Raw genomic sequence first — 56116 nt, 5'->3', positions numbered from 1 at the left:
TGCGATCACTGCGCGGCGCGAATGGCGCCGTCCGCCTGCGGCACGCATCAGCGACCGAACCAGAACAGATAGAGCGAGCCGGCCACGAGTACGCCGATGGCGAGGCAGGTGAACAGAGGGAAGGGAACGGCGTCCCCCTGCCCCGCCATTGCGAACGCGATGCGTGCCAGGATGGCGATCACGACTGCCGCCATCGCAAGGATCAGCCAGTCGGGAAAATAGGCTCCGAAGGCGATGACCGCCGGGGCGGACTTCGAGGAACAGCTAGCCAGGACCCCGAACGAAGGGACCAGCGCGCCCGTCCGCCGCCGCCGTGTGGCCCTCGCGGCGAGGGTGGAGGCGCGGACGGCTTCACGAGGAACTCTCGACCGACGAAGTTCGGCGGATCCCGTGCTGGAGGGCGCATTGGTTCTAGTCATTTCGGAGCGGCCGCCTGCGTTGCTTGGAGGATCAGGTTCTAATCTTGCATCGACATGGTGCTCGCAGGATCCGATGCGCCGCCCATGGGCATCATCATGTTGAGATTGCTCATTATGAAGATGGACCCCGCTATGATCAGGAACACGATCAGTATCCCGAACACGAGCGCCAGCACGTTGTTGGTGTTGTCCGGCCCGGTCGTGATGTGAAGGAAGAACACCAGATGGACGCCGATCTGCGCGATCGCCAGAACGCACAGGGCGATGGCCGTGCCGGGTCCCCAGAGCACATGCGACTCGGCGACCCAGAAGGAGGCGGCCGTCAGCGCACCGGTGAGGCAAAGGCCGATGACGTATCCGAGGACCCCGGCCAGGACCTGTCCGTGTTCGTCACCCGGCGCCTGATCGTGAACCGCGTTTCGTTGCTTGAGATCCATCAACCGACTCCCAAAAGATAGACGATCGTCAAGAGAGCCACCCAGATGATGTCCAGCGCATGCCAGAACAGGCTGAAGCAGAGCAGTCGGCGCTGAATGGACTTCGTGAAGCCCTGGGACCATATCTGCGCCATCATCGTGAGAAGCCACACGAGGCCGAGAGTAACGTGCAGTCCATGGCAGCCGACCAACGTGAAGAAGGCGGACAGGAAGGCGGAACGCTGCGGCCCCGCACCTTCCTGGATCATGCCGTTGAACTCGCTGAACTCCATCGCCAGGAAGCAGAGGCCCAGGATGCCCGTCGCGATCAGGAAGACCTGGGTCAGCAGCACATGCCGGCTCTTCGAGGATATCATCGCCAAGCCGCAACTGAAGCTGGACAGCAGCAGCAGTGCCGTTTCGATCTTGACGTTGTCCAAGTGGAACAGATCTGCGCCGGTCGGACCGCCGTTCGTCGCGACCTCCAGCACGGAGTAGGTGGCGAAGATCGCCGCGAACATTATGATGTCGGAAAGAAGGAAGATCCAGAAACCGAAGCCGACGACGATCCGCTTGCTCGCCGGCCCCGACTGGCCGCTGCCGGTCGACTCGATTTCGGGATTGCTGGGCCGGCCCAGCTTGTGCGGATCGTCAAGCGACTGACGGGCCGGGCGTACGGCTGCGTTGCTCATGCTGACGTACCAACAAGAAGGGGAAGGTTGTCGAGGCGGATCTGGCGTCGCTCCCTGTCGAGTCTCGCCACCTCCTCCGCCGGGATCTCGAATTCGACGTTCCTCCGCCAGGCGAAGCACAGGAACGTCACGAAGGCTCCCAGCAGACCGAGGCCGGCCATCCACCAGATGTGCCAGATCATGGCGAACCCGATCACGACCGCGAAGAACGCCGTCACGAAACCGGTAGGCGTGTTGCGCGGCACCTCGATGGCCTCGTACTCGGGCTCGTCCTCCAGCAGGTGCTGTTCGATGGCGGCCTGCTTGATTCCCCAGTAGGCCTCTTCGCCCTGCACGTTCGGGAGAACGGCGAAGTTGAAGACCGGCGGCGGGGACGATGTCGCCCATTCGAGGCTTCGGCCATCCCAGGGATCGCCCGTAAGATCTCGCCGATCCTCACGATGGCGGATCGAGACGACGAGCTGGATCACCTGGCAGATGATGCCGCAGAGTATGACCAGGGCTCCGAGCGCGGCGATGTACAGCAGAGGAACCCAGGTCGGATCAGTCGTGTGCTGCATCCGCCGCGTCATTCCCATGAGGCCGAGCGCGTACAGCGGCATGAAGGCGAGATAGAATCCCAGCGTCCAGCAGCAGAAGGCCGCCTTGCCCCAGCCCTCGTGCAGCGTGAAGCCGAACGCCTTGGGAAACCAGTAGGTGTAGCCGGCGAATATCCCGAACAGGGTGCCGCCGATGATGACGTTGTGGAAATGGGCTACGAGGAACAGCGAGTTGTGGAGCACGAAGTCGACGGGAGGGACCGCCATCAGGACTCCGGTCATGCCGCCTAATACGAAGGTGATCATGAATGCCAGCGACCAGAGGATCGGCACCTCGAAGCGGACGCGGCCGCCGTAGAGGGTGAACAGCCAGTTGAACACCTTCACGCCGGTCGGCACGGCTATGATCATCGTCATGATGCCGAAGAATCCGTTGACGTCCGCGCCGGCACCCATCGTGAAGAAGTGATGAAGCCATACGACGAACGCCAGTATGCAGATCGTCATGGTCGCGATGATCATCGAGCGATAGCCGAACAGCGGCTTGCCCGAGAACGTCGAGATCACCTCCGAGAAGACGCCGAACGCGGGCAGGATGAGGATGTACACCTCGGGATGGCCCCAGGCCCAGATGAGGTTCATGTACATCATCGAGTTGCCGCCGCCGTCGTCCGTGAAGAAGTGGAAGCCGAGGTAGCGATCCAGCGACAGCATCGAGAACGTGGCCGTGAGGATCGGGAACGCGGCGACGATGAGGAGATTGGCGGCCAGCGCCGTCCAGCAGAAGACGGGCATCCGCGTCAGAGCCATTCCGGGCGCGCGCATCTTCAAGATCGTGGTGACCAGGTTGATGCCCGACAGCAATGTGCCGACGCCCGCTATCTGCAGCGACCAGAGGTAGTAGTCGACGCCGACGCCGGGAGAATACTTCAGTTCGCTCAGTGGCGGAAAGGCGAGCCATCCGGTCCGAGCGAACTCGCCGATGACGAGGCTGACGTTGATCAGGAGGACGCCGGACGCGGTCAGCCAGAAGCTGACGGAGTTCAACGTGGGAAAGGCGACGTCGCGAACGCCTAGCTGGAGCGGGACCACGAAGTTCATGAGCCCCACGACGAACGGCATCGCGGTGAAGAAGATCATGATCGCCCCGTGAGCGGAGAAGATCTGATCATAGTGTTCGGGTGGCAGGTATCCGGGCGCACCCTGGGTCGCCAGAGCGAGCTGCGAACGCATCATCAACGCATCGGAGAAGCCTCTCAGCAGCATGACGAAGGCCAGCATGCAGTACATCACGCCGACGCGCTTGTGATCGACGGAGGTGAGCCACTCGGACCATAGGTAGGGCCAGTGTCCCTTGACGGTGATCCAGGCCAGCACCGAGCCGATCACGACGACCAGCACGACCGACGTGGCGAGCGGGATCGGCTCGTTGAACGGGATTGCTGCCCAGGTCAGCTTGCCCAGCATGTCAGTTTCCCCGAGTGTTTTGGATGTTGATGTGAGGCGGCGTCGACTGAGGCCCGCTCGGTGGCGGGGTGGAAGACGTCGCTCGCGATAGAATTGACTCGAAGAGCCGTGGCGTCGTGTCCCGGTAGCTGAACGGGCGCACCGCTTCGCTCGGGCGCGCCAGCGACGCATAGCTCGAGGGGGTCAGCGAGGGTCCGACGCTCTTCGTGCGAAGCACCCACGCCTTGAAGCCTTCGGGCGGCAGCGCGCTCACGTCGAACCGCATGTCCGAGAAGCCGGATCCGCTGAAGTGGGAGGACAGGCCAGGATAGACCCCCGGCCTGTCCGCCACCAGGTTGAGCTTGGTCGTCATTCCGGCCATCGTGTAGATCTGGCTGCCCAGCTGCGGGATGAAGAAGCTGTTCCAGACGCTGTCGGAGGTCAGTCGGAACCTTATCGGAACGCCGGCTGGGACAACCAGTTGGTTCACTGTCGATATGCCGAGCTTCGGATAGATGAAGAGCCATTTCCAGTCGAGAGAGACGACTTCCACATCCAGAGGCTCGACGGAGGACTTCAACGGCTTGGCCGGATCGAGATCATGACTGGCCGTCCATCCGATGCCACCGAGCAGCATCACGATCATGGCCGGCACCGACCAGATTATGAGCTCTATCTTTCCGGAGAAGCTCCACTCGGGAAGGTATCGCGCCTTCTTGTTCGTGGATCTGAACCACCAGGCGAAGACTATCGTCGCAATGATGATCGGCACGACTATCGCGAGCATGATCGTCAGACAGTTGAGCAGTATCAGCTTTTCGGCAGACCCGACCGCTCCATGGGGATCCAGGACACCACCCGTACAACCGCCAAGCGCGGTCGCCGCGAGAGGGACGATGAGACAAGCGATGCGAGATCGGCCTGCACCTCGGAACCACTGGATCCGGCCCCACGGACGCCCGCACGTGTCGGCAATTCGGCCCATATCAGCGAGAATCATGGCAAAGTATCTTCCATATACAGTTCCAGAATCCAACATCACCCGGCAAGCCGAAATACAATATCGACGGATCCATGTTGTCAGCACTTGATGCACGGACTCGATCTGCACCGAACAAGACTGTCCGTCGCCAACGTGTTGTTACAGACAGGCTAATACGATCACGGTCTTGATACGTAGTCCCCGTTGCAATACTCGATACTGCGATTAGATAACTGATAATTGGGGACGATCAGTCATGCAATGCTTTGGGTATTGTCTTAAAAACAGGTTTGCGTTGTGAGGTCGGCCAAAGGAAATTGAGTTAGCATCGCTGGAATGGGCGTGGTGGCTACCGGAGGCTTGATCTGTCGGATCCATGGACCTTGATAGCGGCGACCAGGTGCGAACCGATCCAGCGCCGCGGCTTCGAGGGTGAGCCCCTGCCCTGTAATTTCGGGTTCGAACGTCAAGCATTCCATCCTACGCGCCTGCCCAAGGAAAATTGAACTGCTGTTCTGGGCATGCTCCAAACCCGCCGCCGATCAGATTCACCATCCCTAGCCTTTAAGTGGATTCGGATAATCTTCAGCGGACTCTAGGATTCATAGCAACACATCTATCTGGATGCCGTTATCATGGAATTCTCCATTGCCGCGTTGGCATTGCTACTTTTGATTGCCGTAGGGTCGCTGTCGATCCGGCAGCTGCCGCTGTGGTTGCAGCTCCTGGTCCGCCTGAGCCTGATAGCGGCCATCTCGCTGCTCCTGTTCGAGCATGGTGAAACCGCCTTCCCGGTGTCGAGGGCGTCCGGTTCCGGCCTCGACGGGTTCGTATCGAGGGCGTTGACGATCGCATGGTGGTGGATCGGTGCCCACCTAGCCGCCGATGTCATCGCACTGGTCAGAAGGCGCGATCACCGCCTCAGCGGTTCGCGCCTGTTCTCGGACCTCCTGTCCGGGGCGATCTATCTCTCGGCCCTGCTCTTCATCGCGAATTCGATCCTGGACCTCCCGGTCAAGGGGCTGGTCGCCACGTCCGGGGTCATAGCGATCGTCATCGGCCTCGCCCTGCAGAACACTTTGGCCGACGTCTTTTCCGGAACGGCAGTAGGAATAGAGAGATTCTTCAGCGTCGGTGACAGGATCTCCGTCTCCGGCAATGTCGAGGGCGTGGTCACGCAGATGAATTGGAGGTCGGTATGGATACGGACCGACGACGACGACCATGCGACGATCCCCAACAGCGTCATCGCGAAGTCCCAGATCATCAACCGAGGGAAGCCGTCGAGCAGCCGGATCGGTCATGTCGACTTCCCGTGCTCCAATCTGGTCGCGCCCGCTCGGGTCATCGAGCACATGGGATATGCGATCCTGCTCAGTGGAGGGATCGCGTCGTCACCCAAGCCATCGGCCGAACTGGTGAGTTTTGGGGCAACCAGGAACAGCTACAGGGTGAACTTCCATGCTAGAGACACGGCCTCGCTCGGCGCCGCGAATGCGGCTGTCGCCGTTCAGATCGATCGGCAGCTGAGAAAGTCCGGCTGGCTCGACGGACGCATGCTCGCGGATACCGATGGCGGCATTCACCCGCCGTCGCCTTCCCTGATCTTTCGCGGGATCAGCCTGTTCGATGGCTTGGACCGGTCGCAGATCGAAGAGCTTTCGACGGCAGCCACCGTTCGCACCCTGCGCCCGCACGACGTGCTCTTCTCACACGGCTCCGAAGACTGCGTACTGCACATCGTCGCGCGAGGCGTCGTCGAGCTTTCTGGCCGAGAGTCCGAGATTTCGAATGATGGCGCGAGCCGTATCGGCGTTGGCGACTATGTGGGCGATCTCTATCTGGATTCGGGCAAGCCCCATTCCCTCGATGCCGTCGCCCTGACTGATTGCGTAGTCTATGATCTAGATCACGCGACTCTGGCTGCGATGGCCGCCGCATCTCCGGCACTCGTACCTCGCTTCGAGAAGATCATCGAGCTGAGGAATGCCGACTTGACGTCATTGAAGAATGACACCGCCGCAGCCGCGTCAAATAACGGATTGACGCCTGTCGAGAAGACGACGGCGCTTTTTAAGAAGATCATGGATTACGTCAGGTAGACGAAAAACCAGTTCTGCAAACTTAACCTACGCGAACTTTTAGCACGAGTTGTCGCTCTATAGGTGAATAGAGAGCCCGCGTTGCTTGGATCTGAGGAGATGAACGAAATGAGCGATTTGGCAGACCGCGCGAGAAAGATCGTTGCCGATCATTTCAGCATCGAAGTAGTCAAGGCGACCGACGATACGAGTTTCATCGAGGACCTGGGTGCCGACAGCCTCGACATCGTCGAGATCGTCATCGCGTTCGAGGAGGAGTTCGACATCGAGATCCCCGACGAAGCCACCGAGATGGTCACGACCATCGAGGAGGCCATCAGCTACATCGTCGACAACCTGCCGTCTCACACGGTCGACGACTTTCGCAAGGTTGGTGCGAGCGACTGCCAACTGGAGTCTGGGAACCATTCACTGGCGTGATCCGGGCCGTCGTGCGTGCCGTCGCGGTGCCGAACATGGCTCTCGCGGCCGCCTACTTTCCGCCTCATCAGGGAATGAAACCGGAAGGGGCTGGTCATTCAACCGTTTCTCGACAGGGTGCTCGTATAGAACTCGATCACGGACGAACTCTCGGACGGTCTGCACCGTCATTCGGGGAACGCATCGGCCATGCTTTCAATGCGGATTCAGCGATGGAGAGCAGGTCAGGACGATCCGTTCCGTCGCGTGCCAGAACCGACATGCCCTGAATGACCGCGATCATCATTCCGGCCAGAGAGTTGGCATCGGTCGCTGACGGTAGAGTCCCGGCGTCGACGTCGCGTTCGATCCGGATGCGAAGCTGGTCGGCTACACTTGCGCGGATGTCGGCGATTACCTTCTGCACGTCGGCCGACGCTGACGAACCACTCGCGGTCGCGCTGGCGAGAAGACAGCCCCTGGGGGTAGCCTCGCCGGTGAAGGCGGTCGCTGCTGAAATCAGCATGGCGCGGGTTGCATCGAGGGCGGTGTCGGCGCGATCGAACGCCTGCGCCATCACCTCGGGATCGCCGGCGTATAGGCGCGCCGCTTCCAGGAAGAGCCGCTTCTTGTCTCCGAACGCCGCATAGAGACTTGGCGCCGTCACTCCCATGGCGTTCGTCAGGTCGACGATCGAAGTGGTCTCGTAGCCGTAGCGCCAGAACGTCAGCATCGCCTGTTCGAGAGCCGCCTCGCGGTCGAACGACAGCGGACGACCGGTCTTCCGACGTGCTGCAACGTTCTTCTCGGGGGGTTTCATAGTGATTGTTCTGAAAACAAGTTGACGGGAGCCGCGGATTGGTCGATGATTTTCATAACGAACGCTAGGAAAGTATCAAACCCTTGTCCATGACCAATTTTCGCACGCTGGGCCGCTCAGGTCTCGTCGTCAGTCCTTTAGCTCTAGGCACGATGACCTTCGGTTCCGGCGAATGGAACGCCGACGACAGGACGTCGAGGTCGATATTCGATGCCTACCGCGCAGCAGGCGGCAATTTCATCGATACCTCGGACATCTATTCGGGTGGCGAGAGCGAGACGCTGGTCGGTCGGTTCATCGCCGAGACGAAGGCCCGCGACGAGGTCGTGCTTTCCACCAAGTTCGCGTTCAACGGGTCGGCGAGTCCGCTGACCGCGACGCAGGCAGGGGGCGGCAATCCCAACGCCGGCGGTGCCGGTGCGAAGAACATCCACCGCGCGATCGACGCCTCGCTCAAGCGGCTGGGGACGGATTACGTCGACCTGTACTGGATGCACATCTGGGACGGCGTCACCCCCGTCGAGGAGATCGTGCAGACGCTTGGCGACCTCGTGCGCGCGGGCAAGATCCGCTACTACGGACTTTCTGACATGCCGGCCTGGGTCGCGATGAAGGCCGCGACGATCGCAAGCGAACGTCGCGTACCGGGGCCGATAGCGATGCAGCTCGAATACTCGCTCGTCGCGCGCGACGTGGAAGGGGAATATTTCCCCGCCGCGCGAGAAGCCGGGATGGGGATCATGCCGTGGAGCCCGCTGGCGGGAGGGTTCCTGTCGGGTAAATACAAGCGAGAGGATACCAGCGGTACCGGCCGCCTGAGTGGCGCCAACCCGTTCGGCGACAGCAAGTTCGTCGATCGCAACTGGGACATCCTCGACGTGGTCAAGTCCGTGGCCACCGAGATCGATCGTCCGGTCGCGCAGGTCGCACTCGCATGGGCCATGGCCCGGCCGGGGGTCGCATCAACTCTGATCGGCGCCAGCAAGGTGTCGCAGCTCGAAAGCAATATCGCGGCTACCGACATCGAACTGAGCCTAGGTCAGATGAAACGCCTCGACGAAGCCAGCGCTCCTGCGCCGAGCTTCAGTTCCAGCCTGGCAAACCCAGCCATCCGCAGCATGGTCTTCGGCGGCCACGATGTCGTAGGTTGGAATGAATAGGACCGTTAGAAAGCCAGCATAGACCAAGATCGCTCTTGTTGACCTATCTTCGTGCCATTGCTTGAAGATGGCCGCCGAACGAATCTCAATGTCGTTCGCTGGGGTCCGGATGGCGTAATACCGATGATTGGAAGTGCGCTCGCGACCGGCAATTTCGTTGCAGCTGCTCCAACGAAGGTCGTGGGCCACGCTCTCCGAGCATTTCAGAGTGCTCTGGATTTTCAGGGCGGTCGTATCAGCGACGAAAGTCGCCGTTACCCCGCCCTGATACCATCCGGTGCCGTTCAAGAGTTTCCGGTCCGACAGGGGACTTTCTTGATGACCAAGTATGATCTGCGCGGCAGATCGATGCAACTTATGACATGATCAAGCTCTATGCTTACACGCGGAATGCGCGTTGTTCAGTCGTCTTGGCCGCGTCACGACCGTCATTTCGTCACTCGAGCCATCGCCATCATCAAAGCCTTCGGTAAATGCCTCTTGAGACGAGTCGGCCAGAGGTGACGGCCATCGGTCCCGACCTGCTGTCGACCTTGACGTGCTGCTCTCGGCGCTGATCACATGATCAACAGGGCAGAGACCGACCTGTCCTCTCAGTCGCGAACGCCCAAGATAGGCTCGTTGTACGCAAGGGCTCAACGCAACCTGGCGCCACAGCGCTCAGACCAGTTCGCGGAGCGTCAAGACGATTGAAAGCGGGTTGCCTTTCCTGCGCAGTGTCAGGCTGACCTTGGTTCCGGGAGGCTGATCGCGGAGGAGCGACCTGATCTGGTCGATCGACACTTTACCGGCAGAAATCCCCGCGATGCTTTCCAAGACGTCTCCTTTCTGCACACCCGCGACGGCGGCGGGGGTTCCGGCGGCGACATCTTCGACCGTGACGACGAGGGGGGTTTTTGAGATTCGCAGGCCCGATCGATCATAGATGTCGAGGCCAGGCGGCGGCGGCGTGATCGCCTTGAGGTAAATTAGCGAATGCGCGTAATCGAGGGTCAGGACGAACCGTCTCAGGATGGCCGCGCCGATGTTTCCGGCAAGCGCCGGGTCTGCCATCGCACCGGCGGCATCGGTCGAAATCAGGGCAACCGGCCGCTCTACGAGCACGCTGCCAAGTTTCAGCGGTCCGCCACGAAAAACCAGGCCGTAGCTCGGACCACCGATGCCGACACCCGCGATGACGCGGAGCCCGCCCTGAACATGGGACTGCAGGCTATGCACTTCGGAGAAGGGCGAACTCAGGAACAGACTGCCGGGATTGCCGGTATCGATCGTGAAGTCGCCGGGGACGCCGTCGTAGCTTCCCTTTGCGATCACCAGATTTCCATAGAAGGCAATCGGTACGGGTGTTCCGGCTCCTTCCGGGCTGAACGTCTCCGGTTTGATGAATTCGATCGTCCGACGACCATAGTCGATGCGGGTGACGAAGCGCCTGAGGGTCTCGAAACCCAACATTCCGCCCTGCTCGATCCCGCCGTCAGGCTGAGGCAGGACGCGCATCGGCTGATTCCGCAGCATGGCTGTACCAATGACGAGCGAGCCGACCTTGGCGATGCCACCTACCACCACCCCGACCCCGGCTCCGCGCATCGTGAGCGCACCGGCCGCCTTTATTCCCGCGGCGTTCGCTGTCGAAGGCGATATCATGTTCACACCGCCTGTATCGACGAGGAATGGGAAAGGGCCCTTTCCATCGACGACTGCGTCCACGTAGATGTGGCCATTGAAGATCCTGAACGGCACGATGGCGCTGTTCGAACCGTCCATCAGCCTGACGTCCGAAACGGTCCAAGCCGGTGCTGCACAGCAGCCCTCGGGAACCGAACCCAGGATATCCGCCCTCTCGAGCGTTTGGACCACCTCATCGGCGACGTCACCGGTGCCAACGCTGATCCGCCCGGCCAACAAGGCGCCATCCTGGACCTTGTACTTCGAGAATCTGATTGTCGTCGGCACCCCCTCACGACGCTCGTCGACGCGGGAAAGCAGATGCGTCCCCGCATCGAACCAGGCTTCGAACGGCACGCCGCCGACGGGCGTGATCTTCAGGACGTCGGCGGCGGCAGCCCCTTCCCCTTGACGCTCGGTATAGGACACTTTCGCGCCGCCAAGATCTGAGCGCCACCAGAGGTTGGAATTGCGATAGGCCTGGTTGACGGCGAGGGCCCGCATATCGCCGCCGGACTGGGGTGTTACGCTGCCGGACCGTTCTCGCGCCCAGGCTGCCCGGCCGTCATAGCCGTCCTGCTCCATTTCCTCCCCTACATGACGGGTGATGACGTAACGGAGGCCTCGCAGATCATCGATCTCGTCGACGACGCCCGTCATGCCATCTCCCGCGTATGTATATCTTAGCCGGCGGCCGGCCGGGCGTCGTTGTCCATGAGTCGCGTCCGCTGAGCGCTCCGTCGCAATCCGGTTCGCCTCGAGAATCTGACGAGCACGACCCGGAACGGCTGGGACCGGCGCAAGAAGCGCATTTACGAGGAACGGTACGATCATAGCTGGTTGTTCCTCATTGATTCAATTGCGCTCCTGCGCCGGTCCCGACGGCGCGTCCGAGCTAATCCATGCTCACGGCAAGGGCTCGAAGACCGGAATGGCTTGCGAACTCGGAATGCCTCCCCCGGCCACCTTCCCCATTCAGACTGGTACTACGCCCGGACCGCCCTTGGGGAAGCGCGCGATCGTCGCGACGTCGATGTTGAGATGCTCGGCGACCAGCGCCGGCGGCAGGTGGGTCAGCCAGTTCGAGAGCGAGACCTCTTCGTAGCGATCGGTGCGGAATAGCTCGAAGAACACCAGATCCTCATGCCCCGTGTTCTCGATGTAGTGAGGGAGGCTCTTCTTGACGTAGCCGATGTCGCCCGGGTGGAAGTCCATCGTCGTCGCCTTCGGACCGGTGTCGAACACCGTCATCCGCCCCTGCCCCTGCATCCAGTACTGCCATTCGTCGGCGTTGGGATGCCAGTGTATCTCGCGCAGTGCACCTGGCTTCACCGTCACCATCGCCGCCGCGATCGTCTTCGAGATGGGGAAGTTGGTGCTGTCGGCGATCCGGATCACGCCGCCTGCCGTCTGCTTGACCGGCTGCGAGCGCGACATTCGAAAGATCACGGGTTCACCGCCTTGCGCCACGCCGGAGGCCTCCCGATCGGCGGCGAGGTCCCCCGGCTCCTTGCCCTGAAAGATCCATCGCGGATGGAGGGGGATGTTCTGGAAGGCGTCCGCGGCCACGCCGAAGTTCTTGCCGATGACCTCGGGCGGAAAGTGCGCCATCATCTCGGTGAGAAGAAGGGTGTTGTTCTCCGACTGGGAACCATCGTCGAACGCCAACACGAACTCGCACCCTTGCGGACCCAGCCCCTGCAGCGAGTGGGGAAGTCCAGCGGGAAAATACCACAGATCGCCCGCCTCGACGTCCTCGACCCTCGGTCGGCCCTGCGCATCGAGGGTGGTGATGCGGCAGCGGCCGCGGGTCATGATCGACCACTCGGCGGTCTGATGCCAATGGAGCTCGCGGATCCCTCCTGCGGACAGGTGCATGTTGACGCCCGCGATGGACTCGGCGATCGCAAAGTCCTTCTTGGACACCTGTCGCGCCCAGCCGCCGTTTTGGATGCGCTTGTGGGCATTGTTGAACGACGCCCAGAACATCGGCAGCGCATCGACATCGGTCGGCGGAGGGCTGATCGCCGAGGGGAACTGATCGGCCAGCGCCGGATTCTGCGGGCCGACGACCGTGTTGGTCGTGCCCGGATTGTCGGCTGCGTTGACCGCGCCCTGTGGCGGGCTGTCGGGATTGCCGAAGCGCTGTGCGCGGGCTGCGGTCGCGACCGCTGCCGTCGCGCCCAGCATCGTGGCGGTGGCGAGGAATTCTCGGCGTCCGGATTCTGTCATTTCATCTGTCCCTTCTTATTTGGATAGAGAGGTCACGAAATTGAGGTCACGAGGTCACGTTCGCGCTGTCGCCACCGGTGACGGCGAGACTGGTGCCCGAAATCATCGCCGCGCCGTCGGACGCGAGGAAGACGACGGCCGCACCCATCGCCGCCGGCTCGATCCACGGCACGCCGAGCGGCAGCTTCGCGGCCAGCGCCCTGGCTGCGGTCTTCTCGTCCAGGGTCGCATCGCCGGTCGGTTCCTTGCCGCCGGCCTGGATCGCCTGCGCATACCGGTCCTCGTGCCTGGTCAAGGCGGTGTCGATCAGGCCCGGAATGAGCGCGTTCACGGTTATGCGATGCTTGCCCATCTCGAGCGCCGCGGACTTCATCAGTCCTAGAATGCCCCATTTCGACGCCGAATAGGCCGAGCCGTTCAGGGTTCCGTGCTGTCCCTGCGTGGATGAGGTCACGATGATCCGGCCCCCGCCCCGCTCGACGAGGGCGGGCGCGACCGCTCGGATCGCGTTCGCCGTGCCGTTCAGATTGCACTCGATCTGATCGTGCCAGTCGGCATCCTCCATTTCGAGCAGCGGTTTGAAGGCCTGGATGCCGGCGTTCGCGAACAGGATGTCGACGCCCCCCATCTCACGCTTCGTCGTCTCCACCGCGGACCGCAGCGCGCCGATGTCGCGCTGATCCGCGACGACCGCGAGCCAGCGACGACCGGTCGCAGCCACGAGCGCACCGGTCTCCTCCAGATCCGCCTCCGTGGCGGCCGCGAAGGTGTTCCGGTGGCTTGCGACGCCGCATATGTCGACGCCCACCACATCCGCGCCGGCCTCCGCGAGGGCCACCGCTGCGCAGCGTCCGATGCCACGGGCGGCGCCCGTCACGAACGCGACCTTGCCCTTGAGAGCGTCGCTACTGAAAACGGCCATCACTTGGTTTCCTTTCTGCTCGATGTCACGATGCTGTCAGCTGTGCGCGACCGCCATGCGATCCGCCCGACCGTGCCTGCCGCTCGGCGGAACGGCTGGAAGGTCGCTCGATCCAGCCGACCGATAGGTGCCGGACGCGCCGGACCGGCGAAACTGACTCCGGCTCGATTTCGAAGGCGGGAGTCCGCATGGGGCTCCGCGACGCCCCGCCGAGTATTACGTATGGGCATTCGAGATCTCCTCGATCGGGTCGCATCACCAGGCGGACGACACGCCGAAGGTCGCGAGTGGAACGACGGTGCCGGTTTCGCCGCGGGGTCCGCTGCGCCGGGCCAGACGATCGTCGCGAACCAGCGCGAGAAGCCGGCCATTCGCGTTCAGATGCACGTTGCCGATCGTGAACGGCTTCGTCAGTCCGAGGCCAGCGCTCGCGAAGAGACGGTCGCCAGAGCTTGTCCCGTAGAAGCCGCCGAACCCGAAGCCCACGGTCGCGGGGATTATCAGGCTCGCGGCGCCCTCCCCTCGCCCGAGCGCGATCCTGGGACCGATCGCGATCTGCGCATAGCCTCCTCCCGAGCCCTTCGTTCGCGTCGTCGCGACGAAGGTCGGGCGAAGTGCTCCGATCCCGTGCTTGGCATCGTACGCGAAGCTTGCGCTGACCTCGTTGGTGGTGTCCGAGACACCATTCGGACTGGTCTTGATCGTGTAGACGAGCGCTGCCCGCAGGTTCCGCACGGGCGTGGCTACGACTGCCAGCAGATTGTTGCTCTCATACCATGCCCTCGGACTGGTCGTCTCGTAAGCGGCGGGCGAGTGGAAGCCGTTTGACGAACTGACGACGAGCCAGGTGTCCGCCTTCCCTTCGGAATCGTGATGGAGCTCCGCGCCCAAGCCTATCTGCGCATGGACCGGCAGGCGATCGAGATCGGCTCGATCGTCGTCGTAGTCGCCTCGGGCGAAGTCGCCGTTGCGCACGTCGAGACCCAGGACCGGGTGGATGCGGCCGGTACCGACATCGTGGGATCCGAGTGTGGCATCCTCGGTGTCGATCGTGGGAACGCTCTGCGCCGAGGCCGGCGCTGACACGACCACGCCGAGGGCCAGAACGGCGTATGCGAGTTGGGAGGCGGAAGGTCTGATCATGGAATGTCCCAATCTAGTGCTGCGGTCGCGTCGAGGGGCGGATGCAACTGGGGCAACCATCCCGTCCCGGCTCGATCGCCTCGACTCGATCCATGGAGGGATGCCGTCTTCCGGAGTGCTCCACCGACCGCTTCGAACCCAGCCGAAAGGAGTGACCACTGGCGGGCCGGTCGCCCCCAGTGGTCATCAAATCAGCGGGTCCGTAGCGGCTCCGTCAGTTTGAGGGTCTTTCTGATGTGCTTGACCTTGGCCTCATCGACCGGCGAGGCTCTGTTCCCCCATGAGTTGCGAACGAAGGTCGCGACGTCGGCCACCTGCCTGTCGGTCAGCTTCCACGCGAAGCTGGGCATGGCGAGCGCCGAGGGTCGGGTAGCGGTAGGCCCTGTCCGAGCGCCACCCAGGATCACGCGGACGACGCCGGTCGCATTGGCCTGTTGCGTCGATGCGCTTCCGGGCAGCGGCGGTATGTAGCCTGGCTGCGCTCTGCCGTTCGACAGATGGCAGGCTGCACATGCGTCGGAATAGATGGCAGCCCCACGGCGCATGCTTCCTTGATCGGCGACGCCCGGGTTGGCCGCTGGGCTCGCCGGAACCGATTTCAGATAGGTCGCGATCGCCGACAGATCGGCATCCGTCATCTGCGACATGGAGAAGGATACGACCTCCGCCATCGGCCCCCCGGCGTTCGCATGGGAATTGCGCCCCGTCTTCAGGTAGGTCGCGATGTCCGCCGCGCTCCAGCTCCCCAGCCCCGTTCGAACGTTCGATGTGAGGTCGGGCGCTATCCAGCTCTCGAGATCGCCACCGGCGAGATACTTGCTTTTGACGTCCGCCCCGAGAAGGTTCTTCGGCGTATGGCACGCACCGCAATGACCAAGACCATCGACGAGGTAGCGGCCCCGGTTCCAGGCAGCGGACTTGTCGGGTTGCGGGGAGAAGCCCGGGCTTGCGCGGAACAGAAGGTTCCAGAACACCAGCGACTGCCGGATTCCGAAGGGAAAGGGCATCTTGTTCGGCGGCGCGACATACGAACTCGCCGGCACGGTCTTGAGGTACGCCAGCATCGCGTCCGAGTCGGCTCGCGTGACGTTCGCCATGTAGGTGTACGGCAGCGCGGGATACAGCATGCGCTCATGCGGCCCCACGCCTCTCGTGATCGCCTTGAAGAACTGGTCGGGCGTCCAGTTGCCGATCCCGGCGACCTTGTCGCCCGTCATGTTCGGCGAATAGATCGTGCCGAAGGGAGTCTGAAGACCCAGACCGCCCGCGAAGGGAGCCCCCTTGTCCGACGTATGGCAGGAGACGCAGTCGCCTGCGGTGACCAGATAGCGCCCCTTCCGCAGAAGACCGGCGTTCGGTCCGTCCGGAATGGGCTCGTTCAGCAACGCGAACGGCACCGGCGCCGTGATCGCCGTCGACGCCACGGGATGGGCCTCCACGTTGTACCACGAGACCGCCACGACCGTCAGGAACAGCGCGGCGGCGACCGCCAGGGAGACAATCCCGGTGCGAACACGATGTGTCATGGTCAGGCACTCACCATCGGCACGCCCGGTGCCTTGAGATACTGCGACTTTATCCTCTCGACCGAATAGTACAGCAGCGCGGCTATCGTATTGGTCGGATTGTAGGCGGCGTTCTGAGGAAAGAGCCCTGCCCCCGTCACGAAGAGATTGGGAACGTCCCAGCTCTGCGAGTATGGATTCACCACGCTCGTCTTAGGGTCGTCCCCTATCACTGTTCCACCGCACGTGTGCGTGGTCTGGTAGGGCGCCACGTCGAACGGCGCCTTGCGCGGCATCGCATCGACCTCGCGGGCGCCCATCTTGTAGGCGATCTCAGCGGTCTTGCCCGTGACGTATTCGGCCATCTTCAGATCGTTCTTCGGAAAGTCGAACGTCATGCGCAGCATGGGGCGCCCGAACTTGTCTCGGTACGTCGGATCGAGATCCAGATAGTTCTGCTTGGTCGATACGCTTGCGCCGGAGATGTAGATCGTGAAGCTGCGGAGATAGTCATGCGCAGCGGAACGCTTCCAGTCGGCGCCCCAGGTGCCGACGCGCTTCGGGGTCACGAGCTGCCCGATCGGGCGACCGCCTGTCACCATCGCGGCGACGTACGACCCGCCGATGAAGCCCAGGCCGGTGTGGTCGAAGTTGTCGCCGTTGAAGTCGTCTATGCACGACGCCAGGGCGCCCGCACCGATGAAGGGGTTCAGGATCTTGTCGCCCATGAAGACGTTGGCGAGGCTCAGCGTCTGGTACGAGTAGTTCCTGCCCACCACGCCTTCGCCCGATACCGGATCGTAGGGCTTTCCGATCCCCGACAGGAGCATCAGGTGCACGTTGTGCAGCTGATACGCGCTCAGGACGACGATGTCGGCCGGCTGGAAGATCTCCTGCCCGGCGCTGTCGACGTAGGTCACTCCGGTCGCATGCTTGCCATCCGGCGTCCTCTCGACCTTGAGGACTTCGGATTCCGTCCGCAGCTCGAAATTGGGCATCATCATGAGGGACGGCACGACGGTCGTCTGAGGCGTCGCCTTCGAATAGTTGCCGCATCCGAAGCGCTCGCAGAAGCCGCAGTAGGTGCACTTGCCCATCTGCGCGCCGAGCACGTTGGTGTACGGTCTGGTGATGTTGCTCGCCGGTTGCGGGAACGGATGATACCCCATCTCGCTTGCCGCCTTCGCGAAGAGCGAGGGAGCGTAGGTCATCTCGAGTGGCGGATTGGGATATTCTCCGGATCGCTGCCCTTCGAACGGGTTCCCGCCCGCCTGGATCTTGCCTCGAATGTTTCCGGCCTTGCCGGAAACGCCGCAGAGCGATTCGAAGCGTGCGTAGTGAGGCTCCAGATCGTCATAGCTCATCGGGTAGTCCTGAACCGTCAGACCATCCCCTCGTACTGAAGCCATCCCGTATCGCTCACGGTTGTGGCTGTAGGCCTTGATGTCGCTCGGCAGGAAACGCCAATGCTGCCCGTTCCAATGGACGCCCGACCCCCCGACGCCGGTTCCCAGCAGGAAGGCGCCGACCTTGCGATACGGCAGAGCGACCTGGGACGAGTTGTTGCGGACCGTCAGCGTATCGTAGGTGGTGTTCTGGAAGAGATGATGCCTCCAGTTGTATCGCAACTCGTCCTGATCGAAGGTCGTCGCATAGGAGTCCGGCGTGTCGCGCGCCGCTGCGCGCTCGAGAGCGACGGCCGTCAGACCCTCGCCGCACAGCTCGTGGGCCATGAGCGACGCGGTCCAACCGAACCCGACGAAGACGACATCCACCTTCGGCTTTGTGATCGTCATGTTATGCGTCCCATCCAGGGCGGCCGCGGAGGCTCACGGGGGGGAAGGGGACACGCTCTCCGTGCCTGCTCACCCAGTCCGAATAGTCGTAGTGCGCGCCGGGAAACCCGATCATCCGCCATGCGGCCATGTCCTTGTTTCCTCCATAGATTGGGTCGGCGAAGTAGCCCTCCTTGACGTTCTGCAGGAACATCACGAAGAAGGCCTTCGCGTTGTAGGGATCGTCGGAGAACTGTCCGGCCTCCATCTCCTTCAGGATCTCGGTCTGCACGTCGGGACCGACCGACGCGAAGGATTTTCCGCCGTAGGCTCTCGCCACCCGGGCCTCGATCACCGGAATGATGTATCGATACAGAGCGGCCGGCGTGAACCGGCTCTGGTATCCCTGCTGCGGGAGCCCGTTCGGCCACGGTCCACCGGTATACAGATGCTGCCCTTGACCGAACGAGCTTGCCAGTTGGCGATCTATGAACACGGGGACGTCGGCCTCGGACGCGCTGGGCCCGGAAGCGTCCGCCGGAATGATGCGATCCGCCGCAGCGACGACGAAGGCCTTCTCAGCCGCCGTGAGAAAACGAAGGTCCGGCGACGTTCCGTCCCTAGGGACGTCGGTGACGCCGTCCATGTACGGCAAGGAGCCCTTCAAGGACTCCGATGGGCCGCCCAGCATTCCGTCGTGATGCTCGAATGCCCCAGCGATCGCGCCCGTTCCGAGAATGCCGCCGCCCAGGAGTATGCTGCGACGACTGAGGGCGATGTCCACGCCTGAGCCGCCCCGCGGCGGACGACCTGCTTTTTTATCGGCATCACTCATGTTTCGGCCTCATCTGCTTTCCGATGCTTCTTGGCGGCGACTGTTGGACCCTCGCCCAGACCAAGCGTTACATTATGGCTGAATGCGGAATCCGAAATGAAGATGTAGATGCTTGTTACCACCGGCGACCTCCATCTCCTTATTCCGCCAGACCAACCAGTCCCGGATCATCGACGTTACGCCGATGACCGTTATAATTCATCGATCCTCTAGTCCGCTCATCACTGTACAGTCATCGAACATCAATAGCCTTCATGACAAATGCCGATGCGTATTACACGCACGAATTCGACGACCGTCGACGACAGGCTCTCCATTCTGCCCGCATTGAACATGTGCACATGCATTGTTCAACGTCTATTAGATCGAATGCTAACTGACCCTGCTTTTTCCATCAATGCTTCACACTTTGTTTTAAGCACGAGCGGGCGTTGTGGACAGCGTCTGGCGGACGTGTAATCGTCGATCGTCAGATCTGGGATCCGGTCGGCAGTCACGCCTTGACCAGCCGGGCCGTCGATGGCTGCCGCCGTCGGCAGGATCTCCATGCTCGTAGGAGTTGAGAACTTGAGAGCCGTAACATTAGCGCTGCTCGGCCTTGCTACGCCGGCCTTTGCGGCAGATCGGGTGGCGGTCGGCACTCAGCTCGTATCCCCGGACACGGGATACAGCCCAGGCGTCGCCTCTGGAGACACGCTCTACGTGTCCGGCCTTCAGGGCATCGATCCGAAGTCTCATGCCATACCTGCGGAATTCTCCAAGGAGCTCCGCTTCTGCATGGACAGGCTTCTGATCACCCTCAAGGACGGGGGAATGTCCGAGAAGAACATCGTGTCGGTGACGATATACGTGACGGACATCTCGAACTTCCATGAGGTGGACGGCCTCTACAAGTCGATGATCAGCCGCCCCTACCCCGCGAGAACCGTGGTCGGCGTCAAATCGCTCTCCGTCGGCGCTCGGATCGAGATATCCGCGATAGCTCGGCGTTGACGATGCGGAACCAGACATCGAGGTATCGACCATGATCGCAGGCCTTCTGGTCCTCGTCCTGTGTCAGCTGTTCGGCGAGTGCGCCAAATCGGTATTGGGCCTTTCCATACCCGGCCCGATAATCGGCATGTTCCTGCTGGCCACCATTCTGGTCGTTCGCCGCCGTTCGAGCGACAGCGCGAAGACGCCGGCTGGCGTATCCAAGGTCTCCGGGGCGCTGATACGCTGCATGGGGCTGCTGTTCGTCCCCGCCGGCGTCGGCATACTCACGGTCCTTCCTCTCCTCAGCGGGCAGTGGATCGCAACGTTGGTGGGCCTGATCCTGTCGACCTTCCTCAGCCTCGTATCCACCGGGCTGACGATGCAGTGGATCAATGCCCGTCAACCAAAAGACATGTCCGGAGGGTAAGGCAACGTGTTGGACTCCGGAGAAAATCTTTGGCTGGGACTCAGCCCATCACCGCTCTTGTGGCTGGCGATAACCCTTCTCGCCTATCACATAGGGGAGAGGATCAAGGCGTGGTGCAAGGATGCGGCATGGGCGAGTCCGGTCCTGATCGCCATAGTGATCATTTCCGTTCTGCTTCTCGTATCGCATACGAACTACAAGACCTATTTCACCGGTGCCCAGTTCATTCATTTCCTGCTCGGGCCGGTGACGGTGGCGCTCGGCGTGCCGTTGGCCGAAAACATAGGTCATGTTCGGCGATCCCTCGGCAGCATGATACCTGCTCTGGCGATCGGATCCGCCACGTCCATCGCCTCCGGCTACTTCATCACGCTGGCCTGCGGTGGATCCCTTCCCATTGCGCTATCGATGGCCCCGAAGGCGGTCACGACTCCCATCGCGATGGCGCTCGCCCAGGAGATCGGGGGGGTTCCGGCGCTTACCGCGGTCCTCGCGATATTGGCCGGCATCCTCGCGGCCGTCGCGGGGGAACCGCTCCTTCGATTTCTCGGAGTCAAGGATTGGAGGGCTCACGGCCTGGCTGCGGGCATCGCCGGCAGCGGCGTAGCGGCGGCCCAGGTAGCGGGACGGGATCCGTTGGCCGCCGCCTTCTCCGCCCTGGGGATAGGATTGAACGGGTTGGTCACCGCGATCGCCGTCCCCATCTTCGTCGCCCTCGCATGAGGCCGTCGCCCCCCCCCTTTCCCCGAGTTCAATGGCGAAGCCGCGTATGCCTCTCGCCAGCGTGTGGCCTGGTTTTCCCGCAAGTGTGGACGGTAGACGGTCCCGACATCGGATGACGCCCCTGCGGCGGTCGTCCGCACCAACCTGAACGCAGCCGGCGACGGCGACGAGGCGCAAACAACGGGGAATACGTGCAAGCTCGCGCGGCGAGGCCGGAACCGGCCTCTGCGTTGCGATCGACGGCCGCGGACGCCCCACGGTCGCTGACCATCGACCCTCCGCGATCAACCCGCCGAGAGGTCCTTGTCGTCGGTCGCCGCTTCTCAGCGTCCCAGCGAAACGGTTCCGTGCTCGTCCCGAACCAACAGGCCGCCTTCTCGGCGATGGGAGCGACGTCGACGTCCGTCGCGGCGCGGCTGCACTGGGGATATCGGTGGACCATGCAGTCCGTGCCGGCGTCGCGCGGATCTGCCCGATGGACTGCCCGGCGGACCGCCCGCCTCCTACGCACGTGACGGCTGCATCTGTCGCCTGTGCTGCGGAATCTCGCCGTAGACGTTACTCGTCGATGCGGCAGCGGGTTCTGCAAAACGATCGTTAGATCATTTCAGCATGATCTCCATGAGCTTCATCCGCGGCTCATGATGCGGTACGACTTCTCCGTTCGTCACCAGACGCACTGCATTGACGAAGGTCTTGGTGGAAGGTCCATACCGATCGTCGTATCTCAGGAAGAACTCGATTTCACCGAGATCGGGAAGGCCGTGATCCCGTAGCTGAACGAAGTCCTCAGGAATGTTCTTCAGCAATCGGCTGTTCATGGCGGTGATCCCCCAACCGGACGCTATCGACGTTCGGATGGTGTTCAGGTCCTCGCTCTCCACGGCGATCCTCCAGGTCCTGTTGGCACGGCTCAGGCTGTCGAGCATCACATCCCGGATTATCGCGGGCGCCGGAAAGACCACGAGCGGCACGGGTGCCGAGGGGTCCAGCACGGCGGTCCTGCTTCCGATCCACTCGACGGTATCTCGGAACAACGCCTCTCCCTTCACATCGCCGGGCCGCTGAGCGCCGAAGACCACGTCGAGGCGGGCCGCGTTGAACTTGTTTATAAGCTTGGCGGTCGTGCCGGTCTCGAACGAGACTTCTACATCGGCATCGACGTCGCGGACGTGACTGAGCACTGCAGCAAGCACGCAGAACGGGAAGCCGGGAGACAGGCCAACTCGCACCTTGCCCGCGAGGGGAGAGACGGCGAATTGGTTCAGCATGCTTTCCGAGATGCTCGCGATCTCTCGCGCGTAGGTCAGCATGGCCTCGCCATCGACGGTGAGCGCGATCCCGTGCGCGGTGCGTTTCAGCAACTGACGCGTGGCCAGCGTCTCCAGTCGCTTGACCTGGGCGCTGATCGCCTGCTGGGTTATGTCCAGCCTGTCGGCCGCAGCAGTGAACGAGCCCTCCTCGACGATGCAGATCAGGACATTCAATAGATCAAAATCAACGTTCCTTCGTAATGACATAACATCGCTCCCCCCGGATACCGACCGATTGTCCCCTCCCATGAAACCGTCGGTGACCGAGTCTTACATTGTGGCCTAATGACGTATTGTTACTTTTATACTTCACCGGATTTCGCTGATGAAGACAGGACAATAAATAAGATATGTCGAGCGACGCTATTTGATGATAACGGTATCACAAAATGAAAAATACTTCATGTTGGGGCCAAACGTCCAAATCAAACTCCGCAACGATCTATACCATTCGGGGATAGCACAAGCTACGCGGCGTTGAATTGCTGCGAAAGGATCAACCCTACCGAAATAACGAGATCGTAACTTGCCGGAAAGGTTACCGATCCGGCTTTTGCGCGAAGGTGCCGCGCGCGAGCGTGATTGAACTTCGCCGAGAAAGTGTCCGGCCGTGCCGACGTCCTTGCTAGATCATGCTCTGGCACCAATGTTCGCTTCACTGGCGGCGATTCACGTGGCCGATGCAATCTGTTCGTGCCTGCATATCCAACAACTACTTCCCTCGCAAGGCCGCCCGTCCCATGACGCGTCCGTACGTGGAGCGATTTCCGATCGCGTCTTCCAAGCTGTCGAGCAGGTGGGCTATCCTCCGCTTGGTCAGCTCGCCCGCCATTGAATGGAAAACATCCCACAGGGGCTGCAGTTTCCCGCGAAGGACCTTGTTATCCGCGGTCAGCGCTATGAGTTTTCGCCTGTGGTCAGTCGGACAGGGTGTGCTTGCGACCATGTCATGACCCTTCTATTTGTTCTTAGAACAAAAGCCGGGCGGTTAACCGAAACGCCCTCTTTCATGCTGAGCGGATCCCGAAGGAACCGCTTTGCGCGACCGAAGCCGCGAGGATTCGGCATGATCCCGGTTTTCGACGAACTCCGGTTCAGAACGGATCTGATGGGGCTACGCGTGTCGCTGCAGAAGAGGTGGCCGCCCCCTCGCGATCCGCGCTTGCTTCGATGCCGCGCTCATGAAAGGTGTTCGATATGATGTCCGGGAGGTTCCGCAGCTCGAGCAGCGAAGTCGTCCGGTCGCCGGTGTCACCAGCCTGCGAAAAAGCGCAGAAGGACTCCCGGACGTCGCCACCGACCGCCGACGCTGATTCCCGGCGGATCGGAGCTCAAAGCGGCGTCGTGCGCCCCCTCCTCGTTGTCAAACATGCGGCCTTCTGCCCGGTAGCGGTGGGACTTTGAGCGCCGCGACGCCCGGATCGGCAGCGCTGCCGCCTTTTCCCGCTGCGCTGCTGACGGCGACCGGCGAACGTCACATCGAAGCCCTGCGCGCTTGGGGCTGCCGCATCGGACTGGCCGCCCGCGAGGCGCTGGCTGCCGCCGATGACATCGAGCGGACCGTGGGCGACCGCGGGGCTCGCATCCGTGCGGTGTCGGATCACTTCGGGCTCGCGAACTCGCATCACTGCCTGCACGTCGAACCGCTGGAGTGGCTCCGCCTGAACGAGACCCAGGCGACGAAGGGCCTGAAGCACTTCCTGGCGTCCGATGACGAACGCATCGGATGCTTCCTGCGAGCCCTGGCGCCATCGATCGTCTGGCCGATGGACCTCGAGGATCTGAGCGTGGCGGCGGAGGTGCGCTCGGGTCGGGGGCGCATAGATCTGCTGATGCACGGCAGGGCCCGCAACCGCATGTGGGGGGCGGTCGTCGAGGCGAAGTTCGAGCATGGCCTCGGGAACAATCCCCTCAGCGCGTACAGGCGCCATGCCGTGAACCTGCGGATGACGGTAGCGACCGATGGATCGGCCGAGCGCACCGGCGCCCTGATCGTTGTCGGCAAGCGACGCTGCCGTCAGACGCGCAGGAAGCTGTCGCGGAACGAGCATTGGCGCTTCGTGCATTGGCACGAGGTGCTGCGGCGTTTCGATGCGGCGCTGACTGAACTCAAGGTGGACGAGGACTTCCGCCGCTTCCGCCGGACACTCTGGGAACGAGCAGGCGAACCATGACAGATGAGCCGAAGATGCCTGCGACGGTCGCCGCCTTCCTGGACAGTCCCGCGGTGCGGACCGCGGTCGAGGCGCTCCTGGCGATGGAGGCCGGCGCTCTCCCGCCGGGGCTGGAGTGGGACGAGCTCGACACCTATTACCTGGCACGCGGCGGTGCCGAACTGACGCGTCACGACATGGCGCACTTCCTGCGCCTGCTGTGGAGGACGATCTGGGGCCGACGGCTCGGACCGCACTGGCGTCCTGCTCCGCTCGAAGAGCTGGTCGACGAGGAGTACGCGGTCACGCCTGAGGTGATCTGGGCCGAGAAGTCTTTCACGACCTACCACTATCAGGAGCCCTACGTCCTCTACACCGACGTCAGGCTTGGACCGAGCGCGTTGAGCATCGCCTTCTCCATCGAGGACGATGATGCGGATGAGACATTGATCGAACGGCACTTCCCGCCGTTCCGCTGGAGCGCGCCGGGAAGCAGGGAATGGTCCGGATGGCTGGTGCTGCAGGTTCCGTGCGAACCGCGTGGTACGCTGCCACCGCTGGCCATTCTCGTGGAAGCCGCAGCGGCAGCCTACGCCGCGGCGGAGGAGGCGGTCGCGGCCCACCGGCTGCGCTAGGATTTTCGGGGCACATCCGGCATCGACCGCCGCTCGACGGGTCCTTCGTCCGCGTCGGTCAGCACTTCGCCAGACTTCTCACCGTCGAGCTTGCCGCTGGAGATCGGCAGCTTCGACAGTTCTTCGCGAGCCCTGGTTAACAATCGAGGTCCAGTGTCCGCGCGCGCGCCCCCTTCATCCATCCGCGGCAGGCCCAGCCGACCATTCGTTCGTCCACCCAGCCGCCGGACCTCGATCCATCCATCCAATGCCACTGGGGAGATCCGTAGTGCCTCGGAAGCATGGAAGCTTCCGATCGTCCCATGGCCCTCGCCGCCCCTCGCGCTGGTCCGTCGGAAGAGGACCGGACGGGTGATCAGCGGACCGGCGACCTGCTCGCACCGCCGCAGGTCCGCGTAGCGCCCTGGTGCATGATCGTGACGGCTGACGAGGGTTCCATACGCCAGCATCCGCGCCATGTCGGCGACGAGGATCATCTTTCGAGACGGACCGTGCCCACATGACCCTTCGTACCGATAGGACGGTTCGTGGCCATGCTCCACCGGATCAGCGCCTGGGGCTTCGTCGTGAAATAGACTACGACGGAGGTGTACCCGGGTCCGTGCGCGACGACCCTTGCCGGATGCCGCTCCTCCTCGGGACCTGGCCCGAACACGTAGACCAGCTTCGCGCCAGGCGGCAGGTTTCGCAGATCCTTTGCGTCCATGGCGTCCGTATGATCAAGTCGGCGATCACCGGCAAGGTGCCGCGCGGCGTCTCGTAGACGTGCGGAGGAGCCACCGGCTTTTCGACGCAGGGCATGCGTCTGGTCGCATCGCAAAGACCGTGCGTTCCGTCTAGGGTTCGACCGTGGAAGAGATGGAACCAGATCGAGCCCTCCGCAGGAATGCGCCGGGACCCGCCCGTCTCGCCTTCGGCGCGGCCTTGGCATGGGCCGCCGTGCGACTGCTGCGAACGGAGGGCGTCTCGCCCTCAGCGGGTGCGAAGCTTCGGCCTGATCGGCGGAGCCGTGAGGACCTGCTCGCGGAAGCGAGGCTATGGTACTTGATCGCGATCTCCGGCAGCCTCACCTCGATCGGCCTGGCGTGTCTCGCGTCGCTTCGCCTCGGCGTGGACGGCATCGACTGGCATCATGCCCTGCTGTTCCGCCTCTGCCTGATGGTACTGATACCGGTTCCTGCGTTCATCATGTGGCGACCCGCACGGGAGAGGCTGCGCGCGCCCTTCTGGACGACGTGGTGGGATCCGTCGAGCGAACGCGCGGACGGCCCGATCTGCTGGAACGACGTGCTTCGGATGGCCGTCGGCGCCGAAGCGGGCGACGCGCTGACGTCGCGGGAGCATCTCCGCCGGCAGCGTCTCGAACGCATGGTCATTCCCTACGCCCTCTGGCTGTCGGCCACGTCGTTCGCGGTTGCGATGATGATCGACGCGCTGCTGGTGTGGCGACTCCCGTCCTTCTTCGGGTCTTCGTCGAAGCAACCCGGCAACCTGTTCGAAGCGACCGCGAACGTCAGCGGCAACCTCACCGCGTACCTCGCGCTGCTCGCCGCTGCGATTTCCATCGTCTTCACCTTTCGACAACTCCGCGCGAAGGTGCGCGCCGACAATCGTCAGGCTTGGATCGACAGAGCGCGCAGGCTGCTGAGCGAGTTGGCGCAGAGTCCCTGCACGCCGATGGCCCCTCGTAGAGCTGAAAGGCTTTCGCGCTTCCGGATCGAACTGGAACTCATGCTCAACCCCAGTGAGAAGGATCACAGGCTCCTGATCTACCTGCTTCAGCGTCTGCACGTCCCGTTGCAAGTCGATGCGATCGTCGGGGCGCGGTCGCTGCTGGAGGTCGTGCGCGACGACGTGGCCTCAGGATCTTCCGTCGAAGCGGTCACGTGGCTCGGGTCGGTTTACAGGGCGGATCCGGAGCACCTGGTCGGCTATGTCGTCAGGCTCTCGCATGTCGTTCTCAAGCGGGAATGGGAGCGCGTGAAACATACGCGGTGAGCGGCCTGGCGCTGCCCGGCGTCGCCTGACCGACCTGCAAGCGCGTCGGATCTCGATGACGACCGTCCCGCCGTCGGAACGATCGGTTGATGCTTCTTCAGGTAGCAGCCGTCGCTCACGAAGCGTCGCGTAGCAGCCAGTTTCAGATGAGCGACTTTGACGGCGGGGTCCCCAGCGGGCCCGAGGGCTCTAGCGGTTGAGCAGAATGAGGCCGAAAGCGGCCGTCACGAGGAACGCGAATCCCACGACGAATAGAAGAACGGACGGTCCGTCGCGTCTCACTCGACGAGCGCTGGCGAGAAAGTAGCCCGCCACCATTACCGCGAGGGCGCCCAACGCCGTCAGGCTCAGGTAGAGCACCCCAAGCGCTCCAAGTGCCCGACCTTCGTGCAGGGTTGCCGAGTTCCTGACATGACGGACCGTCTCGCCATTCGTCGACGCCGCCGGCGTCGGCTTGGACGGCGCGAGTATCTTCGCGGCGTTACCCGGAACATCGTGCATCGAAGCGTCGGCCGCTGTGCAGCATGCCATCGCGACGAGCGCCATCACTATCTTCTTCATTCCATTCCTCCAGAGAGTTCCACTCTCTCGACATCACTTCTCGAAGTTCCTCATGCTATCTGCCTGGACGTTCAGCCGGCAGCCTGGACCCGTCCGTCGTCAGGAATCTGATTGCTGGCATGGCTCCCGGCGTTCCTGCTGGGCATCTGGTGCACCGCGTCAGATCCGATGATCGCGGATCGCGGTCCCTTCGCATGCCTACCGCCGCATGCGGACGGTAGGGGACCGGACGACACCTTCGGAATGTCGCCGACGATCTGCCGTCACCAGATCCCGAATGGACGGTATCGAGACTTGGATTGCAGCGTCATGACGCCGAAGACTGGCACGTCATCGGCGTGGGCCAAGCAAATTGCAGTAAAGAACGGCTGGATGGATCGCCTACCCTTCATGCCGTCCTTGCGGCCGAGAGGGACATTACTCGCGTTCACTGGACCATCGTGCCGATCCCTGTTGAAGATTGACCGCAAGCTCCTCGATCCGGTCCATCCGCGGCGCACCGTGATGCGACATTCAAAAGTACGGCATCGGACGGACACTGGCCCGACTAATGTCGTACTGGAGGCAATCCGGCCTTCGTTCAGTCGATGCTAACCCTTCGAGCGCATGCCTTGAGCATGATGCGCCTTCTTACGATCGTCACCGCCACTGCAGCCCTCGCCAACTGCGGTAGCGCGTCCGCACAGTGCGCTACTCGCGACGCACAGGGCCTCGTTGCCTCGATGAAACCGGCTGAGCAGTTCAGGTCGATGCTGACCATGGCAGTGGGGCGAACCGAGACTGCCGCCATGGTGAAGGCCCGGGACGGTGCTTCGGGTGATAGAAAGCTTGCGCAGGCGATCGATGCGACTGTTGCGCGCCATGGCGCCGAATGGGAGAAGAACCTGGTCAGTAGCTGGCAGTCGCTCAGCGCCGCGGAGATCGGCCAGGCATGCGCCGCGATGCAGGAAAACGATCAGAGATCGTTCATGCCCTTTGCCCAACGCGTCGGTCCCCAGGTGCAATCGCGAAACGAACTTCTGTTACGCAACGCTGCCGTGGAAGTTCTTAAAGCCGTCTGGTAATGCCCGATATGGCTTCCAGAGCTCCTACCGCATTCAGGAAATCGGCAACGGGAGCGTGGGAGACCACCGATGGAAAATATGAAGTTCGGCGTGAAGGTCTTCGGGTGGGAGAGCGTTTCACGCTTTATGTGAATGGTCGTCGTGAGGTAGCATTATTCGCTTGTCCGGAGCGATATGAGGGAGTGGACGGACCTGAGTACACTTGGATTTTAGGCGCAACTTCAGCGGTCGGTAAGACTGTTATCGGTTTTGAGACGTACGAGACCCTCTTCAACGCCTTCTTCAAGACATACCAGCAGACGACGGGGCTTAAGTCAGGAAGCCCCAGCATCGCCTTTGATCCTGATGTTGAACTTGCGATGTGGGACCGCTGGGGGCCGTAGCCTTGACGATTAACGCATTCGTGATCCAATTTCACGACTTGTCAGCCAAAGAACTGCAAGGAACCTAGGTATCCGACGATGCAGAAAGCCGATGCATTCGGTGAGCGCATTCGATGCAGGTTTGCTGAAAGCCTGCCGCGAAGGCCGCCGGCCCGTTTTTCTCTCCAACCCCGCCGGACGGCAACGACTCACGGGTTTCGTCGCTCAATCATTGATGATGTCCGATGGCTGCATGGGAAGGTCGAGACCGACGCTGCTGTTAAGGGCTCGGAAGGCCCTGAGAGCTAGACTCCGTTCCAACGTGGCGTGGGCCGACACAACGGGAGTAGGCAACTTGGCGACATCCCTCTCGATCCGGTTGTTCGGGACCTTGTTCGCGATCAGCCTGATGTTTTCGGCGGCACTTACGTACTACGCGACCCACACGATGAGCTTCGCCTTTCCGATCACCCCCGAGGCGATGACGACGTTGGTCCTGCGGATCCAGGCGATCCGGGCGGTCGGCTTGGGGCTGGCCCTGTTCCTGATGTTACTGGTGGTCGTATCAGCGTCGCGGGCAGCACGCGCTGCGCTGGCTTTGCGCTGGCTTCTATCCGTCATGACGAGTGTTGCGCTTCTGCGTGGATCAGGGCTGATCCAGCCGTTGGCGCAGCATGACACGGCGATTATCGCAACCTCCGTGCTGCAACTTGCGCTGGAGGGGTTGGCGATCATGCTGCTTTACGGGGAGGACGCGACCGATTGGTTCGAAGCGCGGCGCTGAAGATGCCTGACCCGCATTGTCCACGGTCGTCGCAGCGCAATCCGCTGAGGCGGAAGCGCCGATAACCGATCATCCCGGCTATGCGGCGGCTCTGCCGAAACGAGCCGATCGTTCAGCTTAAGTGTGCTAAGAGATGGAGAGCATGCGGATCTCACCGTCGCGCTGCCATCCCTTTGATGTGCGAATATAGCGAACCTCTAATTCCGCGCCACAAAGGCCCGGGCACGAAAATCCGAAATGGACGACGGCGCTTTTAGAGTCGCTGCGGATTTCTGGAACGCCGACAGAATAGATGAAGGCTTCTCGAACTTGTTGGCCGGGAGCAGGGGCATGCACTGCTGCTCGCGATCGGGCGTCGGCATCTGCAATCGGATACCCTTTGGGGAGCTCGGCCTTGAGCTTAGGGCATACCGTCAGTAGATCAGGGCGATCAGGAATGGGACTGGCATAGTAAGTATCAACTTCCTTGCTGCTGTTGACTTTTAAAAGATCATGCAAGGCGACGCTTCCAACTTGACAGACGACCGTCGAACTTGGAGAGGCGGCTGTCAGCATGAGACCGGTTAATAAAGCAATCATCTGCTATCCCCCGCGACTTCGCCAAGGCAAAGGTGCAGCGGAAATGGGATCCGGTCAACGCCTGGCCTCACCGAGCCTCGCCTAAAAACAGCCGGGTCGCGTTCCTTCCATTCGGCCATTCACTATGCAGAAGAGCGCAAGGTCAGTTCCTTGGCCAACGAGCCCAAGGAATTTGGAACCGGCACAAACGTCGTTCCTGTGTTGCAACCGGCTTCGTAACTACCGAAGGTCGAACTCGTCGTCGATCATGATCACGTCAGATTGCGCCAAAAAGGGGCAGCCCGGCTTCCCGTTCCCCAGGAAGCCGGACCGTTGGATCATTCCGCTGCTGCTTCCTCGGTCTTGCGCTTGCGCGGAGCAGGAGCGGGCTTTGCGTCGGCCTTGGCCGCATTCGTCTGGCCAGGCTTGCGACCGAGGCCAATGCTCTTGGCCATGGTTCGACGTGCCTCCGAATAGGTAGGAGCGACCATTGGGTAATCCGCCTTCAGGCCATAACGCTCGCGATACTCCGCCGGCGTCATGCCGTTGGTGGCGAGGTGACGACGCAACGTCTTGTACGGCTTGCCATCGATCATGCTGATGATGTGGTCGGGACTGGCAAGCGACTTTCGAGCCGTCACGGCCGGAGTGTATTCTTGAGCAGGTGCTTCGGGCTCGGCAGCAGTAGCGTTTCCGCCGACCAGCGTTGAAACTGTTTCGTGCATCTTGTTCAGAAACGCCGGAACGTCGTCGGCATTGGTACGCGTGTTTGGATTGGCCAACCAGGCGATTGTCAGTTCCGTGGCGAGTTCAACGGGATTCAGATCGAGGGTGGTATCGGACATAGAAGTCTCCATTTCTAGATGCGCATCTAGGTAATGGACTGGCATCTGGCAATCTTAGACCGTGCCTGGGCATCTATTCGCAGCGCGTTACTGTTCTCCACCGAACGTGCGTAATATGTGAAAAAACGTGACGCCTCTGCGATAGGAAGCGACTGACTTACTCAGCTTGGACCGAATTTCGTGATCAAATAAAGCCTGAAAGAAATCAAACGTTGGTAAACGCAGCGCCTCACCGCCGTTCGCCTGTAACGACACGTGATGTCAAATCAACCATGCTGTAGCTGGCATAACGACAAGGTAGTTTTTCATTTCACACGTTGATAGACATAAACGCTGATCACATCTTTGCGCGACATGTTCCTATGACGACCATCACCAGTTTCCGCGATTACGAGGCAGGCACAGCTCAGGTTTATCTGGATCTCCGATCTCATGCTTGGCATGTGTCCTGGCCAAGCCGAGTCGTACTGACTTGACACATCCATCGTCGACAGACCAAACCTACGAACATCTTCAACGAGATGTCGATCGTCGTACCAAAGCTCGATGTCAGAATCAAAGCCGAGTCTGCTTAATTTTCCCTGGCTCATGACTGCAGGCTGCCCGTCGATTGATATCTTTTCGACGATTGCCCCGTCCTTGCATACGGAGAAAATTAGGTCTTCTGGTACGCCATCCCAGTTGTACGCACATGGGTATAGTTGCGAGACGATGCTCGTTACGACGACGCCGGTAGGGGCTGACTGGCCAGCAGTACTCAAGCGGGCGCGAATGCTCGACTCGCTGACTGGTAATCCCTTTTCGAGAAGCTAGAGTGCCACTCCAATCACGGCCTCTGGCGTAGAGGCGAGGATGCCAGTTCGAGGTCGAACCTCAGAACGCTCTGATTCTGACGGGCAATGCTGCAAAGCGCACCGTCCGTCACGTTTCGACCCGTCATCCAGTTGACGCACTGCCTTTCCGGCATTGCTCAGGCGTTCCGTGGCAGACGTCGCGCGGTCCAGTACAAAGGCCGCGACTGAACGGCCGCGCGGATCAGGACCAATGCCGTAGGGTACGGTCGTCCCCGGCATGCCACCCCGCGCTTCCGGCAGGTACAGCATCGCGGCAGATTGAGACGAAGACGTTGTCGGCCCCGCGCATGAGGGCAGCAGAAAGGTAACTAGGCAAAGCAACTTTTGCATCGGCATCCCGTCACACTGGCAGCCCTGTCATACTGCTGCAATTGGGCGAAACGGTGTTGGGGCGATTACCATTTGAGAAAACGGTCGTGCAGCTTTCGGAAAGGCAGGTGGTGATAGCCGACATCGTACGGCGCTACCGAACTTACTCCCATGGGGATTTTGCCTTCCCCGGACCTTTTCTCAAGGGATCTTAGGCCGGGAAACCTGCCCACCGATGTCGCTGACGGCCACACCAGGCTTGCACTTTCACGAAATCCGTTCCCGATTCCGACGGCAGAACGGGAAGGATGCGCTCGGTTCTGCGCGGACACAGAGCGGCGTGCGCCGCTGACGCTGAGCACAGATGCGAACCGCAGTCCGAAAACGTGAACGTCGCGTTCCATCGCCTCCGTTCGACCGGTGGGAAACACATGGCCCGTCGGCCGATCAGCCGTCCTCGAGTGGCACATCGGTTCGTTCGGAGAGATGGAGCACGGGCCTGCCTGCCTGGCGACCATGGATCGTTGAACCTACCCTGCCGCGCCAACGTCAGATCGCCGCCAGCGGGATCGGTCACTCGCGGCCTGGCGATCGGCCTTGCGGCTTCCTTTGCAATCGAAGCTGTCAGAGTGGGGTCGTGAGATATGGAATGATTCTCCGAAAGTCTTCGCGATCCTGTTTCGTCGAGGACTCCGTGCATCGCTTCGGCCGCTCTACGTCGACGAGGACCGGATGATGTTCGTTCCAGTCGGACTGACTGAGATCTCATTTCCGCTGCTCCATGAAGCAGCCCTCGCGAGGCGCCACTTTCGTCGTTGCGCTCCCAGTCGAAGCTAAATTGGCTGCGTCGCGGCTTATGAAACAGCCGCGGAAGATCGGGGAAGCTCCTTAGATGGCGTCGGGCTTGACGTGCTCGCGGAACTCCGTGTCGCTGAGCCTGTAGGTCGGCGCCGAGACGCTCTTCGAATTGACGCTAAGCGTTTGCGGGGATGTAAAATTATGTATCGAAAGGAGCAGGCGAAGCCCAATTCTTCCAGAACCAGTGCGCCCTGCCATTCAGGCTGCTCGATATATGTCGTCCGCTCCGCCAGATTGGGACCGACGTAATCGAACAGGAGTTCCCTGGTTCGGTCGGCAGGTCCTCGACTTCATAGGAGATCATCACTGGTATGCCTTGCTCCACCCCTGGGGCCCTCCTGAGCATCCGTTCCGCGTCGACGGCGAGCGCATCAACGTCGCCACGGCAATGGTCTCAGCGACGCGGACATCAATCGACTTGCGATTGCGTTCCACCTTCATGCTCGACGACGTCCGCGACGCGAGGCACCGTTCATGCGGAAGCCAACCGGAGACTCGATCGAGTCTCCGGTTGATCAGCTGGGTATGAAAGTCGGCTTGGCCGACGAAGCGCTACTTCAAGATGGACGACCCTCTCCCGGAGACGCGTCCGCCGCACTCCGGAACTCAAGCATCGGCATGCGCCTCGCAGGCGTCATGGGCCGGTTCCGCTGGCACGGCGCCGGAACAGCCCATCCTGGACCTCAGGGGCACCTTCCCGGCGCCTAGGACTAACGGTCAGCCCCGATGCCCGTTCGTTCCGTCGGCATTGGTTCCGAATTGCCAGTTCGATGGTCCATGTACATCACTTCGTCGGGCGTCACGGCGCGAAGACAGAACCAACCCTTCGGCTTGCGCTTGCTCGGCGCCGCCCATTCGGTCCGGTTCGGTACGGCCGGCGTGTCCCTCGACGAGCGCGACTGGGATCCGGGTTCCAGAACTCGGCATCACCCCGGCCCCTTCTACTATCTAAGAATCTAGATTCAGATTGTTGAAGTAGTTGGCGCGTGGATCACGGGAAACAGTCCTTCGTCCCTGAATCGCCAACAGGTTGATTCCGCGGACCTCGCTGAATCCCACCGATTCGAGTCAGCCGTCCCCGTTATCCACAGGCTGGGGACAATTTCAGACGGTGTGAGCATGTGTGTGGATAACCATGGAGTTACCCACGGCACGCTCGCAACGATCGATGTTCGGCCAGTTATCCACAGAATGATCCACGGCTTGCCCACAATTCCGCGAATTCCCCGGCGTGAACGGCGCTCGTGTATGCACTGTTCGGACCTTGGATGACGTGCCGTGGCAGGGGACGCTGAGTTCGTCCCAGGACCAGACGGTGTTGTTGTCGACGGGAGCGGCCCTTACGCTTCGATCGAGCGGGGGGGGGCGACGGGGACGCGGCGCGCCCTGCGCCTGAGCCACGCCCGCACCGGATGCGGTCGTGATCACGCCTGACAAGGTCGGCGTATGGAGAGCCGCAGGATAGCGGAGCGGATCATGCGAAGGCTTCGCAGAACTTCACGAGCCGACGCTCGAGCAGAAATCGCCACCCCTCAATTTCCGATGGGGCCATGCTCGAAGGCGCAAGGGACCCGCGGCGACCGGCGGCCTTCGTGCGGACCGCCTCATCGCGAGACCAAGCGGAACTCGCGACTATGAGCCTTCCCTCGAGCGGAGTGCCGAGGAGAACGCGCATTGCCATGGAGTGGGCGTGGCACATGTCCGAGCGCCGAAACGACGGCATCCTGATCTCGTTGTCGGTCCACCAGACGCGGCGATCCGCGTCGTCCATGCTCGAAAGCAGCTTCAGCGGCCCCAGCGCGAAGGGTATGGCGAGCGTCGGTCCGTCCACCCGGACCGCGGCCCTCACGGCCGGGTGGAAGTGCCGGACGGCGGCCTTCCGAAGCTGATGCACCGTCCAGGCGCGCGCTGCGGCGTCCGAGCCCAGGCACTGTCGAAGGGCCTGCGCTGCCGCGACGTCGATCAGGAGCCGTCGAGGGTCCGCGAAGGCGTCCGGCTCCATTGGCGCCGAGATGCCCAGCGCCGCCGCCCGGACCCGTCGACGGTTCTGATCGGCGATGGTCGCCGCCGCCTGGTGGAGGACCGATACGACCAGCGCGTCGACGTCCCAGCGGAGGTCGATCACCAGGGCGAAGACCGTGCGCATCCTTTCGAAGCCAGGTCCCCATCCGTCGAACGCGACGCGGTAAAGACGACCGTCCCCACCGATGCAGCGGGCGGCAGCCGCCTTGCCGCGTCCTGCCAGGCTGACGTTCGTGGAGACGGTAACCTCGCACGCGATGTTCACGCTGAGGTCGACGGCGGCGGCTATCGCGTTCGTGGCGATGGTCTCAAGCATTCTCGTCCTGCCTCTCCGGTCCGATCGCCGGACCGCCTGCTTCGAGTGCACCGATGGCGAGGTCCTTCGGGTCCTGTCGGGCGGAACGCAGACCATCGATGCCGCAGACGACGTCGAGGCCGACCACGCCGCCGGACGTTGTCATGACCGAAGCGATGATCGGCGTCGCGGCGGCCGCCAAGCCAGAGAGCCGGCCATGCCGCTATGCGTGCTCGCGAACGAGCGGCCTTCGTGGTGCCGGCTGCTAGATGCCGGCGGCTGGCGTTCCATCGTCAGGCATGTCCGGGGTTTTCCCACTTCGCAGCGATCTCGACGGCCAGCGCCATCCGCTCGTCGAAGAAGGTCCGGAGATACTCTGGGGCTGGATCCGACTCCGCGAGCATCCTGTCGACGAAGGCAAGAGCCGCCTTCCTCAGGGCGCTGGCGGAACCGAAATGCGCGAGGAGATTGCTTAGCGGAGCCTCGATTAGCGGCATCGGCGTCGGGTCGATGACCCTTACGACGTGGTCGACGAAGACCGTCCGGTGCAGCGTGGCATGCTCCCAGCACAGAGTCGCGGTCCGGATGTCGATGTCCTCATGGAACGGCGTTTCGGATGCCGGAACGTCCGCGTCGGCCGGCGACTGGACCCCGCAAAGAGCCTCGTGCAGCAGCATGCTGCAGTGCAGGCCCCGAGAAGCGACCCAGGCGGCGGGCAGGACGGCCAAGACGATCGAGGCGTCGCGCCAGAACTCCGGTAGACGATACCTCGACAGATCCTTGCTGGTCAGGCCGGTGTTGACGACCCATTCGATCTCGCCGGGTCCCCAGTCGTTGGCGCCGTTGAACTCGCCCTTCCATTCGTTGCCGTCGCTGTCCTCGAAGGCCGATCCGCTGAACACGAGCGCGGGAAACTCGCGCGCCAACGCTTCGAACACCGGCGTTGGGAACTCCCAAGGGGTGTCGAACTGGAAGCATATCCCGTCTTCCTCGTCGCTGTGTATCGTCAGGTTGTCCGCGTTCCGATCGACTCCCCAGTTGAGCGAGGCCCATCCCACATAGTTCGAGAGCGCCTCTTCGGGGGGCATCGGAATGATGCCGTTGAAGTCGAGCACGATGCCGCGGCGATGCGGATCAAAGGTCCGGTCCGCATCGGTGATCGGCCGGAACATCATGCTCTTGAAGCGAGCGACTTCGGCGGTGGCGCCCTTGACCTCGAATCCGCTATGTACCCAGTTCGGCATCTCCTGTTTTCCTTCATCGTTGAATTGTCCCTGAATCTGACAGCGCTGGCTACGCACCGTCGCGCCTCCATGAGATGGCTCCGACGACGATCCTCAATCGAAGTGGCGCATGGGCAGCGTCGCCTCGAGAAGCCGCTTCAAGTCGGTTTGCATCCGGCTCGCGCCGACGAGCGCCACGTGCCCGTCAAGACGTGCGTCGCCGCCCACGCCGGTCCGTCCGGGCGATCGACCGCCTCATGCGGTCGATTTTCGGTCGGATGCCGGGACTGGGCACCTAGCTTCCGCCGGGACGGTCCCCCCGCGTCGACCGGGGGCGTCTCTTAATCATCATCATCATCATCGTCGTCATCGTCATCGTCATCGTCATCGTCATCGTCATCGTCATCGTCGTCATCGTCATCGTCGTCGTCATCGTCGTCATCGTCATCGTCGTCATCGTCGTCGTCGTCGTCGTCGTCGTCATCGCCGCCGAACAGCTTGATGATGATCGAGTCGGTCTTGCCTGGTCCCCAGTCGTCGGCGCCATTGAACTCGCCCTTCAGTTCGATTTCGTTGTTGTCCTCGAATGCCGATCCGCGGAACACGAGTCCTGGGAACTCGTCCGCCAGCGCCTCGAAGACGGGAGTCGGGAAATCCCAGGGGGTGTCGAACTGGAAGCGCATCTTGCCTTCCTCCTCCCTGATCACGCACAGATTGTCCGCGTTCCACTTCGAGCCCCAGTTGCGGACGGCCCAGCCCTCGTAGTTCGAGAGCGCCTCTTCGGCGGGCATCGGGATGATCCCGTTGAAGTCGAACTTCAGGCCGCCGCCAAGGGGATCGAAGCTCTCCTCGAGTTCCAGGTCCGTCTTCCTCCGGAACATCATGCTCTTGAAGCGACCGACTTCGGCGGGGGCGCCGGTAACGGTGAATCCGCTGCACATCCAGTTCGGCATCTGTCGTTTCCTTTCTGTCGTGTCGTCGTTGGAATGGCCGTCGGGTCTCGACGCGATCGCCCGTTCTACGGACGGTCGAGCGGGCGGCCCGATCGGTTTGGAACGAGTCCGGATCGGCACGCGCCGGTTAGTCGAAATGCCGTATGAACACGGTCACCTGGAGAAGTCCGGTGAAGTCCGCCTGGAGCCGGTTCGCCACCACGAACGCCATGTGCTCGTCGAGCCGTACGTCGTCGGCCACCCCGGCCCACGCTCGCGCCATGACGTAGGCGCCAAGCGCCTTGTTCCCGGTGAGGACTCCGGAGCGCAGGAAGAGCCGCAGAGTCGTCCGATCGTGAAAGCGCAGGCCGATCGTAGCCCTGCCGAGAGCGAACGGCTTGGCCGTGGACTTCAGGAACGGATGCACTCTGGTCTCAGCCGCCACGGCGGCGAATTCGACCTTCTCGAGGATCTCGGCGGACTGGGCGTCCGTGGGGTCGAATGCGCAGCGCCAGTCGTCGGCGGCTGCGGGACCCAGGTCTTTGACCGGTCCTCGCGGCCCGATCGTTCGCGCGAGGATTGGCCGTCCTCGGCCTTCGGGCGTTCGCCGATCCGTCACAGCGAGGCCCCGACGAGCGATCGGACGCGCTCGGGCGGCCGGATGCCGCTCGCCTCGGCTCTCGTCGGCTCGTCGATGCCGTTCTTTCCTACCGACCTGTGTCTCGTTGATGCGGTGAGGCGCGTACGAAGGCGCTGGCAGGCGTCGTGGCCCACTGAAGAGGTCCCGGTCGTGGGAACGACGATTCCGGCTGCGCAAACCCTGAGCGATGCGGAACGTTCGGAACCGGCATCGCTAGCCACGAGCGCATGAGGATCGATCGATGCCGCCGTCGCCGCGTAGCTGCCGTCGTCAGCGACATGGACGCAGTCTGCCGAACTGCGATCAGTCGAACGCGGTTCAGTTGCGGCGGCCGCTCTTACAGCGGACGGACAGTTCGTCTTGTGATTGCACATCAGCGCGCTCCTCGGTTTGATCGAGGCACGGATATGATGCATGTCCGTCGGTGATTACCAAGCTTATCGCGGGCAATCTTGTTGTCTCAACGGGCCTGCTTTGATGGCAAGGCGCAGAAGCGCTGGATGCCCCGTGAGGATTCGAACCTCAATAGGCGGTATCAGAAACCGCAGTCTTACCATTAGACGACGGGGCATCAGCGAGGGCGGGCTCTACGGGTGGCCGCCGAGGCTGTCAACGCCAAGATGATGCCGTTCCGCCACTTCGCTTGCGTAATCGCGCCGCCGCGCTACATTCGTGTCCAAGCACCGGGCGGGTATTTTCCCGCGGCGGCAGACATAGATAGCGAGTTTTACGGCGATGGGGGATGTTTCCGCCCGAATGCCGTTCCGGCAGGGTAGTCCTGCCCGTCCGGCGGCGACCCGGCCCTCTCGTGGGCGGTGGGCCGATGCGCAGGCGTTTGCCGCGCTGGATCTCGGCACCAACAATTGCAGATTGCTGATCGCGCGACCGCAGGCTGGCGGGTTTGCGGTGATCGATGCGTTCTCGCGAATCGTGCGGCTGGGCGAGGGATTGGCTTCGACCGGCAAGCTGAGCGATGCGGCGATCGAGCGGACGATCGCTGCCTTGCGCGTGTGTTCGGACAAGCTCCAGCGGCGCAACGTCACGTTGGCGCGATCGGTCGCGACGGAGGCGTGTCGGCAGGCGTCGAACGGGCCTGCGTTCATCGCGCGCGCGCTTGCCGAGACGGGAATCCATCTCGACATTATTTCCGCCGAGGAAGAGGCGCGGCTGGCGGTGCTCGGCTGCCATGCACTGATCGAGCCGGGGGAGGATCCCGCGCTCGTGTTCGATATCGGCGGCGGCTCGACCGAGCTCGTGCTAGTCGATACCTCGACGCCGATCCCGACCGTGCTCGACTGGCATTCGGCGCCGTGGGGCGTGGTGTCGCTGACCGAGCATGCCGGTGGCGGCGAGGGCGAAGGCGGCCGTCGTGCCGCGTATGCGAAGATGCGTCAGGTCGTTGCCGACAGTTTCGCGGGGTTCGCTAGCCGCCTACCCCGGCATATCGAGCGGCCGCGTTTGCTCGGCACCAGCGGCACGGTAACGACGCTCGGCAGCGTGCATCTCGGGCTCAGCCATTACGATCGCTCGGTGGTCGATGGACTGATCGTGCCCGCGTCGGCGATGCGCAAGATCAGTGCCGACCTTTCCCATATGTCGATCACGGAGCGCGCCAAGCTGCCGTGCATCGGCAACGAGCGCGCCGACCTGGTGGTCGCGGGCTGTGCCATTCTGGAGACGATCATGGATTTGTGGCCCGCCGAACGGCTCGGCATCGCCGACCGCGGTATTCGCGAGGGTATCCTGCGCGGACTGATGGGCTCGCCCAAGCCCGGCAAAGCCACGGGAGCGGTGGCATGAGCCGCGGCGGTTCCGGCGGGCATGTCCGCGTGCTCACTGCGCGCAAGCGGACTGCGCAGTCGACGAGGTGGCTCGAGCGGCAGCTGAACGATCCGTATGTGAAGCGCGCGAAGGCGGACGGCTATCGCAGCCGGGCGGCCTACAAGCTGATCGAGCTCGACGAGCGGTTCGAGTTGATCCGCGGATCGAAGCGTGTGGTCGATCTCGGCCTCGCGCCGGGCGGCTGGGCGCAAGTGATCCGGCGGCGGATACCCAAGGCGACGGTCGTCGGGATCGACCTGCTGCCGGTCGATCCGATCGAAGGCGTGACGATCTTCGAGATGGATTTCCTCGACGATGCGGCGCCTGGCAAGCTGATCGAAGCGCTGGGCGGCGCGCCGGACCTGGTGCTGTCGGACATGGCGGCGAATACCGTCGGGCATCCGCAGACCGATGCGTTGCGGACGATGGCGCTGGTCGAGACGGCGCTGCACTTTGCGTGCGAGGTGCTGGAGCCAGGTGGCACGTTCGTGTCGAAGGTGTTCGCGGGCGGCGCGGATTCCGAGCTGGTTGCGGAAATGAAGCGGAACTTCAAGACGGTGAAGCATGCCAAGCCGCCGGCAAGCCGTAAGGGGTCGGTCGAGTGGTTCGTGGTAGCACAGGGGTTTAAGGGTCGGTCAGCGGATTAGCGTGGCTAATCCGCGTCGCGGACCGACCCCGGCCAGCGTTGCGCAGCAACGACTGACGACGCGGCTTTGCCGTGGCGCCCTACCTTAGCGTGGTCACAAGCAATGCGGTTGGAATGAATCATAAGCATGTTTCCCCGTGAAGACGGGGATCCAGACTGGGCTCCCGCCTTCGCGGGAGAACAAGGAGGCGGGGTCGCACTACTACGTGCCCTCACCCTTCCCACGGCAAGCGCCGCGGGCCCCTTCCCTCTCCCCTTCAGGGAGAGGGTACAAAGAAAAAGCCCGTGGACCTTTTGGGTCCACGGGCTCTCTCTATTCCGCGCGCCGCGGCAAAGCCGCGTCGTCGGCCGGGCTATGCCCGCCGGCCGGGGTTTCGGCCAAGGCGCGGATTAGCTTTCGCTAATCCTGCTGCCTCAACCCTCGTAATCAGCCCCGAGATTCTGGTTCCGCGGCGGTGCAGCGGCGGTAAGCCGCAACGCCTCGGCCGAAGCGGCCAAGCTGCCGACGGCATCGACCTCGTCGTCGTCGTCGACGCGAACCTTCTGCAGGCCCTGGATGACCTGTTCCTTGAGATGCGCCGGCTTGACGTTCTCGTCTGCGATCTCACGCAGCGCGACGACCGGGTTCTTGTCGCGGTCGCGGTCGAGCGTCAGTTCGGCGCCGCCCGAGATCTGGCGCGCACGCTGGGCCGCGAACAACACCAGGTCGAACCGGTTGGGGATCTTGTCGACACAATCCTCGACGGTAACGCGCGCCATGCGGCTTCCTTCGTAACAACGATAGAATGAGAATGCGTCGCCTACGGGGGGTGGCCCGCAAAGTCAAGAAATGCGCGGATCACCGCCATCGGGTTGCCACCCGAGCGCCCGGTGTCCATCACGCACGCCATGGACGATCCCGCAGACCAGCCGACTTTCAGCGTCGACGGCAACCAGATGACGCTGCTCGATACCGGCCCCCGCCGCCTCGACGCGGTGCTCGCGCTGATTAACGGCGCCGAGCGAACCCTGCGGATCCTCTATTACATCTACGCCGACGACGAGTCCGGAAAGCGCGTCAACGCAGCGCTCATCGCCGCTGCCAAGCGCGGCGTCGAGGTCGCGCTGATCGTCGACGGGTTCGGTAGCGACGATGCGCCGCAAGCCTTCTTCGAACCGCTAAAGACCGCCGGCATCTCGGTATGCCGCTTCTCCGCCCGGTTCGGCCGCCGCTATCTGCTCCGCAACCACCAGAAGCTCGCGCTTGCCGACGAAACGCGGATCATCATCGGCGGCTTCAACATCGAGGACGATTATTTCGGCACCGCCGCGGAACAGGCATGGCGCGATTTGGGCTTGCTCGTCGAGGGTCCGGCGGCGGGGCGGCTGGCAGGCTATTTCGATGCGCTGAAGGACTGGATTCATGAACCCAAGGGCAAGCTGCGTCATCTGAACGCTGCGCTATCGCACTGGAGCGAGACCAAGGGCCCGACCCGCTGGCTGATTGGTGGACCGACGCGGAAGCTGTCGCCCTGGGCACGTGCCGTGCGCGACGACATGCGACGCGGGCGGCGGATCGACATCATCGCCGGGTATTTCACGCCTAGCCCCGCGCTGCTCCGGCGGCTCGACAAGGCCGGGCGGCGGCAGGCCGAGGTACGGGTCGTCACGGCCAGCAAATCGGACAACAACGCGACGATCGCGGCGGCGCGGTTCACCTATGCAGGACTGTTGCGCAAGGGCGTGCGGCTGTTCGAATACCAGCCGACCAAGCTGCATACGAAGCTCTACGTGATCGACGATGCGGTACATATCGGCTCGGCGAACTTCGACATGCGCAGCCTGTTCATCAATCTCGAACTGATGCTGCGGATCGAGGATGCGGCGTTCGCAGCGCATGTCAGGGGGTATATCGATGGCGAGGTGGCCAAGTCGACCGAGGTGACCAAGGAACTATACCAGGCGAACACCGGGTGGGTGCAGCGTATCAAACAGCTCGGGGCGTATTTCGTGGTGGCGGTGGTCGACCCGAGCTTGTCGCGCGGGCTGAACTTCGGGATCGACGAGTAGGGGTCGGGGGCCGAGGGGCATCTACTCTTTCCCGTCATCCTGACGAAAGTCAGGATCCAGGGTCGAGAATGCCATACTAATTGGCTCTGGGTCCTGACTTTCGTCAGGATGACGGAGAGGATTTGGACGAGGTTTCCGTTTACCTGACTCAGAGCAGCACCAGCGCCGACGGCAAAGCCGCCGTCGGACGGGTTCGGCTATCTTAGCCGACCCGCCGGCCGGGCCTGAAGCTGCGCTTTGCGCATCGGCGCGGACGTGGCCGCGCCTGCTTCAGTCCTTCCACGCCCAATACAGCTGCGCCGGCGGCACGTTCCACCACTCCATGTCGTGATCGATCGACTCGAAATGCGGCGTCAGGAAGTCCTTAACCTTGGGCGAGAACTGATAGACCAAGAACGCACCGCCGGTCCGCAGCACCGAGTGCGTCGCGGTCGCGATCGCCGGGCCGACACCAGGCGGCAATGTGGAAAAAGGAAGCCCGGACAGCACGTAGTCCGCTTTTTCGAAACCATGGTCGGCGACGATGGTCTCGACCTCGTCGGCCGACCCCAGCACCGCGAAGAAGCGTGGGTCGGTGATCGTGTGGCGCAGATACTGAATGAATTCGGGGTTCGTATCGATCACCACCAGCTTGGCGTCGGACGCCATCCGGTCGAGGATCGGCCGGCAGAACGTGCCGACGCCCGGGCCGTATTCGACGAACAGCTTGCAGTTCGCCCAGTCCACCGGACCGAGCATCTTGCGGATCAGCTTGTCCGACGACGGCACGATTGACCCGACCATCACCGGGTGTTTCAGGAACCCTGAAAAGAACATCTGCCACGGGGACGGCACGCCGGCTGGTCGGCTGCGTGCACGCCGGGTGGCGGTGGTCGAACTGGGCATCGCGTTCCTTACGGTCAGGGGTCCCGCACGCTGGCGAGGCTTTGGCCCTCCCGTCGCACGAATTCCGAACGCGTTTCAAGGGCCGCAGGTTGCATCGGGCGACGAACCGAAGCGGAAGTCGTGCTGCGCCAAGTGGTTCTGGCAGCTTTGCCAAGCGTACGGCATCGCTTAAGCACACATCATGAACGACGATCGGGCAGGACAGATTGCTGTTATTTTCGTGTCGATCCGTAACGATGCGGACGCCGCAGGTTATGGCGAGGCCGCCATGGCCATGGACGCGCTAGCCGCGGCTCAACCTGGCTATCGCGGCGTTGACAGCGCGCGCGAAGCGGGCGGCATAGGGATCACCGTCAGTTATTGGGCGGACGACGCCGCGGCGATCGCGTGGCGCCACCATCCCGAGCACACCGCGATTCGCGAGTTCGGGCGCGCGCACTGGTACGACAGCTATTCGGTCAACGTCGCGCGGATCGAGCGCGCCTATCACTGGACACGAGCGTGACCGGTGCGGTAATTGGCGGGGCGACCGAAGGCCCGAAGATCGACGACCCGAAGATTGATCGGCGCTTCGCGCTGATGTTCCTGGTTATGCTGACGATCGCGGCGGGAAATACCGCGCTACAATCGGTGTTGCCTGCGCTCGGGCGGTCGCTCGGGGTGGCCGACAGTGCGGTCGCGGCGGCGTTCTCGGTGTCGGCGTTGCTGTGGGTAATCGCCGCGCCGTTCTGGGCGAACCGGTCTGACAAGCACGGCCGGCGCGCGATGATTCTGCTCGGCGTCGGTGGGTTCAGTGTGTCGCTGACCGTGTGCGGCGTGTTCCTGCTCGCCGGGATCAACGCCTGGATCGGCGGCACGACCGCGTTCCTGTGCTTCATCGGCGGCCGGCTGATCTACGGCACGTTCGGCGCGGCCGCACCGCCGGCGGTGCAGGCGCTCGTCGCCGGCGAGACGACGCGGGAAGAGCGGACCAAGGCGCTGACGTTGCTCGCCTCGGCATTCGGGCTCGGCACCATATTGGGGCCGGCGATCGCGCCGTATTTGATCCTCGGCTCGATCGGCGGAGTCGAGATCGGCTTGGCGGGCCCCGCGTTCCTGTTCGCGGTGTTCGGGGTGGCGGTGTGGATCACGGTGCGGCGGATGCTGCCCGACGACAAGATCGTCGCCCCGCACGAGACGCACGGCGCGAGTTCGGCCTATCCCTCGATTGGTGGTGCGCCGACCGGGGCCTCGGTCGCCGCCGCGACCGGATCGCATGTCGAGCATGTCGGCTACACGGATCCCCGCATCCGCGCGTGGATGATCGCCGGGCTGGTGATGGGCCACGCGCAGGCCATGACGGGGCAGGCGATCGGCTTCCTCGTGATCGACCGTCTCCACCTCGCCCCTGCCCTCGCGCTGGAGCCGACGGGCATCGTCCTGATGATGGGCGCTGGCGCCGCACTGCTGGCGCAATGGGGCATTATCCCCCGCCTCAACATGACCCCGCGGCAACTCGTGCTGACCGGACTGGTGCTTGCCGCGGCCGGCACCGCGCTGACCGGGATCGCGACCTCGCTCTACACGATCGCGACCGCCTATGCGCTGGCGAGCCTCGGCTTTGGCTTCACGAGACCGGGGTTTACCGCCGGGTCCTCGCTCGCGGTTGGCGCCAACGCGCAAGGCTCGGTCGCGGGCAAGGTGACGTCGATCAACGGCGCGAGCTTCGTGCTGGGGCCATCGATAGGCGTCGGACTGTACGAAGCGCAGCACTCGCTGCCCTATCTGGTCGCGGGCGCGGCCTGCGTGGTGATGATCGGCTATGCTTGGGTTTCGCTGCGTGATGCGAAGGACGTTTAGGCTTGATCAGGCCGATTACGCATCGGACCTGCCATGACATGCCACCGCGTCGAGCAAAATCCCTTCCAGCCGACGGACGATCCGCACGAACGCGGTCTCGTCACCCAACGCGCGCGCCAGGACGATCGCGCCCTGGATCCCGGCAACCGTGTCTTCCGCGAGGCGCACGGCCAGCGTTGACGGGATAGCGCTCGCTTCGAGGCAATGCGCCAAGGCCGATATCCAGCGGGAAAAATACCCGCTGATCCGGACCGCGAAAACGTCGCCTGAGGCGCCCAGACCGAGCCAGCCGACGAGGCAGACCCTGCCCCCGGACTGGAAATACGCCGTCACATCCTCGATCATGGCGGTGATTGCCGATGCCGGGTCGGTCGCCTGCTCCAGCGGCACGAAGATCGTCGTCGCGAACCAATCGTCTATCTCGGCGAGGACGGCGTCCATCATCTCCACCTTCCCGCCGGGGAAAAAGTTGTAGAGGCTGCCCTTGCCGAGCCCGGTCGCCTTCGAGAGCGTCGACAGGCTGGCGCCCTCGAAGCCGTGCTTGCGAAACGCCTCGGCGAGTGCCGGCAAGGCGTCGGCGCGATCGGTCAGGACGCGCTTCGCGGTCAGAGGCCGAGATCGCTCAGCGAGGGATGGTCGTCGGGGCGACGGCCGAGCGGCCAATGGAACTTGCGGTCGCCGTCCGCGATCGCGCAGTCGTTGATCGAGGCGATGCGGCGCGCCATCAGCCCGGCGTCGTCGAACTCCCAATTCTCGTTGCCATAGGAGCGGAACCAGTCGCCGGCGTCGTTGCGCCATTCATAGGCGAACCGCACCGCGATCCTGTTGCCGTCATGCGCCCAGACTTCCTTGATGAGGCGATAGTCGAGTTCCGCCGCCCATTTGCGCGTCAGGAAGACGACGATCGCGTCGCGGCCGGTCAGGAACTCGGTCCGGTTCCGCCAGACGCTGTCGGGCGTGTAGGCCAGCGACACCTTGTCCGGATCGCGACTGTTCCACGCGTCCTCCGCCATGCGCGCCTTCTGCGCTGCGGTCTCATGCGTGAATGGAGGCAGTGGCGGTCGGGACATGGCGGCACCTATCAACTAACTTGTACCAAATGGTACAACATGGCCATGCCGCGTGCAACGATGATCCCGGTGGCCGGCTCGCTACGCCCATCTTCCCACCCGGCGGGAACCGGGTGGGAAGCGAGGATCAGTCGTCCGCCTTGCTGGGGAACGCGAAGCCCAGAGGCTGGATCGCCGTCGCGTCCTGCTTCAGGCGGGCGGCCATCTGTTCGTATTCGCGTTCGGTTTCCGGGGTCACGCTGGCACGCGACTCTTTCAGCGCGCCTTCGAAGTCGGCCATCGTCACGTCGGTCGAGTCGATCGAGCGGCGCAACGCCACCAGGCCGGCGCGGCGGACGACGTCCTCCAGATCCGCACCCGAGAAGCGGTCGGTGCGGTCTGCAAGACGGTCGAGATCGACGTCGGACGCAAGCGGCATCTTCTCGGTCTGGATGCCGAGGATGCGACGACGGCCGGCCTTGTCGGGGACACCGACATAGACGAGTTCGTCGAACCGACCGGGACGCAGCAATGCCGGATCGATCAGGTTGGGCCGGTTGGTCGCGCCGATCACGACGACCGATTGTAGCTCCTCAAGCCCGTCCATCTCCGCGAGAATCGTGTTGACGACACGCTCGGTCACCTGCGGCTCGCCAGCACCGCTGCCCCGTGCGGGCACCAGTGAATCGAGCTCATCGATGAAGATCACGCACGGCGCGACCTGGCGTGCGCGCTGGAACAGGCGGGCGATCTGCTGTTCGCTTTCGCCGTACCATTTGCTCAGCAGGTCGGACGATTTGGTGGCGATGAAGTTCGCCTCCGCCTCGCGCGCGACCGCCTTTGCGAGCAACGTCTTGCCGGTGCCGGGGGGGCCGTAGAGCAGGAAGCCCTTGGCCGGGCGGATACCGAGACGGCGGAACGCGTCTGGGTTCTTGAGCGGGAGCTCGACGCCCTCCTTCAGCCGCATCTGCGCGTCGTCGAGACCGCCGACATCGGCCCACCGCACGGTCGGCGCCTGCACCATCACTTCGCGCATGGCCGAGGGCTGGACGCGCTTGAGCGCCCCCAGAAAATCCTCGCGCGTGACCGACAATTCGTCGAGCACCTCGGGCGGGATCGTCCGCTCCTCGAGGTTGAGCTTCGGCATGATCCGGCGGACCGCCTCGATCGCCGCCTCGCGGGTCAGCGCGGCGAGATCGGCACCCACGAAGCCGTAGGTGGTGCGCGACAGCTCGTCGAGGTCGACGCGGTCGCCGAGCGGCATGCCGCGCGTGTGGATGCCGAGGATCTCGCGACGGCCGCGCTCGTCCGGCACGCCGACGACGATCTCGCGATCGAACCTGCCCGGACGACGGAGTGCTTCGTCGATCGCCTCGGGACGGTTGGTGGCGGCGATCACGACGAGGTTCGCACGTGATTCGATGCCGTCCATCAGCGTCAGCAACTGCGCGACGAGACGCTTTTCCGCCTCGCCCGACACCTGGCCACGCTTCGGCGCGATCGAATCGATCTCGTCGATGAAGACGATCGAAGGCGCTGCCTTCGCGGCTTCCTCGAACACTTCGCGTAGGCGCGACTCGGACTCGCCGTACGCCGAACCCATGATTTCCGGACCGTTGATCAGGAAGAACTGTGCGTCGGATTCATTCGCGACAGCGCGCGCGAGGCGGGTCTTGCCGGTACCGGGAGGGCCATGAAGCAAGACGCCCTTGGGTGGATCGACACCCAAACGCTGGAAGAGTTCGGGATAGCGGAGCGGCAGTTCGACCATCTCGCGCAACTGGTCGATCGTCTGCGCCATGCCGCCGATATCGTCGTAGGTGACGTCGGCGCGGCGAGCGGCCTGCGGCTCTTCATACTCGGAGCGGAGTTCGATCTCGGTATTCTCGTCGATGTGTACCACGCCCTTGGGGCTGGCGGCGATCACCGCGAGGCGGATCTCCTGCAACGCGTAGGCCGGCGCGTTCATGAACTGCTGGACGCCCGGCGGCATGTTGCCGACGCGCTGATGCCCCGCGGTCGCGACGATATCGCCCTGGCAGATCGGCCTGCCGAGGAACGTGCGCTTGAGCGCGTTGGTCGAACCCTGGAGGCGAAGGTTCTGCTGCGCCGGCGCGAAGACGACGCGGGTCGCCGGTTTCGATTCGGCCTTGCGCACCTCGACGTAATCGCCCGAGCCGACGCCGGCATTGGCGCGCTGGAGGCCATCGAGGCGGAGAATGTCGAGACCCTCGTCCTCCGGATACGGACCGACGGCGCGCGCTGGTGTGTTCTGCTTACCGAGAATCTCGATGACGTCGCCTTCGCCGATGCCGAGCGTCGCCATCAGCGCGCGCGGCAGGTGCGCCAGGCCGCGGCCACTGTCTTCGGGACGCGCGTTGGCGACCTGAATTTTGCGCGTGGGGATTTCGCTATCGGCCATGTCGACTCCATTCGATCTCGTAGCGTCCGAGATAGGGGGCCGGTTCCAGCCTTGTCAGGGGTTGAAAACACAAAAAAAGGGCCGGCCAATGAAGGCCAGCCCATGAAAGTTTTTAGGAGAGGATGCCTAAAAGGCGAGGTCTTTTTGCGTCGAGACGGTTCGTGTTGCAAGTGCGAAGGGATCAGCTACGATTGCGCTAACTGCAATCGCATGCATGAATGCGTCCAGCGGTCGTTGTCACACTCGTCGATTCGAAAGAGGAATCATGCGCAGGCTGCCGCCATTGGGGGCTATCGAGGCGTTCGTGCAGGTCGCTCGGCTGGGGTCGATCAAGGCCGCCGCCGAGGATCTGGCACTGTCCGCACCTGCGCTCAGCCGGCGTGTGCAAAGCCTTGAGCGGTTCATCGCCAAGCCGCTGTTCGCGCGGCGGCATCAGGCGATGGTGCTGAATGCGGATGGGGAGCGGTTGCTGGCGCAGATCGCACCGGTGCTCGATTCGCTGTCGGACGCGGTCGAATCGCTGACCAGCACGACCGAGGTGCTGCGGCTGCGTCTCGGGATCCTACCGCTCTATGCGTCGCAGAAGCTGTTCCCCAAGCTGGGCGAGTTGCGCACGTCGCATCCCGAGCTGCATCTCGATATCGATACCGCGGCGCATCTGGTGTCGCGGCTCGGCGATGGACTCGACGCGGTGATCGCCCTGTCGCGCGAGATCGATCCGGCCTTCTACGCGCGGCGACTGGATCGCAATTCGGTCTATGTGATCGGTGCGCGGAGCCTGTTGGAGCGGGCGGACCCGATCACGCGGCCCGAACAGCTCTCGACGCTGACGGCGCTGGTGCACCGCGACATGACGGATACGTTCACCGCGTGGCGGACGGCGGCGGAGCTAGACGATATCGAGCCGCTGGCGATCGATCATTTCGATTCGGGCGCGCTGATGCTGGAGGCTGCCGCGCAAGGGCTCGGCGTCGCGTTCATGCACGCGAGCCATTTCGAAGATGCGAATGATCCGCGACTGGTGCGGCTGTTCGATATCGAGGTGGAGAGCCCGTACAGCTACTGGTTCGTATGCCGCCCGCGAGCGTTGCAGACCAAGCCAGTCAAGCTGTTCCACGACTGGCTGATACGGACCGTAGCGGAGGTATGACCGCTGCTCCCCTCCCGCTTGCGGGAGGGGTCGGGGGAGGGGCGTACCTCACGCACCGGACGCCGGTACGTACGTCGCGCCCTCCCCTAGCCCCTCCCGCGAGCGAGAGGGGAATTCAGCTTACGCAGCGCGTGCCTTGACGATCTTGCCCGGCGAACGCGGGGGCTCGCCCTTCGGCAGCGCGTCAATCAGGTCCATGCCGTCGGTGACTTCGCCCCAGACGGTGTACTGCTTGTCGAGGAAGCGCGCGTCGTCGAACACGATGAAGAACTGCGAGTTCGCCGTGTCGGGCTGGTTGGTGCGCGCCATCGAGCAGACGCCGCGGACGTGCGGCTCGGCCGAGAATTCCGCCTTGAGGTTGGGCTTGCTCGACCCGCCGGTGCCGTCGCCGCGACCACCGTCACCGCCCTGCGCCATAAAGCCCGGGATCACGCGGTGAAAGGGTACGCCGTCGTAGAAGCCTTCGTTCGCCAGCTCGACGATCCGCTCGACGTGCTTGGGCGCCAGATCTGGACGCAGCTTGATCGTGACATCGCCGCCATCGAGGGTCAGCGTCAGCGTTTCGGGGGTGTCAGCCATTCATGTTCTCCTGAATTGATGCGCGGCAGATAGGGAGCCGCACTCCGACTGGCAAATGCGCGCCGGCCGCGTTAGGGCCCAACCGCGCATCTTTTAAGGGAGGCAGCCATGAGCGAACTCGAGCTTCCCGAGGTCGAAACCGACACCCAGCCCGAAAACCAGCTCGATCGCGACGACCATCTGCGGCCCGAATTCGTGCGGGCGGTGCTCGATGCGGTCGAGGACGGCGACGACGAGGCGGCGCGTACGCTGGTCGAACCGCTGCACCCGGCCGACATCGCCGATCTGTTCGAGCTGACCCCGCAACAGGATCGCGCGGCGCTGGCCCGGGCGGTCACCGACCTGCTTGACGGCGACGTGTTCGCCGAGATGAACGATTACGTCCGCGAGGATCTGATCGATGCGCTCGAGCCGCACCAGGTCGCCGATCTCGCCTCCGAGCTCGATACCGACGATGCCGTCGCGATCATCGAAGACATGGACGAGGACGAGCAGCGTGCAGTGCTGCGCGCGCTCGACCCGGACGACCGCGCGGCGATCGAGGAGGCGCTGAGCTACGCCGAGGAGTCCGCCGGTCGCCTGATGCAGCGCGAGCTCATTGCGGTCCCCGAGCATTGGACCGTCGGCGACGCGATCGATTATCTGCGCGGCCACGAGGAGCTGACGACCGATTTCTGGGAGATCTTCGTCGTCGACCCTGCGCACAAGCCGATCGGCACGTGCCAGCTGTCATGGATGCTGCGCACCCCGCGCGGGATCGCGATCGCCGACGTGATGAAGCGCGAGCAGACGCTGATCCCGGTCGACATGGACCAGGAGGAAGTCGCGCTGCGCTTCCAGAAATACGCGCTCATCTCGGCGGCAGTCGTGGATCATGGCGGCCGACTGGTCGGGATGATCACGGTCGATGATATCGTTCACATCATTTCGGAAGAAGCGGGCGAGGATACGCTGCGTCTCGCGGGTGCAGGCGACGGCGACATCAACGAGCCGATCCGGCTGACGGTGCGGACGCGGTTCACGTGGCTGGTGGTCAATCTCGGCACCGCGATGGTCGCGTCGTCGGTCGTGGGGCTGTTCCAGGGGACGATCGCGAGCTTCGCGCTGCTCGCGGTGCTGATGCCGATCGTGTCGGGAATGGGCGGCAATGCCGGCACGCAGACGCTCGCCGTGGTGGTCCGCGCACTGGCGACCAACCAGCTGACGAGTTCGAACACCGCGCGGATGATCGGCCGCGAGTTCCGCATCGCGGCGGCGAATGGCGTCATGCTGGGCGCGCTGATCGGACTCGGGACGTATCTGATCTTCCACAACCAGAATCTGTCGATCGTGATCGCGGCGGCGATGCTGACCAACAACATCGTCGCGGGCTTAAGCGGCGTGCTGGTGCCGGTGACGCTCGACAAGTTCCGGATCGACCCTGCGGTATCGTCGGCGGTGTTCGTTACGACGATGACCGACACGATGGGATTCTTCTCGTTCCTCGGGCTTGCATCTTTGTGGGGTCTACACGGTTGATCGTCCGGTATTAACGCCCATTTCCAACGCTATGCCGCTCCACCTCACCAAAGTCGCGTTCGGCGCGGAAAGCGTCGACCATCTGGCGGAGCGGTTCCGGCTGCGTGGCGAAGAGGGGCCGGTGTTCCTCACCACGCGCTATCTGCCCAAGCGGCATGAGGAGGTCGCTGGTCAGGGTTCGATGTTCTGGATCCTGAAACACCAGCTGATTGCCCGCTCGCCGATCCTCGGGTTCGGCGAGGCCGAGGAGGGCCGCGTGGCGATCCACATCGATCCGAAGCTGGTGCTGGTGCAGGCGCGGCCGAAACGCGCGCATCAGGGGTGGCGGTATCTTGAAGGGGCAGATGCGCCGCTCGATCTGGGCGGCGATGCGACCGGGTTGGACGTGATGCCGCCCGCGCTGATGACCAAGCTGGCGGAATTGGCGCTCATTTAAGGGGTGGGAGCCAGAACTCGTCGAGGTTCATCCCACCCGACGATAAACTCCACCGTCATCCCCGCGCAGGCGGGGATCCATGTCCTCAGAGGATAGCGATCTCAGTGTGAGGTCAGCCAGTATGGGTTCCCGCCTCCGCGGGAATGACGACACACGTTCGGAAGGTATGAGGGCCGATACGGATAGGGTAACTCGCTCGATCCAGATGCGGATATCGCCCGGGAGAGGTCGGTGTGGATGGGGCAGCAGCACACCATCCCCTTCTACGGAGCAGAGACTCCCGCCGCCGGCTTCCCACACACCACCGGCCCACCGGCCGCTGCATCGACGCGGCATTTCGCGTTGCCGGTGATCGTGACCGTTCCCAGCCCGCTGTTCGTCACCTGCGCCGTGTAGCGCGCCGCCGCCTTCGTCTCGCCGACGCCGTCGAGGTGGACGGTCAGATCGTTGACCGCCAGCCCCGATGCGTCGATCGCGCCCGGCCCGCTCGTCACGAGGCGCGCGCGCGCCGCGCGGCCGGCGAGCGTCATCTGGCCGGCGCCGATCAGCGTCGCGTTCAGCTGATCGGTATCGGCCGCCGCGAGGGCCAAGCTCCCGTTACCGCTGACCGTCACGTCGACGCGCATGCCGCGCATCTTCGCGATCGTGAGCCGCCCGCCGGCCGCGACGCTGGCCGAGGTCAGCTCGGGTGTCGAGAGCGTCACGACGGACGGCCCCGCCCCGCCGCCGCCACGCGTCTGCTCGCCCCAGCCGCCGGTGCCCTTGCGCACCGACAGCGTGGTACCATCGACCCGGACGGCCACATCGTCCCCCCTGCCCAGGCCGGTGATGGTCGCACGCGGAGAGCCGATCGTGACGCGGACCTCGAACGGCCCCTCGACCCGCACACGATCGAAGCTACCGACCGAGACCGTCCGGCTCGTCGCGGAAGACTGGGCGAATGCCGGCGAGGACAGGAGCAGCGACGCGGCGAGCAGATATTTCATACCCGCGAACGTCGCCGGTTATGTACCCCCGCGCAAGTCCGGCGGCGACTTACCGCCCGCAGCGGACACGCCCCGAGCCCATCTTGGAGATCGTGCAGCGGGATTGCGGCCCGAGATCGACGTCACCCGAGCCCAACATGGCGACCTTCGCAGCGCCGTTCACCACCGCGCGCACGCTTCCCGAACCGGCGATCTCGACCGTCGCCGATTGCGCCTCAAACCGGGTGCCGTCGAGATCGCCCGAGCCTGCGATGTCCACCGTCAGATCGCGTGCCGTGCCGCTCGCGTGCGCGGTACCCGATCCGGCGATCGAGAATTTCGCAACGTCGACCTTGATCGCGGCGATGTCGAGATTGCCCGATCCGGCGATTCCGCCTTCGAACCCACCGCCCTCGACACGATCCACGGCCATATTGCCCGATCCAGAGACACTCGCGTCGGTGAGCCGTGGCAGGGTGACGTACACCTTCACTTTGGCCCCCTTGCTCCAGCCCATGCTTGCCCCGTTCTTGCGACCGATATTGAGCGTATCCCCGTCACGCTCGATGCGCAGGCGATCGAGTTGTTCGCTCGGTCCCTCGGCGCGAACCGAGAAGCCGGTACCGACGCGGACGTCGACGTCGTCCGAGCCCCGAAGGTCGATGCCGTTGAAACCGGCAACCTGGAAGGTCCGGGTGGTCCCCGAACCGGCCGCCGCAGCCCCGGAGCCTTCATTGTCGCCGTTCCAGCTGAACGAGCAGGCCGCGAGAGGAATGATCAGTCCGAGCGCAAGAAAGTTCATCGCATCCTCCTGTGTATTATTGATACAATACACCTGCTACGGGGCTGCGCAATGGGAAACTTGTCTGGCCCAAGCTCGCTGAACGGCCCCCTATCTTGAGGAAGGAAGCAGCAGAACGAAAAAGGGCGGCCCCCAGGACCGCCCCTTCGTCTCACAAAGCGCCCAGCAGTTAAGCCGGCACCTTGTCCTTGTTATAGATCGCAGCCGCGGCGCGGAGGATGTCGAGGATCTTCTCCTGCGCCTTGGGCTCGTCGAGCTCTTCCATCGCCGCCAGTTCGCGCGCGAGGCGGCTGGTCGCGCCTTCGAAGATCTGGCGCTCGGAATAGCTCTGCTCGGGCTGGTCGTCGGCACGGAACAGATCGCGGACCACTTCGGCGATCGACACGAGGTCGCCCGAGTTGATCTTCGCTTCATATTCCTGCGCGCGGCGCGACCACATGGTGCGCTTGACCTTGGGCTTGCCCTTGAGCGTGTCCATCGCCTCGCGCATCGTCTTGTCGGACGACAGCTTGCGCATGCCGACGCTTTCGGCCTTGTTGGTCGGCACGCGGAGCGTCATGCGCTCCTTCTCGAACCGGAGGACGTAGAGTTCCAGTGTCATGCCGGCGATTTCCGAGCGCTGGAGCTCGATCACACGGCCGACCCCGTGCTTGGGATAAACGACGAAATCACCGACATCGAAGGACAGTGCCTTGGCAGCCATTTGGGGCCTTTCCGGATCAGGCCTCGCCGCGACGCCTCGACGAAGGACTCGTCGCTGCTGCATCGGGGGAGGGATAGGTCTGTACGTCAAGCGGATGACGTGAATCATCGCGCCCGTCGCGGACCCAAATAGCAGCTTTGCAACAAAATTACCAGCCGAACGTGGCAGGCGGCTTGCCCTTTTCGGGATTCGCCGCCTCTTATCAGTCGCCTGCGCCGGGTTCGGGCGAGAAATACTTGTCGAACTTGCCCTCGACACCCTTCATCGCGTCGGCATCCGGCGGCGTCTGGTTGTCGTTGCGCGTGACGTTGGGCCATTGCGCCGAGAACGTCGTGTTCAGCTCGAGCCACTGCTCCAGCCCGCTCTCGGTATCGGGCAGGATCGCCTCGGCGGGGCATTCGGGCTCGCACACGCCGCAGTCGATGCACTCACTGGGATTGATCACCAGCATGTTCTCGCCTTCGTAGAAGCAGTCGACCGGGCACACTTCCACGCAGTCCATGTACTTGCAGCGGATGCAGGCATCGGTGACGACGTAGGTCATTGCAGAACTCCTGGGCCGGATTCCTTTCCGGCGACGAACGCGCCAGCGACTATGCGCGCCTGCCCCTCGCGTCAATCATAGCAAGCCTTCTGCGAGACGTTATCAGGCTTTCACGTGGCTTGATC

At 63.1% G+C, this 56116-nt stretch carries 54 protein-coding genes, 1 tRNA gene and 1 pseudogene (1 of these 56 running past the window's edge); 20 read left to right on the top strand and 36 right to left on the bottom strand.

The window, feature by feature from the left end; genetic code table 11:
- The 6 genes in view from mdtN to cyoA are tightly spaced (at most 38 nt apart) and all read right to left on the bottom strand, a layout consistent with a single transcriptional unit that may run on beyond the window.
- On the bottom strand, positions 1-48 hold the start of the coding sequence (gene mdtN, locus J4O76_RS18515) for a multidrug transporter subunit MdtN (RefSeq protein WP_426283462.1). The gene continues 1002 nt to the left of window position 1, outside the view; 48 of the gene's 1050 nt are visible here — the first part of the coding sequence; it begins with the start codon at positions 46-48; the stop codon falls past the left edge of the window.
- Entirely contained in the window at positions 48-419 is a 372-nt protein-coding gene (locus J4O76_RS18510; RefSeq protein WP_426283460.1) for a hypothetical protein, read from the bottom strand. Before J4O76_RS18510 ends, mdtN begins: the two co-directional genes overlap by 1 nt.
- A gap of 38 nt (positions 420-457) precedes the next feature.
- Positions 458-856, bottom strand: a complete 399-nt coding sequence (gene cyoD, locus J4O76_RS18505) for a cytochrome o ubiquinol oxidase subunit IV (protein ID WP_426283459.1) — start codon at positions 854-856, stop codon at positions 458-460.
- On the bottom strand, positions 856-1527 hold the full coding sequence (gene cyoC / locus J4O76_RS18500; protein WP_426283458.1) for a cytochrome o ubiquinol oxidase subunit III: 672 nt from the start codon (positions 1525-1527) through the stop codon (positions 856-858). The genes cyoD and cyoC overlap by 1 nt, the downstream gene beginning before the upstream one ends.
- Positions 1524-3533, bottom strand: coding sequence for a cytochrome o ubiquinol oxidase subunit I (cyoB, locus tag J4O76_RS18495; protein ID WP_426283456.1), 2010 nt, complete (start codon positions 3531-3533; stop codon positions 1524-1526). The genes cyoC and cyoB overlap by 4 nt, the downstream gene beginning before the upstream one ends.
- 1 nt (position 3534) lies before the next feature.
- On the bottom strand, positions 3535-4512 hold the full coding sequence (gene cyoA, locus J4O76_RS18490; protein ID WP_426283454.1) for a ubiquinol oxidase subunit II: 978 nt from the start codon (positions 4510-4512) through the stop codon (positions 3535-3537).
- 617 nt (positions 4513-5129) lie between these two features.
- Between cyoA and J4O76_RS18485 the strand changes: the two genes are divergently transcribed.
- Positions 5130-6596, top strand: a complete 1467-nt coding sequence (locus J4O76_RS18485; protein ID WP_426283452.1) for a mechanosensitive ion channel family protein — start codon at positions 5130-5132, stop codon at positions 6594-6596.
- Between the two features lie 108 nt (positions 6597-6704).
- Positions 6705-6932 (top strand): annotated as a pseudogene (locus J4O76_RS18480) (acyl carrier protein); the annotation flags it as partial.
- A gap of 220 nt (positions 6933-7152) precedes the next feature.
- On the opposite strand, the gene J4O76_RS18475 reads toward J4O76_RS18480, so the two are convergent.
- On the bottom strand, positions 7153-7815 hold the full coding sequence (locus J4O76_RS18475) for a TetR/AcrR family transcriptional regulator (RefSeq protein WP_426283449.1): 663 nt from the start codon (positions 7813-7815) through the stop codon (positions 7153-7155).
- A gap of 89 nt (positions 7816-7904) precedes the next feature.
- On the opposite strand from J4O76_RS18475, the gene J4O76_RS18470 reads away from it, so the two are divergent.
- On the top strand, positions 7905-8975 hold the full coding sequence (locus J4O76_RS18470; protein WP_426283448.1) for an aldo/keto reductase: 1071 nt from the start codon (positions 7905-7907) through the stop codon (positions 8973-8975).
- Between the two features lie 660 nt (positions 8976-9635).
- Here J4O76_RS18470 and J4O76_RS18465 read toward each other — a convergent pair.
- The 7 genes from J4O76_RS18465 to J4O76_RS18435 all read right to left on the bottom strand — a co-directional run bounded on the left by J4O76_RS18465 (position 9636) and on the right by J4O76_RS18435 (position 19052).
- Positions 9636-11474, bottom strand: coding sequence for a PDZ domain-containing protein (locus tag J4O76_RS18465; RefSeq protein WP_426283446.1), 1839 nt, complete (start codon positions 11472-11474; stop codon positions 9636-9638).
- Positions 11475-11615: 141 nt separating this feature from the next.
- Positions 11616-12872: a cupin domain-containing protein gene (locus J4O76_RS18460; RefSeq protein ID WP_426283444.1), complete on the bottom strand. Its 1257-nt coding sequence runs from the start codon at positions 12870-12872 to the stop codon at positions 11616-11618.
- A gap of 46 nt (positions 12873-12918) precedes the next feature.
- Entirely contained in the window at positions 12919-13794 is an 876-nt protein-coding gene (locus J4O76_RS18455; protein ID WP_426283506.1) for an SDR family NAD(P)-dependent oxidoreductase, read from the bottom strand.
- Between the two features lie 255 nt (positions 13795-14049).
- Entirely contained in the window at positions 14050-14937 is an 888-nt protein-coding gene (locus J4O76_RS18450) for a hypothetical protein (RefSeq protein WP_426283442.1), read from the bottom strand.
- A gap of 191 nt (positions 14938-15128) precedes the next feature.
- On the bottom strand, positions 15129-16463 hold the full coding sequence (locus tag J4O76_RS18445) for a c-type cytochrome (protein ID WP_426283440.1): 1335 nt from the start codon (positions 16461-16463) through the stop codon (positions 15129-15131).
- Between the two features lie 2 nt (positions 16464-16465).
- Positions 16466-18238: a GMC family oxidoreductase gene (locus J4O76_RS18440; RefSeq protein WP_426283438.1), complete on the bottom strand. Its 1773-nt coding sequence runs from the start codon at positions 18236-18238 to the stop codon at positions 16466-16468.
- 1 nt (position 18239) lies between these two features.
- On the bottom strand, positions 18240-19052 hold the full coding sequence (locus tag J4O76_RS18435) for a gluconate 2-dehydrogenase subunit 3 family protein (RefSeq protein WP_426283436.1): 813 nt from the start codon (positions 19050-19052) through the stop codon (positions 18240-18242).
- Positions 19053-19571: 519 nt separating this feature from the next.
- Between J4O76_RS18435 and J4O76_RS18430 the strand changes: the two genes are divergently transcribed.
- From J4O76_RS18430 to J4O76_RS18420, 3 genes are read left to right on the top strand one after another with little or no spacing between them, the layout of a single operon-like run.
- Positions 19572-20045, top strand: coding sequence for a RidA family protein (locus J4O76_RS18430; protein ID WP_426283434.1), 474 nt, complete (start codon positions 19572-19574; stop codon positions 20043-20045).
- Between the two features lie 31 nt (positions 20046-20076).
- The gene (locus J4O76_RS18425) at positions 20077-20454 is read left to right on the top strand and encodes a CidA/LrgA family protein (protein WP_426283432.1); all 378 of its coding nucleotides are present in this window, start codon (positions 20077-20079) and stop codon (positions 20452-20454) included.
- Positions 20455-20463: 9 nt separating this feature from the next.
- Positions 20464-21177, top strand: a complete 714-nt coding sequence (locus tag J4O76_RS18420) for an LrgB family protein (RefSeq protein WP_426283430.1) — start codon at positions 20464-20466, stop codon at positions 21175-21177.
- 602 nt (positions 21178-21779) lie between these two features.
- Here J4O76_RS18420 and J4O76_RS18415 read toward each other — a convergent pair.
- A complete protein-coding gene (locus J4O76_RS18415; RefSeq protein WP_426283427.1) occupies positions 21780-22664 on the bottom strand; it encodes a LysR family transcriptional regulator in 885 nt (294 codons plus the stop codon).
- 1226 nt (positions 22665-23890) lie between these two features.
- On the opposite strand from J4O76_RS18415, the gene J4O76_RS18410 reads away from it, so the two are divergent.
- Together J4O76_RS18410 and J4O76_RS18405 are read left to right on the top strand one after the other, a co-directional pair.
- Entirely contained in the window at positions 23891-24664 is a 774-nt protein-coding gene (locus J4O76_RS18410) for a hypothetical protein (protein WP_426283425.1), read from the top strand.
- A complete protein-coding gene (locus J4O76_RS18405) occupies positions 24661-25278 on the top strand; it encodes a hypothetical protein (RefSeq protein ID WP_426283424.1) in 618 nt (205 codons plus the stop codon). The genes J4O76_RS18410 and J4O76_RS18405 overlap by 4 nt, the downstream gene beginning before the upstream one ends.
- On the opposite strand, the gene J4O76_RS18400 is transcribed toward J4O76_RS18405, so the two are convergent.
- On the bottom strand, positions 25275-25754 hold the full coding sequence (locus J4O76_RS18400; protein ID WP_426283423.1) for a hypothetical protein: 480 nt from the start codon (positions 25752-25754) through the stop codon (positions 25275-25277). The two genes, J4O76_RS18405 and J4O76_RS18400, sit on opposite strands and share 4 nt — an antisense overlap.
- Positions 25751-25984, bottom strand: a complete 234-nt coding sequence (locus J4O76_RS18395) for a hypothetical protein (protein ID WP_426283421.1) — start codon at positions 25982-25984, stop codon at positions 25751-25753. Before J4O76_RS18395 ends, J4O76_RS18400 begins: the two co-directional genes overlap by 4 nt.
- 338 nt (positions 25985-26322) lie before the next feature.
- Between J4O76_RS18395 and J4O76_RS18390 the strand changes: the two genes are divergently transcribed.
- Positions 26323-27276, top strand: coding sequence for a hypothetical protein (locus tag J4O76_RS18390; protein WP_426283419.1), 954 nt, complete (start codon positions 26323-26325; stop codon positions 27274-27276).
- 189 nt (positions 27277-27465) lie between these two features.
- Here J4O76_RS18390 and J4O76_RS18385 read toward each other — a convergent pair whose 3' ends face one another.
- Positions 27466-27837, bottom strand: coding sequence for a hypothetical protein (locus tag J4O76_RS18385; protein WP_426283417.1), 372 nt, complete (start codon positions 27835-27837; stop codon positions 27466-27468).
- A gap of 617 nt (positions 27838-28454) precedes the next feature.
- On the opposite strand from J4O76_RS18385, the gene J4O76_RS18380 reads away from it, so the two are divergent.
- From J4O76_RS18380 to J4O76_RS18370, 3 genes are all read left to right on the top strand, one after another.
- Positions 28455-28901, top strand: a complete 447-nt coding sequence (locus J4O76_RS18380) for a hypothetical protein (RefSeq protein WP_426283415.1) — start codon at positions 28455-28457, stop codon at positions 28899-28901.
- The gene (locus J4O76_RS18375) at positions 28901-29284 is read left to right on the top strand and encodes a hypothetical protein (RefSeq protein WP_426283413.1); all 384 of its coding nucleotides are present in this window, start codon (positions 28901-28903) and stop codon (positions 29282-29284) included. The genes J4O76_RS18380 and J4O76_RS18375 overlap by 1 nt, the downstream gene beginning before the upstream one ends.
- 334 nt (positions 29285-29618) lie before the next feature.
- A complete protein-coding gene (locus J4O76_RS18370) occupies positions 29619-30047 on the top strand; it encodes a hypothetical protein (RefSeq protein ID WP_426283411.1) in 429 nt (142 codons plus the stop codon).
- Between the two features lie 126 nt (positions 30048-30173).
- On the opposite strand, the gene J4O76_RS18365 is transcribed toward J4O76_RS18370, so the two are convergent.
- The 8 genes from J4O76_RS18365 to J4O76_RS18330 all read right to left on the bottom strand — a co-directional run bounded on the left by J4O76_RS18365 (position 30174) and on the right by J4O76_RS18330 (position 39154).
- Positions 30174-30626, bottom strand: a complete 453-nt coding sequence (locus J4O76_RS18365) for a hypothetical protein (RefSeq protein ID WP_426283409.1) — start codon at positions 30624-30626, stop codon at positions 30174-30176.
- A 317-nt stretch (positions 30627-30943) separates the two neighbouring features.
- Complete coding sequence (locus J4O76_RS18360; protein WP_426283407.1) at positions 30944-31450, bottom strand: MucR family transcriptional regulator; 507 nt, start codon at positions 31448-31450, stop codon at positions 30944-30946.
- Positions 31451-34945: 3495 nt separating this feature from the next.
- Positions 34946-35809, bottom strand: a complete 864-nt coding sequence (locus J4O76_RS18355; RefSeq protein WP_426283406.1) for a hypothetical protein — start codon at positions 35807-35809, stop codon at positions 34946-34948.
- Positions 35802-35954 carry a hypothetical protein gene (locus J4O76_RS18350; protein WP_426283404.1) on the bottom strand — a complete coding sequence of 51 codons (153 nt, stop codon included), beginning with the start codon at positions 35952-35954 and terminating at the stop codon, positions 35802-35804. Before J4O76_RS18350 ends, J4O76_RS18355 begins: the two co-directional genes overlap by 8 nt.
- A gap of 127 nt (positions 35955-36081) precedes the next feature.
- Positions 36082-37032 (bottom strand): hypothetical protein, encoded by a 951-nt coding sequence (locus J4O76_RS18345; RefSeq protein WP_426283402.1) that lies wholly within the window; start codon positions 37030-37032, stop codon positions 36082-36084.
- A 320-nt stretch (positions 37033-37352) separates the two neighbouring features.
- Entirely contained in the window at positions 37353-37964 is a 612-nt protein-coding gene (locus J4O76_RS18340) for a hypothetical protein (RefSeq protein WP_426283400.1), read from the bottom strand.
- 127 nt (positions 37965-38091) lie between these two features.
- A complete protein-coding gene (locus J4O76_RS18335; protein ID WP_426283398.1) occupies positions 38092-38562 on the bottom strand; it encodes a hypothetical protein in 471 nt (156 codons plus the stop codon).
- A gap of 518 nt (positions 38563-39080) precedes the next feature.
- A tRNA-Gln gene (locus tag J4O76_RS18330) sits at positions 39081-39154 on the bottom strand.
- Positions 39155-39318: 164 nt separating this feature from the next.
- Here J4O76_RS18330 and J4O76_RS18325 point away from each other — a divergent pair.
- Positions 39319-40383 carry a Ppx/GppA phosphatase family protein gene (locus J4O76_RS18325; protein ID WP_426283397.1) on the top strand — a complete coding sequence of 355 codons (1065 nt, stop codon included), beginning with the start codon at positions 39319-39321 and terminating at the stop codon, positions 40381-40383.
- Positions 40380-41051, top strand: coding sequence for an RlmE family RNA methyltransferase (locus tag J4O76_RS18320; protein WP_056487962.1), 672 nt, complete (start codon positions 40380-40382; stop codon positions 41049-41051). The genes J4O76_RS18325 and J4O76_RS18320 overlap by 4 nt, the downstream gene beginning before the upstream one ends.
- Before the next feature lie 413 nt (positions 41052-41464).
- On the opposite strand, the gene rpoZ is transcribed toward J4O76_RS18320, so the two are convergent.
- Complete coding sequence (gene rpoZ / locus J4O76_RS18315) at positions 41465-41809, bottom strand: DNA-directed RNA polymerase subunit omega (RefSeq protein WP_055882033.1); 345 nt, start codon at positions 41807-41809, stop codon at positions 41465-41467.
- 129 nt (positions 41810-41938) lie between these two features.
- On the opposite strand from rpoZ, the gene J4O76_RS18310 reads away from it, so the two are divergent.
- Positions 41939-43099, top strand: a complete 1161-nt coding sequence (locus J4O76_RS18310) for a phospholipase D-like domain-containing protein (RefSeq protein ID WP_426283394.1) — start codon at positions 41939-41941, stop codon at positions 43097-43099.
- Positions 43100-43369: 270 nt separating this feature from the next.
- Here J4O76_RS18310 and J4O76_RS18305 read toward each other — a convergent pair whose 3' ends face one another.
- The gene (locus J4O76_RS18305; protein WP_136188766.1) at positions 43370-43984 is read right to left on the bottom strand and encodes a class I SAM-dependent methyltransferase; all 615 of its coding nucleotides are present in this window, start codon (positions 43982-43984) and stop codon (positions 43370-43372) included.
- 181 nt (positions 43985-44165) lie between these two features.
- Between J4O76_RS18305 and J4O76_RS18300 the strand changes: the two genes are divergently transcribed.
- A complete protein-coding gene (locus J4O76_RS18300; protein ID WP_426283391.1) occupies positions 44166-44489 on the top strand; it encodes an antibiotic biosynthesis monooxygenase in 324 nt (107 codons plus the stop codon).
- Positions 44490-44563: 74 nt separating this feature from the next.
- Positions 44564-45823 carry an MFS transporter gene (locus tag J4O76_RS18295; protein ID WP_426283504.1) on the top strand — a complete coding sequence of 420 codons (1260 nt, stop codon included), beginning with the start codon at positions 44564-44566 and terminating at the stop codon, positions 45821-45823.
- A gap of 15 nt (positions 45824-45838) precedes the next feature.
- On the opposite strand, the gene J4O76_RS18290 is transcribed toward J4O76_RS18295, so the two are convergent.
- The 3 genes from J4O76_RS18290 to J4O76_RS18280 form a co-directional block, all read right to left on the bottom strand.
- Positions 45839-46393 (bottom strand): TetR/AcrR family transcriptional regulator, encoded by a 555-nt coding sequence (locus tag J4O76_RS18290; protein WP_426283389.1) that lies wholly within the window; start codon positions 46391-46393, stop codon positions 45839-45841.
- A gap of 35 nt (positions 46394-46428) precedes the next feature.
- The gene (locus J4O76_RS18285) at positions 46429-46893 is read right to left on the bottom strand and encodes a DUF1348 family protein (RefSeq protein ID WP_426283387.1); all 465 of its coding nucleotides are present in this window, start codon (positions 46891-46893) and stop codon (positions 46429-46431) included.
- 127 nt (positions 46894-47020) lie between these two features.
- Positions 47021-49294, bottom strand: a complete 2274-nt coding sequence (locus J4O76_RS18280; protein ID WP_120300751.1) for a CDC48 family AAA ATPase — start codon at positions 49292-49294, stop codon at positions 47021-47023.
- 265 nt (positions 49295-49559) lie between these two features.
- Between J4O76_RS18280 and J4O76_RS18275 the strand changes: the two genes are divergently transcribed.
- Positions 49560-50444, top strand: coding sequence for a LysR substrate-binding domain-containing protein (locus tag J4O76_RS18275; protein ID WP_426283384.1), 885 nt, complete (start codon positions 49560-49562; stop codon positions 50442-50444).
- Positions 50445-50564: 120 nt separating this feature from the next.
- Here the strand turns inward: J4O76_RS18275 and J4O76_RS18270 are convergent, their stop codons facing one another.
- Positions 50565-51023, bottom strand: a complete 459-nt coding sequence (locus tag J4O76_RS18270; protein WP_133020215.1) for a peptidylprolyl isomerase — start codon at positions 51021-51023, stop codon at positions 50565-50567.
- A 108-nt stretch (positions 51024-51131) separates the two neighbouring features.
- Here J4O76_RS18270 and mgtE point away from each other — a divergent pair, with 108 nt between their 5' ends.
- A complete protein-coding gene (gene mgtE, locus J4O76_RS18265) occupies positions 51132-52541 on the top strand; it encodes a magnesium transporter (RefSeq protein WP_253071424.1) in 1410 nt (469 codons plus the stop codon).
- A 31-nt stretch (positions 52542-52572) separates the two neighbouring features.
- Positions 52573-52977 carry a DUF1489 family protein gene (locus J4O76_RS18260; protein WP_426283381.1) on the top strand — a complete coding sequence of 135 codons (405 nt, stop codon included), beginning with the start codon at positions 52573-52575 and terminating at the stop codon, positions 52975-52977.
- 263 nt (positions 52978-53240) lie between these two features.
- Here J4O76_RS18260 and J4O76_RS18255 read toward each other — a convergent pair whose 3' ends face one another.
- The 4 genes from J4O76_RS18255 to fdxA form a co-directional block, all read right to left on the bottom strand.
- On the bottom strand, positions 53241-53963 hold the full coding sequence (locus J4O76_RS18255; RefSeq protein ID WP_426283380.1) for a GIN domain-containing protein: 723 nt from the start codon (positions 53961-53963) through the stop codon (positions 53241-53243).
- 49 nt (positions 53964-54012) lie between these two features.
- Entirely contained in the window at positions 54013-54744 is a 732-nt protein-coding gene (locus J4O76_RS18250; protein WP_426283378.1) for a head GIN domain-containing protein, read from the bottom strand.
- Between the two features lie 169 nt (positions 54745-54913).
- On the bottom strand, positions 54914-55447 hold the full coding sequence (locus tag J4O76_RS18245; RefSeq protein WP_056053923.1) for a CarD family transcriptional regulator: 534 nt from the start codon (positions 55445-55447) through the stop codon (positions 54914-54916).
- Positions 55448-55649: 202 nt separating this feature from the next.
- Entirely contained in the window at positions 55650-55991 is a 342-nt protein-coding gene (gene fdxA, locus J4O76_RS18240) for a ferredoxin FdxA (protein WP_031393648.1), read from the bottom strand.
- Between the last annotated feature and the right edge of the window lie 125 nt (positions 55992-56116).

Source organism: Sphingomonas sp. NFX23 (assembly GCF_049887795.1).
Taxonomy (GTDB): domain Bacteria; phylum Pseudomonadota; class Alphaproteobacteria; order Sphingomonadales; family Sphingomonadaceae; genus Sphingomonas.
Note: the sequence above shows the minus strand (reverse complement) of the source record. Positions and strands in the feature narration are given on the sequence as shown.

What these genes read in the sequence shown, in the direction of transcription:
- J4O76_RS18395 (WP_426283421.1), bottom strand. Translation starts at nt 25,984, where the DNA reads ATGGACGCAAAGGATCTGCGAAACCTGCCGCCTGGCGCGAAGCTGGTC.
- J4O76_RS18295 (WP_426283504.1), top strand. Translation starts at nt 44,564, where the DNA reads ATGTTCCTGGTTATGCTGACGATCGCGGCGGGAAATACCGCGCTACAA.
- J4O76_RS18360 (WP_426283407.1), bottom strand. Translation starts at nt 31,450, where the DNA reads ATGTCCGATACCACCCTCGATCTGAATCCCGTTGAACTCGCCACGGAA.
- J4O76_RS18350 (WP_426283404.1), bottom strand. Translation starts at nt 35,954, where the DNA reads ATGACAACGTCCGGCGGCGTGGTCGGCCTCGACGTCGTCTGCGGCATC.
- fdxA (WP_031393648.1), bottom strand. Translation starts at nt 55,991, where the DNA reads ATGACCTACGTCGTCACCGATGCCTGCATCCGCTGCAAGTACATGGAC.
- J4O76_RS18325 (WP_426283397.1), top strand. Translation starts at nt 39,319, where the DNA reads ATGGGGGATGTTTCCGCCCGAATGCCGTTCCGGCAGGGTAGTCCTGCC.
- mgtE (WP_253071424.1), top strand. Translation starts at nt 51,132, where the DNA reads ATGAGCGAACTCGAGCTTCCCGAGGTCGAAACCGACACCCAGCCCGAA.
- J4O76_RS18300 (WP_426283391.1), top strand. Translation starts at nt 44,166, where the DNA reads ATGAACGACGATCGGGCAGGACAGATTGCTGTTATTTTCGTGTCGATC.
- J4O76_RS18465 (WP_426283446.1), bottom strand. Translation starts at nt 11,474, where the DNA reads ATGATCGTACCGTTCCTCGTAAATGCGCTTCTTGCGCCGGTCCCAGCC.
- J4O76_RS18405 (WP_426283424.1), top strand. Translation starts at nt 24,661, where the DNA reads ATGACAGATGAGCCGAAGATGCCTGCGACGGTCGCCGCCTTCCTGGAC.
- J4O76_RS18435 (WP_426283436.1), bottom strand. Translation starts at nt 19,052, where the DNA reads ATGAGTGATGCCGATAAAAAAGCAGGTCGTCCGCCGCGGGGCGGCTCA.
- J4O76_RS18250 (WP_426283378.1), bottom strand. Translation starts at nt 54,744, where the DNA reads ATGAACTTTCTTGCGCTCGGACTGATCATTCCTCTCGCGGCCTGCTCG.
- J4O76_RS18270 (WP_133020215.1), bottom strand. Translation starts at nt 51,023, where the DNA reads ATGGCTGACACCCCCGAAACGCTGACGCTGACCCTCGATGGCGGCGAT.
- J4O76_RS18380 (WP_426283415.1), top strand. Translation starts at nt 28,455, where the DNA reads ATGATGCGCCTTCTTACGATCGTCACCGCCACTGCAGCCCTCGCCAAC.
- J4O76_RS18470 (WP_426283448.1), top strand. Translation starts at nt 7,905, where the DNA reads ATGACCAATTTTCGCACGCTGGGCCGCTCAGGTCTCGTCGTCAGTCCT.
- J4O76_RS18320 (WP_056487962.1), top strand. Translation starts at nt 40,380, where the DNA reads ATGAGCCGCGGCGGTTCCGGCGGGCATGTCCGCGTGCTCACTGCGCGC.
- J4O76_RS18305 (WP_136188766.1), bottom strand. Translation starts at nt 43,984, where the DNA reads ATGCCCAGTTCGACCACCGCCACCCGGCGTGCACGCAGCCGACCAGCC.
- J4O76_RS18450 (WP_426283442.1), bottom strand. Translation starts at nt 14,937, where the DNA reads ATGATCAGACCTTCCGCCTCCCAACTCGCATACGCCGTTCTGGCCCTC.
- J4O76_RS18440 (WP_426283438.1), bottom strand. Translation starts at nt 18,238, where the DNA reads ATGACGATCACAAAGCCGAAGGTGGATGTCGTCTTCGTCGGGTTCGGT.
- J4O76_RS18245 (WP_056053923.1), bottom strand. Translation starts at nt 55,447, where the DNA reads ATGGCTGCCAAGGCACTGTCCTTCGATGTCGGTGATTTCGTCGTTTAT.
- J4O76_RS18355 (WP_426283406.1), bottom strand. Translation starts at nt 35,809, where the DNA reads ATGCTTGAGACCATCGCCACGAACGCGATAGCCGCCGCCGTCGACCTC.
- J4O76_RS18375 (WP_426283413.1), top strand. Translation starts at nt 28,901, where the DNA reads ATGCCCGATATGGCTTCCAGAGCTCCTACCGCATTCAGGAAATCGGCA.
- J4O76_RS18475 (WP_426283449.1), bottom strand. Translation starts at nt 7,815, where the DNA reads ATGAAACCCCCCGAGAAGAACGTTGCAGCACGTCGGAAGACCGGTCGT.
- cyoC (WP_426283458.1), bottom strand. Translation starts at nt 1,527, where the DNA reads ATGAGCAACGCAGCCGTACGCCCGGCCCGTCAGTCGCTTGACGATCCG.
- J4O76_RS18385 (WP_426283417.1), bottom strand. Translation starts at nt 27,837, where the DNA reads ATGAAGAAGATAGTGATGGCGCTCGTCGCGATGGCATGCTGCACAGCG.
- J4O76_RS18340 (WP_426283400.1), bottom strand. Translation starts at nt 37,964, where the DNA reads ATGCCGAACTGGATGTGCAGCGGATTCACCGTTACCGGCGCCCCCGCC.
- J4O76_RS18460 (WP_426283444.1), bottom strand. Translation starts at nt 12,872, where the DNA reads ATGACAGAATCCGGACGCCGAGAATTCCTCGCCACCGCCACGATGCTG.
- J4O76_RS18345 (WP_426283402.1), bottom strand. Translation starts at nt 37,032, where the DNA reads ATGCCGAACTGGGTACATAGCGGATTCGAGGTCAAGGGCGCCACCGCC.
- J4O76_RS18485 (WP_426283452.1), top strand. Translation starts at nt 5,130, where the DNA reads ATGGAATTCTCCATTGCCGCGTTGGCATTGCTACTTTTGATTGCCGTA.
- J4O76_RS18285 (WP_426283387.1), bottom strand. Translation starts at nt 46,893, where the DNA reads ATGTCCCGACCGCCACTGCCTCCATTCACGCATGAGACCGCAGCGCAG.
- J4O76_RS18510 (WP_426283460.1), bottom strand. Translation starts at nt 419, where the DNA reads ATGACTAGAACCAATGCGCCCTCCAGCACGGGATCCGCCGAACTTCGT.
- cyoA (WP_426283454.1), bottom strand. Translation starts at nt 4,512, where the DNA reads ATGATTCTCGCTGATATGGGCCGAATTGCCGACACGTGCGGGCGTCCG.
- rpoZ (WP_055882033.1), bottom strand. Translation starts at nt 41,809, where the DNA reads ATGGCGCGCGTTACCGTCGAGGATTGTGTCGACAAGATCCCCAACCGG.
- J4O76_RS18445 (WP_426283440.1), bottom strand. Translation starts at nt 16,463, where the DNA reads ATGACACATCGTGTTCGCACCGGGATTGTCTCCCTGGCGGTCGCCGCC.
- cyoB (WP_426283456.1), bottom strand. Translation starts at nt 3,533, where the DNA reads ATGCTGGGCAAGCTGACCTGGGCAGCAATCCCGTTCAACGAGCCGATC.
- J4O76_RS18425 (WP_426283432.1), top strand. Translation starts at nt 20,077, where the DNA reads ATGATCGCAGGCCTTCTGGTCCTCGTCCTGTGTCAGCTGTTCGGCGAG.
- J4O76_RS18280 (WP_120300751.1), bottom strand. Translation starts at nt 49,294, where the DNA reads ATGGCCGATAGCGAAATCCCCACGCGCAAAATTCAGGTCGCCAACGCG.
- J4O76_RS18260 (WP_426283381.1), top strand. Translation starts at nt 52,573, where the DNA reads ATGCCGCTCCACCTCACCAAAGTCGCGTTCGGCGCGGAAAGCGTCGAC.
- cyoD (WP_426283459.1), bottom strand. Translation starts at nt 856, where the DNA reads ATGGATCTCAAGCAACGAAACGCGGTTCACGATCAGGCGCCGGGTGAC.
- J4O76_RS18455 (WP_426283506.1), bottom strand. Translation starts at nt 13,794, where the DNA reads ATGGCCGTTTTCAGTAGCGACGCTCTCAAGGGCAAGGTCGCGTTCGTG.
- J4O76_RS18275 (WP_426283384.1), top strand. Translation starts at nt 49,560, where the DNA reads ATGCGCAGGCTGCCGCCATTGGGGGCTATCGAGGCGTTCGTGCAGGTC.
- J4O76_RS18400 (WP_426283423.1), bottom strand. Translation starts at nt 25,754, where the DNA reads ATGATCCTCGTCGCCGACATGGCGCGGATGCTGGCGTATGGAACCCTC.
- J4O76_RS18255 (WP_426283380.1), bottom strand. Translation starts at nt 53,963, where the DNA reads ATGAAATATCTGCTCGCCGCGTCGCTGCTCCTGTCCTCGCCGGCATTC.
- J4O76_RS18310 (WP_426283394.1), top strand. Translation starts at nt 41,939, where the DNA reads ATGGACGATCCCGCAGACCAGCCGACTTTCAGCGTCGACGGCAACCAG.
- J4O76_RS18365 (WP_426283409.1), bottom strand. Translation starts at nt 30,626, where the DNA reads ATGATTGCTTTATTAACCGGTCTCATGCTGACAGCCGCCTCTCCAAGT.
- J4O76_RS18430 (WP_426283434.1), top strand. Translation starts at nt 19,572, where the DNA reads ATGGCTGCCGCCGTCGGCAGGATCTCCATGCTCGTAGGAGTTGAGAAC.